The sequence below is a fragment of the Pseudomonas sp. SR18 genome (assembly GCF_023701505.1).
Taxonomy (GTDB): domain Bacteria; phylum Pseudomonadota; class Gammaproteobacteria; order Pseudomonadales; family Pseudomonadaceae; genus Aquipseudomonas; species Aquipseudomonas cyclaminis.
The window spans coordinates 114,228-171,630 of sequence record NZ_JAMQAU010000012.1 but is presented as its reverse complement, the minus strand read 5'-3'; the positions used below and the strand labels follow the sequence as shown (position 1 = coordinate 171,630).

At 60.8% G+C, this 57,403-nt stretch carries 49 protein-coding genes and 4 pseudogenes (1 of these 53 running past the window's edge); 24 read left to right on the top strand and 29 right to left on the bottom strand.

From position 1 onward, the window contains the following. The 5 genes and pseudogenes from mdoH to NDJ82_RS18560 form a co-directional block, all read left to right on the top strand. Positions 1–680: pseudogene (gene mdoH, locus NDJ82_RS18580) on the top strand (glucans biosynthesis glucosyltransferase MdoH) (its annotated part extends 1,893 nt beyond the left edge of the window); the annotation flags it as partial. A gap of 184 nt (positions 681–864) precedes the next feature. Further along, on the top strand, positions 865–1,665 hold the full coding sequence (locus NDJ82_RS18575) for a transporter substrate-binding domain-containing protein (RefSeq protein ID WP_158879041.1): 801 nt from the start codon (positions 865–867) through the stop codon (positions 1,663–1,665). Positions 1,666–1,883: 218 nt separating this feature from the next. Continuing rightward, entirely contained in the window at positions 1,884–2,681 is a 798-nt protein-coding gene (locus NDJ82_RS18570) for a transporter substrate-binding domain-containing protein (protein WP_034109369.1), read from the top strand. A 146-nt stretch (positions 2,682–2,827) separates the two neighbouring features. Next, positions 2,828–3,787: an amino acid ABC transporter permease gene (locus tag NDJ82_RS18565; protein ID WP_250926037.1), complete on the top strand. Its 960-nt coding sequence runs from the start codon at positions 2,828–2,830 to the stop codon at positions 3,785–3,787. Continuing rightward, positions 3,780–4,514: an amino acid ABC transporter ATP-binding protein gene (locus tag NDJ82_RS18560; protein WP_057724449.1), complete on the top strand. Its 735-nt coding sequence runs from the start codon at positions 3,780–3,782 to the stop codon at positions 4,512–4,514. Before NDJ82_RS18565 ends, NDJ82_RS18560 begins: the two co-directional genes overlap by 8 nt. 11 nt (positions 4,515–4,525) lie before the next feature. Here NDJ82_RS18560 and NDJ82_RS18555 read toward each other — a convergent pair whose 3' ends face one another. The 12 genes and pseudogenes from NDJ82_RS18555 to ubiE form a co-directional block, all read right to left on the bottom strand. Beyond that, positions 4,526–6,433: a methyl-accepting chemotaxis protein gene (locus NDJ82_RS18555; protein WP_250926036.1), complete on the bottom strand. Its 1,908-nt coding sequence runs from the start codon at positions 6,431–6,433 to the stop codon at positions 4,526–4,528. Between the two features lie 153 nt (positions 6,434–6,586). Continuing rightward, complete coding sequence (locus NDJ82_RS27725) at positions 6,587–7,300, bottom strand: methyl-accepting chemotaxis protein (RefSeq protein ID WP_400528629.1); 714 nt, start codon at positions 7,298–7,300, stop codon at positions 6,587–6,589. 144 nt (positions 7,301–7,444) lie between these two features. Further along, a pseudogene (locus tag NDJ82_RS27720) lies at positions 7,445–8,413 on the bottom strand (methyl-accepting chemotaxis protein); the annotation flags it as partial. 219 nt (positions 8,414–8,632) lie between these two features. Next, positions 8,633–9,340, bottom strand: a complete 708-nt coding sequence (locus tag NDJ82_RS18545; protein ID WP_099583827.1) for a 16S rRNA (uracil(1498)-N(3))-methyltransferase — start codon at positions 9,338–9,340, stop codon at positions 8,633–8,635. Then, positions 9,337–10,128, bottom strand: coding sequence for a twin-arginine translocase subunit TatC (gene tatC, locus NDJ82_RS18540; protein ID WP_049710428.1), 792 nt, complete (start codon positions 10,126–10,128; stop codon positions 9,337–9,339). The genes NDJ82_RS18545 and tatC overlap by 4 nt, the downstream gene beginning before the upstream one ends. Continuing rightward, complete coding sequence (gene tatB, locus NDJ82_RS18535; RefSeq protein WP_099583826.1) at positions 10,125–10,535, bottom strand: Sec-independent protein translocase protein TatB; 411 nt, start codon at positions 10,533–10,535, stop codon at positions 10,125–10,127. The genes tatC and tatB overlap by 4 nt, the downstream gene beginning before the upstream one ends. A gap of 10 nt (positions 10,536–10,545) precedes the next feature. Continuing rightward, on the bottom strand, positions 10,546–10,824 hold the full coding sequence (locus tag NDJ82_RS18530) for a twin-arginine translocase TatA/TatE family subunit (protein WP_017738835.1): 279 nt from the start codon (positions 10,822–10,824) through the stop codon (positions 10,546–10,548). A gap of 26 nt (positions 10,825–10,850) precedes the next feature. Further along, complete coding sequence (locus NDJ82_RS18525) at positions 10,851–11,183, bottom strand: phosphoribosyl-ATP diphosphatase (protein WP_003209299.1); 333 nt, start codon at positions 11,181–11,183, stop codon at positions 10,851–10,853. A gap of 2 nt (positions 11,184–11,185) precedes the next feature. Continuing rightward, positions 11,186–11,578 (bottom strand): phosphoribosyl-AMP cyclohydrolase, encoded by a 393-nt coding sequence (gene hisI / locus NDJ82_RS18520; protein WP_012721796.1) that lies wholly within the window; start codon positions 11,576–11,578, stop codon positions 11,186–11,188. Between the two features lie 41 nt (positions 11,579–11,619). After that, entirely contained in the window at positions 11,620–13,224 is a 1,605-nt protein-coding gene (gene ubiB, locus NDJ82_RS18515) for a ubiquinone biosynthesis regulatory protein kinase UbiB (protein ID WP_099583824.1), read from the bottom strand. Continuing rightward, positions 13,221–13,844: a ubiquinone biosynthesis accessory factor UbiJ gene (locus tag NDJ82_RS18510; protein WP_099583823.1), complete on the bottom strand. Its 624-nt coding sequence runs from the start codon at positions 13,842–13,844 to the stop codon at positions 13,221–13,223. The genes ubiB and NDJ82_RS18510 overlap by 4 nt, the downstream gene beginning before the upstream one ends. Beyond that, positions 13,844–14,614, bottom strand: coding sequence for a bifunctional demethylmenaquinone methyltransferase/2-methoxy-6-polyprenyl-1,4-benzoquinol methylase UbiE (gene ubiE, locus NDJ82_RS18505; protein WP_003171186.1), 771 nt, complete (start codon positions 14,612–14,614; stop codon positions 13,844–13,846). Before ubiE ends, NDJ82_RS18510 begins: the two co-directional genes overlap by 1 nt. Before the next feature lie 144 nt (positions 14,615–14,758). Here ubiE and NDJ82_RS18500 point away from each other — a divergent pair, with 144 nt between their 5' ends. The 3 genes from NDJ82_RS18500 to NDJ82_RS18490 all read left to right on the top strand — a co-directional run bounded on the left by NDJ82_RS18500 (position 14,759) and on the right by NDJ82_RS18490 (position 16,503). After that, a complete protein-coding gene (locus tag NDJ82_RS18500; RefSeq protein ID WP_099583821.1) occupies positions 14,759–15,034 on the top strand; it encodes a polyhydroxyalkanoic acid system family protein in 276 nt (91 codons plus the stop codon). Positions 15,035–15,138: 104 nt separating this feature from the next. Beyond that, on the top strand, positions 15,139–15,561 hold the full coding sequence (locus tag NDJ82_RS18495; RefSeq protein WP_250926034.1) for a phasin family protein: 423 nt from the start codon (positions 15,139–15,141) through the stop codon (positions 15,559–15,561). 12 nt (positions 15,562–15,573) lie between these two features. Then, positions 15,574–16,503, top strand: a complete 930-nt coding sequence (locus tag NDJ82_RS18490) for a phasin family protein (RefSeq protein ID WP_250926033.1) — start codon at positions 15,574–15,576, stop codon at positions 16,501–16,503. Between the two features lie 70 nt (positions 16,504–16,573). Here NDJ82_RS18490 and NDJ82_RS18485 read toward each other — a convergent pair whose 3' ends face one another. The 6 genes from NDJ82_RS18485 to NDJ82_RS18460 all read right to left on the bottom strand — a co-directional run bounded on the left by NDJ82_RS18485 (position 16,574) and on the right by NDJ82_RS18460 (position 22,935). Next, positions 16,574–17,101, bottom strand: a complete 528-nt coding sequence (locus tag NDJ82_RS18485; protein ID WP_250926032.1) for a fimbrial protein — start codon at positions 17,099–17,101, stop codon at positions 16,574–16,576. A gap of 18 nt (positions 17,102–17,119) precedes the next feature. Continuing rightward, complete coding sequence (locus NDJ82_RS18480; protein ID WP_250926031.1) at positions 17,120–18,061, bottom strand: fimbrial protein; 942 nt, start codon at positions 18,059–18,061, stop codon at positions 17,120–17,122. Between the two features lie 2 nt (positions 18,062–18,063). Next, positions 18,064–20,598 (bottom strand): fimbria/pilus outer membrane usher protein, encoded by a 2,535-nt coding sequence (locus NDJ82_RS18475; RefSeq protein WP_250926030.1) that lies wholly within the window; start codon positions 20,596–20,598, stop codon positions 18,064–18,066. Between the two features lie 159 nt (positions 20,599–20,757). Continuing rightward, entirely contained in the window at positions 20,758–21,525 is a 768-nt protein-coding gene (locus tag NDJ82_RS18470; protein WP_250926029.1) for a fimbrial biogenesis chaperone, read from the bottom strand. 8 nt (positions 21,526–21,533) lie between these two features. Continuing rightward, positions 21,534–22,304, bottom strand: coding sequence for a fimbrial biogenesis chaperone (locus tag NDJ82_RS18465; protein WP_191959764.1), 771 nt, complete (start codon positions 22,302–22,304; stop codon positions 21,534–21,536). A 52-nt stretch (positions 22,305–22,356) separates the two neighbouring features. Continuing rightward, positions 22,357–22,935: a fimbrial protein gene (locus NDJ82_RS18460; protein WP_158879053.1), complete on the bottom strand. Its 579-nt coding sequence runs from the start codon at positions 22,933–22,935 to the stop codon at positions 22,357–22,359. A gap of 370 nt (positions 22,936–23,305) precedes the next feature. On the opposite strand from NDJ82_RS18460, the gene NDJ82_RS18455 reads away from it, so the two are divergent. Then, positions 23,306–23,968, top strand: a complete 663-nt coding sequence (locus NDJ82_RS18455) for a response regulator transcription factor (protein ID WP_112193048.1) — start codon at positions 23,306–23,308, stop codon at positions 23,966–23,968. A 7-nt stretch (positions 23,969–23,975) separates the two neighbouring features. On the opposite strand, the gene NDJ82_RS18450 is transcribed toward NDJ82_RS18455, so the two are convergent. The 10 genes from NDJ82_RS18450 to NDJ82_RS18405 all read right to left on the bottom strand — a co-directional run bounded on the left by NDJ82_RS18450 (position 23,976) and on the right by NDJ82_RS18405 (position 36,646). After that, positions 23,976–24,596, bottom strand: a complete 621-nt coding sequence (locus NDJ82_RS18450) for a TetR/AcrR family transcriptional regulator (RefSeq protein ID WP_099583808.1) — start codon at positions 24,594–24,596, stop codon at positions 23,976–23,978. 27 nt (positions 24,597–24,623) lie between these two features. Beyond that, positions 24,624–26,306 (bottom strand): class II poly(R)-hydroxyalkanoic acid synthase, encoded by a 1,683-nt coding sequence (gene phaC / locus NDJ82_RS18445; RefSeq protein ID WP_191959763.1) that lies wholly within the window; start codon positions 26,304–26,306, stop codon positions 24,624–24,626. An 88-nt stretch (positions 26,307–26,394) separates the two neighbouring features. Continuing rightward, a complete protein-coding gene (gene phaZ, locus NDJ82_RS18440; protein ID WP_017526534.1) occupies positions 26,395–27,240 on the bottom strand; it encodes a poly(3-hydroxyalkanoate) depolymerase in 846 nt (281 codons plus the stop codon). A gap of 87 nt (positions 27,241–27,327) precedes the next feature. Then, the gene (gene phaC / locus NDJ82_RS18435; protein ID WP_099583805.1) at positions 27,328–29,007 is read right to left on the bottom strand and encodes a class II poly(R)-hydroxyalkanoic acid synthase; all 1,680 of its coding nucleotides are present in this window, start codon (positions 29,005–29,007) and stop codon (positions 27,328–27,330) included. 248 nt (positions 29,008–29,255) lie between these two features. Next, entirely contained in the window at positions 29,256–29,633 is a 378-nt protein-coding gene (locus NDJ82_RS18430; protein WP_099583804.1) for a gamma-butyrobetaine hydroxylase family protein, read from the bottom strand. 148 nt (positions 29,634–29,781) lie between these two features. Continuing rightward, positions 29,782–31,119, bottom strand: a complete 1,338-nt coding sequence (gene hslU, locus NDJ82_RS18425; protein WP_158879056.1) for an ATP-dependent protease ATPase subunit HslU — start codon at positions 31,117–31,119, stop codon at positions 29,782–29,784. Positions 31,120–31,156: 37 nt separating this feature from the next. Then, a complete protein-coding gene (hslV, locus tag NDJ82_RS18420; protein ID WP_010563201.1) occupies positions 31,157–31,687 on the bottom strand; it encodes an ATP-dependent protease subunit HslV in 531 nt (176 codons plus the stop codon). Positions 31,688–31,876: 189 nt separating this feature from the next. Next, positions 31,877–32,578, bottom strand: coding sequence for an SPOR domain-containing protein (locus NDJ82_RS18415; protein ID WP_112193053.1), 702 nt, complete (start codon positions 32,576–32,578; stop codon positions 31,877–31,879). 1 nt (position 32,579) lies between these two features. Then, positions 32,580–34,316, bottom strand: a complete 1,737-nt coding sequence (gene argS, locus NDJ82_RS18410) for an arginine--tRNA ligase (RefSeq protein ID WP_099583800.1) — start codon at positions 34,314–34,316, stop codon at positions 32,580–32,582. Positions 34,317–34,426: 110 nt separating this feature from the next. Next, positions 34,427–36,646 (bottom strand): primosomal protein N', encoded by a 2,220-nt coding sequence (locus tag NDJ82_RS18405; RefSeq protein ID WP_099583798.1) that lies wholly within the window; start codon positions 36,644–36,646, stop codon positions 34,427–34,429. Between the two features lie 223 nt (positions 36,647–36,869). Between NDJ82_RS18405 and rpmE the strand changes: the two genes are divergently transcribed. The 3 genes from rpmE (at position 36,870) to NDJ82_RS18390 (ending at position 39,371) form a co-directional block, all read left to right on the top strand. Beyond that, the gene (gene rpmE / locus NDJ82_RS18400) at positions 36,870–37,100 is read left to right on the top strand and encodes a 50S ribosomal protein L31 (RefSeq protein WP_049710411.1); all 231 of its coding nucleotides are present in this window, start codon (positions 36,870–36,872) and stop codon (positions 37,098–37,100) included. Positions 37,101–37,114: 14 nt separating this feature from the next. After that, a complete protein-coding gene (locus NDJ82_RS18395) occupies positions 37,115–37,924 on the top strand; it encodes a thermonuclease family protein (protein WP_191959762.1) in 810 nt (269 codons plus the stop codon). Between the two features lie 178 nt (positions 37,925–38,102). Next, the gene (locus NDJ82_RS18390; RefSeq protein ID WP_099583795.1) at positions 38,103–39,371 is read left to right on the top strand and encodes a malic enzyme-like NAD(P)-binding protein; all 1,269 of its coding nucleotides are present in this window, start codon (positions 38,103–38,105) and stop codon (positions 39,369–39,371) included. A gap of 211 nt (positions 39,372–39,582) precedes the next feature. Here NDJ82_RS18390 and NDJ82_RS18385 read toward each other — a convergent pair whose 3' ends face one another. After that, positions 39,583–42,042: a penicillin-binding protein 1A gene (locus NDJ82_RS18385; protein ID WP_371929515.1), complete on the bottom strand. Its 2,460-nt coding sequence runs from the start codon at positions 42,040–42,042 to the stop codon at positions 39,583–39,585. On the opposite strand from NDJ82_RS18385, the gene NDJ82_RS18380 reads away from it, so the two are divergent. The 12 genes and pseudogenes from NDJ82_RS18380 to NDJ82_RS18325 all read left to right on the top strand — a co-directional run. Next, a complete protein-coding gene (locus tag NDJ82_RS18380; protein ID WP_162633353.1) occupies positions 42,011–42,193 on the top strand; it encodes a hypothetical protein in 183 nt (60 codons plus the stop codon). The genes NDJ82_RS18385 and NDJ82_RS18380 overlap by 32 nt on opposite strands. Before the next feature lie 70 nt (positions 42,194–42,263). Further along, entirely contained in the window at positions 42,264–42,920 is a 657-nt protein-coding gene (pilM, locus tag NDJ82_RS18375; RefSeq protein ID WP_250926050.1) for a type IV pilus biogenesis protein PilM, read from the top strand. Continuing rightward, positions 42,917–43,468 (top strand): PilN domain-containing protein, encoded by a 552-nt coding sequence (locus tag NDJ82_RS18370; RefSeq protein ID WP_099583791.1) that lies wholly within the window; start codon positions 42,917–42,919, stop codon positions 43,466–43,468. Before pilM ends, NDJ82_RS18370 begins: the two co-directional genes overlap by 4 nt. Next, entirely contained in the window at positions 43,465–44,436 is a 972-nt protein-coding gene (locus NDJ82_RS18365; protein ID WP_250926028.1) for a pilus assembly protein PilP, read from the top strand. The genes NDJ82_RS18370 and NDJ82_RS18365 overlap by 4 nt, the downstream gene beginning before the upstream one ends. A gap of 138 nt (positions 44,437–44,574) precedes the next feature. Further along, positions 44,575–45,831 (top strand): annotated as a pseudogene (locus tag NDJ82_RS18360) (type IV pilus secretin PilQ); the annotation flags it as partial. Positions 45,832–45,835: 4 nt separating this feature from the next. Further along, positions 45,836–46,354 (top strand): shikimate kinase AroK, encoded by a 519-nt coding sequence (gene aroK, locus NDJ82_RS18355; protein WP_010213757.1) that lies wholly within the window; start codon positions 45,836–45,838, stop codon positions 46,352–46,354. A 125-nt stretch (positions 46,355–46,479) separates the two neighbouring features. Beyond that, entirely contained in the window at positions 46,480–47,580 is a 1,101-nt protein-coding gene (gene aroB, locus NDJ82_RS18350; RefSeq protein WP_250926027.1) for a 3-dehydroquinate synthase, read from the top strand. Positions 47,581–47,590: 10 nt separating this feature from the next. Further along, positions 47,591–49,153: an SPOR domain-containing protein gene (locus NDJ82_RS18345; protein ID WP_250926026.1), complete on the top strand. Its 1,563-nt coding sequence runs from the start codon at positions 47,591–47,593 to the stop codon at positions 49,151–49,153. Between the two features lie 353 nt (positions 49,154–49,506). Beyond that, positions 49,507–53,952 carry a glutamate synthase large subunit gene (gene gltB / locus NDJ82_RS18340; protein WP_112193060.1) on the top strand — a complete coding sequence of 1,482 codons (4,446 nt, stop codon included), beginning with the start codon at positions 49,507–49,509 and terminating at the stop codon, positions 53,950–53,952. A 32-nt stretch (positions 53,953–53,984) separates the two neighbouring features. Next, positions 53,985–55,403: a glutamate synthase small subunit GltD family protein gene (locus tag NDJ82_RS18335; RefSeq protein ID WP_016979195.1), complete on the top strand. Its 1,419-nt coding sequence runs from the start codon at positions 53,985–53,987 to the stop codon at positions 55,401–55,403. A gap of 241 nt (positions 55,404–55,644) precedes the next feature. Next, entirely contained in the window at positions 55,645–56,712 is a 1,068-nt protein-coding gene (hemE, locus tag NDJ82_RS18330; RefSeq protein WP_112193061.1) for a uroporphyrinogen decarboxylase, read from the top strand. 195 nt (positions 56,713–56,907) lie between these two features. Next, positions 56,908–57,396, top strand: a pseudogene (locus NDJ82_RS18325) (cytochrome b/b6 domain-containing protein); the annotation flags it as partial. Between the last annotated feature and the right edge of the window lie 7 nt (positions 57,397–57,403).

Genomic DNA, 57,403 nt, shown 5'->3' with positions numbered 1-57,403 from the left:
TTCGTCCTTGCCGCGTTCCTCGGCTGGGCTGCGACCTGGAACTCGCCGCAGCGTGACGACGACTCCACGCCATGGAGCGAAGCGGTCAAGCGCCACGGTCCGCAAACTGTGCTGGGCTTCCTGTGGGCGCTACTGGTGGTGTGGTTGAACCCGAGCTTCCTGTGGTGGCTGGTGCCGATCGTGGGTTCGCTGATGCTGTCGATCCCGGTGTCGGTGATCTCCAGCCGGGTCAAGCTGGGCCTCAAGTCCCGCGACGAGAGCCTGTTCCTGATCCCTGAGGAGTACAACCCGCCGCAAGCGCTGCTGTCGACGGAGAAGTACACCCACGAAAACCGCTGGCACGCCCTCAATGACGGGTTTGTGCGGTCGGTGGTCGACCCGCAGCAAAACGCCCTGGCCTGTGCCTTGGCGACCTCGCGTCACCGTGAGGCCGAGCCGATCGAGTACCTGCGTACCGAACGTGTTCGTCATGCGTTGAAAGTCGGCCCTGCCGGCCTCAACAACGGCGAGCGCCTGGCGTTGCTCAGTGACCCGGTGGCCTTGGCCCGCCTGCACGAGCAGGTCTGGAGCGAAGGGCATGCCGAGTGGCTCGCCGCTTGGCGTGACTCGATCAAGGCCGACCCGCACGCGCCGTTGCTCCCGCTGCAACCGCTGTCGTCCCAGGCCCAACCGGCCTGATTCAGACACCCCCGAGGGCACACCTCGGGGGTGTTTCAAACGCTGGTCCTACAGCGTTTTTCGTATCTTCTTTGTCTTTCTAACCCCTTGTTATTTCGAAACAAAAGACCCTCGTTCGAGGCGTTTTTGCGTGCCCGCGACTGGGTTAGGATCGCCCCCCAAATATGTCTCGGCCACGGGGGATTCATGCTCAAAAGGTATTGTTCGGCATTGCTGATAGGCGCTGCCGCATTGATTCACATCAGCCAGTTACACGCGGGCGCAATTGACGACGCAGTCCGGCGTGGCGTGCTGAAAGTCGGCACCACGCCCACCTACATTCCCTTTGAAATGACCGATAAACAGGGGCGCATCGTCGGTTTTGAAATCGACTTGCTCAAGGTCATGAGCCAGGCGCTGGGGGTGGAGCTTGAGTTGGTCTCAGTGCCCTATACCGCGCTGTTGCCGGGGTTGAAGGCGAAAAAATTCGACTTGATAGGCAGTGGCATGACGGTCACCCAACAGCGCAATCTGACGCTGAATTTCAGCGACTCCTTCATCGTGGTGGGCCAGACCGTGCTGCTGCACCCGAGCTTGGCAGGCAAGGTCACCAGCGTTGAGGACCTGGACGATGCCAGCTACAGGATCGCTACCACCGAAGGCACCACCGGCGAGGCTGCAGCGCGGAGGTTTCTGGGGGCCGCTCGGCTGAGCAGCTTTGCGACGCCGGAAGAAGGCGTACGCCAGGTGGTAGACGGCGTGGCCGATGCCTTTATCCATGATGCGCCCTACAACCTGATCGCATTGAGCCGGCCCGAGAACAGCGCGCTGCTGTCCCTGGAGCAGCCGTTTACCTTTGAACCCCTGGCGTTTGGTGTGAGAAAAGGCGACTTCGACAGCCTCAACTGGATCAACCATTTCCTCAATCAGGTTGCTCAGGACGGGACGTACGATCGTCTGCATGACCGGTGGTTCAAAGACACGGCCTGGGTGGAGGACATTGACTGAAAGTCATACCTTCTTACACATCAATCCGTTGGTGAAACGTCCCACGCACCTGTCTATCCCAGCGCTTCACTGCTGCCTGTAGGGCTTATCCGACATACGCCGATAACAATTACTGGTGAAACCTTTGTGACAGGCAACGAGTGGGGTAGGATCGCACCCCGAAATGGTGCAGCCGTTTTGCGCGCCGACCTTATAAGAATCGTTTTGGGGACTTGATGATGAAAAAGTATCTATCGATGCTGCTGCTTGGCGTCACGGCGCTGGTCGCTGCCAATGCGGCCCAGGCCGGTGCCATTGATGATGCGGTCAAGCGTGGCACGCTGAAAGTCGGCATGGACCCGACTTACATGCCGTTCGAAATGACGGACAAGCGCGGTGAAATCATCGGCTTCGAAGTCGACATCCTCAAGGCCATGGCCAAGTCCATGGGCGTCAAGCTGGAGCTGGTTTCCACTGGCTATGACGGCATTATCCCGGCCTTCCTCACCGGCAAGTTCGACATGATCGGCAGCGGGATGACCCTGACCCAGGAGCGCAACCTGCGCCTGAACTTCAGCGAACCCTTCATCGTGGTCGGCCAGACCCTGCTGATCCGCAAGGAATTGGAAGGCACCATCAAGTCCTACAAAGACCTGAACGACGAAAAATACCGCCTGACCTCCAAGCTGGGCACTACCGGTGAGATGGTCGCCAAGAAGCTGATTTCCAAAGCCAAGTACCACGGCTATGACAATGAGCAGGAAGGCGTGCTGGACGTGGTCAACGGCAAGGCCGATGCCTTTGTGTATGACGCACCGTACAACGTGGTTGCCGAGAAGAAAGTCGGCAACGGCAAGCTGGTGTTCCTGGACGAACCCTTCACCTTCGAACCCTTGGCGTTTGGCCTGAAGAAAGGCGATTACGACAGCATCAACTTCATCAACAACTTCCTGCACCAGATCAGGAACGACGGCACCTACGATCGCATCCATGACAAGTGGTTCAAGAGCTCCGAGTGGCTCAAGGACATGGAATAAGTTCGGCGAAGTACCGAGTCGCGCCCTTCGCGAGCAAGCCCGCTCCCACATGTGACCGAGTTCCAACATGAGAATGCGGTCAAAATGTGGGAGGGGGCTTGCCCCCGATGACGGCCTGCCAGGCGACACATAACCCGGAACCTGAAATGAAACAGAAAAAAGTCCAATGGCCGTGGCACCTGCTGACCGTGGTCGTGCTGGTCGGTCTGGCCGGCGCTTTGTACTACGCCACTTCGCTGATGTCCTACGAATGGCGCTGGAACCGCGTGCCGCAATACTTCGCGTACCAGGCCGAAGAAGCCCAGCGGGCAGCGGATATCTCCACCGTCATTGACCTGGTCCGCAAAGGTGACGTGGCCGAAGTGACCCTGCGCAACGACGCAGGCGCCGAGCAGAAAGTGACGGTCGCCGACAACAGCCTGCAAGTGTCACGCGGCGACGACGTCGCCGAAGGTTATGTTATTGGTGTGAATCGTCATTGGGCACTGGGCCCGTTGATGTGGGGTTTGTGGACCACACTGTGGCTGTCGGTTGTCTCCGGGATTCTCGGTTTGGCGATTGGCCTTGCTACCGGTTTGTGCCGACTTTCGAATAACCCGACCTTGCGCGATCTGTCGACGATCTACGTCGAACTGGTACGCGGCACCCCATTGTTGGTGCAGATCTTCATTTTCTATTTCTTTATCGGCACGGTGCTCAACCTGTCCCGTGAATTTGCCGGGATCGCCGCGCTCTCGTTGTTCACCGGCGCCTATGTGGCGGAAATCGTTCGTGCGGGTGTGCAGTCCATCACCCGTGGCCAGAACGAAGCCGCACGCTCGCTCGGCCTGAGTGCCGGCCAGTCGATGCGCCATGTGGTGCTGCCGCAAGCCTTCAAGCGCGTACTGCCGCCCCTGGCAGGGCAATTCATCAGCCTGGTGAAAGACACCTCGCTGGTCTCGGTGATCGCCATTACCGAACTGCTCAAGAGCGGTCGTGAGGTAATCACTACCTCGTTCTCGCCGTTTGAAATCCTGTTCTGCGTCGCAGGCCTGTACCTGCTGATCAACCTGCCGCTGTCGAAAATGGCCAGCCGGCTTGAGCGGAGGCTCGCCCAAAGTGATTGAAGTCCGCGATCTGGTAAAAGTCTTCGACACCCGTGGCCATGTGGTACGCGCGGTGGACCACGTGACCACCCAGGTGGCCAAGGGCGAAGTGCTGGTGGTGATCGGCCCGTCCGGCTCTGGCAAGTCCACCTTCCTGCGCTGCCTCAATGGCCTGGAGGAGTTCGACTCGGGTTCGGTGAGCATCGACGGCCTGCAGTTGGCCGATCCGAAAACCGACGTGAACGCCTATCGCCGTGAAGTCGGCATGGTGTTCCAGCACTTCAATCTGTTCCCCCACATGACGGTCTTGGAAAACCTGTGCCTGGCGCAAAAAGTCGTGCGCAAGCGCGGCAAGCAGGAGCGTGAAGCCAAGGCCCTGGCGCTGCTGGAAAAGGTCGGCATTGCGCAAAAGGCCAACGAATTCCCATCCCGGCTTTCCGGCGGCCAGCAACAGCGCGTGGCGATTGCCCGGGCGTTGGCGATGGAACCCAAGGTGATGCTGTTCGACGAACCCACCTCGGCCCTGGACCCGGAAATGGTCGGCGAAGTGCTGGACGTGATGAAGACCCTGGCCCTGGAAGGCATGACCATGGTCTGCGTCACCCACGAGATGGGCTTTGCCCGCGAGGTAGCGGACCGCGTGCTGTTCTTCGATCATGGCAAGTTGCTGGAAGATGCAGCACCGGCCGAGTTCTTTGATGCACCGAAAGACCCACGTGCCCAGGCGTTCCTGCGTCAGGTTCTGTAGGCACACGCCGTTCAGACCTTGAATCTTCCTACACACTGCTGCAGATCCGTTCCCAGTCGCGCCAACTCGATACTCGCTGCCGCCGTTTGCTCACTGGCGGCAGCGGTTTGTTCCGAGACGTCGCGCACTTTCAATACGCTGCGATTGATCTCTTCGGCGACCAGGCTTTGCTCCTCGGCCGCTGCGGCAATCTGTGGGTTCATTTCCTGGATGAGCGCCACGGTGCGGGCGATCTCCGTCAGGGCGTCCCCGGCGTTGCGGGTCAGGCCGACGCTGTTGTCAGTGAGCGTTCGGCTGTAGTCCATGATGTCGGCAGCCTGCTGCGTGCCGCTGTGCAAGCCACCAATCAACTCTTCGATTTCCTCAGCCGACTGCTGGGTCCGCTGGGCGAGGCTGCGCACCTCATCGGCGACCACCGCGAAGCCTTGGCCGGCTTCACCGGCCCGTGCCGCTTCTATCGCGGCGTTGAGCGCCAACAGGTTGGTCTGCTGCGACACCGACTTGATCACATCCAGCACGCTGCCGATCTTCTGGCTTTCGCGTTGCAGGCCCAGCATGGCTTCGCTGGAACGGGCCATCTCGTGGGCCAGGTGTTCAATTTGCGCCACGGCATCCATCACTACCTGATCGCCCAGTTCCGCCTGTTGAGTGGCCTGGCTGGCGGCGATCGACGCTTGCTCGGCGTGGCGCGCGACTTCCTGGGCGGTAGCCAGCATCTGGTTCATGGCCGTCGCCACCTGCTCGGTTTCATCGCGCTGGTTATTCACTCCGGCGCGGGTCTGTTCGGTGACGGTAGAGAGTTCCTCGGCGGCGCTGGCGATTTGCCGCGCGTTGTCGCTGATGTTGCCGATCAGCCCACGCAGGTTCAGCGTCATTTGGCTCATGCTGCGTTGTAGCTGGCCCAGCTCGTCGCGACGCTGTGTCTGCACATCGTGGCTCAGATCGCCCTCGGCAATGCGATTGGCCAGCGACAGCGCCTTGCGCAGCGGGTGCACGATTTGCCCGGCGATCACCCAGGCGGCCAGGGCACCGAGGAGCAGGGCAGCCGCGGCGATGCCCAAGGTCTGAATGCGCGCTTGTTCGGCTTCGCGGTCGCGTCGTTGGGTCTGATCCTGGCTCAAAAGATCACTCTGTGTGAGCAACTGATCCAACTGCTGCTCCAACTGGTTATGTGCACGTTCGGTCGTGAGTTGGATGTCCTTGAGCCGGGTCAGGTGGGTGCGCACGCTCAGGACGGCATTTTTGAGCGCCACGCTGTCGACCGACAGCTTCGCCACGTCAGCTTGGGCGAGTTCAAGGCCTCGCTCAGCGTCAACCACGGCTTGGTCATAGGCATCCAGTGAGCTGGACGCCCAGGCTGGACTCTTGGCCCGGTCTTCGGCCTGCTCCATGGCCTGGCGCAGGTTTTCGACGGCCTCCAGGGCTTTTTCATCGTCCTGATCAGGCAAGTCGCTGGTCAGCTGTGCCAGGACATCGCCAGCACGAGTGGTGCTCTGTGTCAGTTGTCCGCGGGCATTTTCGCGTTTTTCCACCAGCGCAGGCACGCCCTTGAGGGTGGATTTGAAGGTGGCGGAAATCCGCGTCATCTCCTGCAAGTATTGAAGGGACTTTGGCACCTTGAGTCGGTTGGACAGCTCCGTCAGGGCCCCGTCGACTTTCTCCATGCTGGCGCTCAATCGACTGAGGCTGTTGGCCTCGTCCAGAGTGCGGTAGAGAATTCTGTCGGCGCGCAGTTCTTCGCCAGCCACCGCCAGTTGCGCCAGCACGGTCAAGGTTTGTGAGCGGTAAAGGGACGCTGCCAATGCTTGCCAGCCGGTCACGGCAATGACAAGGCTCAGGGCCAGTACCAGGGCGAAACCCAGGACCAGTTTGAGGGTGACACTGGCGTTACCCAGCAGGTGAGTCATTCGACCAAACATGATTGACCTCCGACAAGCGAGCTAACGGGTGTAGTTCGATGAACTCACTTGAACGCTAGTGACTTTGAAGGTCGGGTGGGCCTGAAAAACGTGTGGGAAATTTCGCAGATTGTAGGCGGCGACCCAGGGCAGGTCGCCGCGCGGGGAGGTGGGTCAGACGCGGAAGCGACCGACCAGTGCTTGCAGGTGGGTGCCCAGGCGCGCCAGTTCGGTGCTCGACGCGGCGGTTTCTTCACTGGCTGCAGCCGTCTGCTCCGAGACGTCGCGCACGTTCAGCACACTGCGGTTGATCTCTTCCGCCACGGCGCTTTGCTGTTCGGCGGCGGTGGCGATCTGGGAGTTCATCGCCTGGATGGTCGAGACGGTACGGGTGATGTTCTCCAGCGCGCTGCCGGCGCGGCGGGTCAGTTCGACGCTGCTGTCGGTGAGGTTGCGGCTGTTGTCCATGATGGTCGCGACCTGTTGCGTGCCGCTCTGCAGGCCGGCAATCAGCTCTTCGATCTCTTCGGTGGACTTCTGGGTGCGCTGGGCCAGGCTGCGCACTTCATCGGCCACCACGGCGAAGCCACGTCCGGCTTCACCGGCGCGGGCGGCTTCAATCGCCGCGTTGAGCGCCAGCAGGTTGGTTTGCTGGGCCACGGACTTGATCACGTCGAGCACGCTGCCGATCTTGTCGCTTTCGCGTTTCAGGTCGCCCATGGCGACCGTGGAGTTGCCAACCTCAGTGGCAAGGCGCTCGATCTGGGCGATGGCTTCACCGACCACCTTGTCGCCTTCGCGGGCCTGCTGGTCAGCTGCTGCGGCGGCTTCGGAGGCTTCTTCGGCATTGCGTGCGACTTCCTGCACGGTGGCGGCCATCTCGTTCATCGCGGTGGCCACCTGGTCGGTCTCGACTTTCTGGCTGTTGACCCCGGCGCTGGTCTGTTCGGTGACGGCCGACAGTTGCTCGGCAGCGCTGGCGATCTGAGTCACGCCTTCGCTGATGCCGCCGATCAACTCGCGCAGGCCTACGGTCATGCTCTGCATGGCCCGTTGCAACTGGCCGAGTTCGTCCTGGCGCAACGAGGTCAGGTTATGGCTCAGGTCGCCGGAGGCAACGCGCTCGGCGACCTGGAGGGTCTGGTCCAACGGGATGATGATCTGGCGGGTGATCGCCCAGGCAGCCACCAGGCCAAAGATCAACGCCAGCACGGTAGCCAGCAGCAGAAGGTACTTGGCTTGTGCGGCGTCGGTATCGCGCACCACCGTTTGGGAAATGGTCAGCTTGTCGCTGTGACCCAGCAGCAGATCGCCTTGTGCGGTCATGATCTTGAGGGCAGCTGCGTTGGCCACCTGCGAGTCACGGTACTGGCTGACAGCGGCGCGGTAGGCTTGCAGCGAAACGCTGGCCTGTTGCAGATTGGTCGAATATTGCTCGGGCAGTTGGCCGTTGAGGCTGGTGATTTTTTTCAGGGCGTTGTCGATGGCATCCAGTGCCGGCTGCTCGGCTTCGACCTTGCCGCTGTAGGTGTAGCCGCGCACCTGGAAGCGCGCCTGCTGGATCAGCTTGCTCACGTCCACCACGCTGTTGAACAGGCTGACGCTGTCGCCTTGCAGCAACGACTTTTCGATCTCGTTGATTTTGACGACCGCATTGTCGGCGGTATCGCCCAGCTTGCTGCGGGCGTTTTCGCGGTTGGCGCCAGCCTGCACCATGTCGCTGAAAGCGCGCTTGTACTGGTCCACAGCAGCCAACTGTTCATCGACCAGGGCCGTGTCGGCGGGTTGTTCAATCAGCGTGCGGGCGGTCTTGAGGCCGATGTCGAGCTTGTTCAGTAACTCGCTGACCGCGCCCGGTCCTTGTTCGCCACGACGCATGTCATAGTCCAGGCGTGCGAGACGCAAGTCCTTGGTCAACCCATTGAGGCTGGAGATAAAGCCTAGCTTGTCACCGCGACTGATCACATCGCCCAGGCCTTTCCAGCCGGTGAGGGTGATCATCACTGTGAGCAGTAATACCAGGCCGAAGCCTACGCCCAGTTTGGTTTTGACGCTGACATTCCCCAGCTTTTCGGCTAACCAACGATACATGCTGCGAACTCCCGTGGAACAAGGCTTGGACTTATTCAGGAGTTATCGGCACGGTTCCGGGATTCTGTAGCGATGCAGACCAATGTGGGAGGGGGGCAAGCCCTCTCCCACATTGGATGTGTGGTGTGTTTAGAACAGGCGGGCGAGGAGGGCCGTCACGGCGGTTTCGACCCGCAGGATCCGGGCGCCGAGTTGCACCGGCTGCAAGCCGGCCTTGGCCAGCAGGTCGACTTCGTAGGGAATCCAACCGCCTTCGGGGCCGATGGCGAGGGTCACCGGCTCATCCAGCCCGCGGGGGCACGCTGGATAATCACCGGGATGGCCGATCAGGCCCAGGGTGCCTTCGGTCAGGGCCGGCAGTCGGTCTTCGACGAACGGCTTGAAGCGTTTTTCGATGATGATCTCGGGCAACACCGTGTCCCGCGCCTGTTCCAGGCCGAGGATCAGTTGCTCGCGAATCGCTTCGGGCTCCAGGAACGGGGTTTGCCAGAAGCTCTTTTCCACCCGGTAGCTGTTGACCAGCACCACCTTCGGCACACCCATGGCGGCCACGGTTTGCAGCACCCGGCGCAGCATTTTCGGGCGCGGCAGGGCCAGCAGCAGGGTCAGGGGCAGTTTGGTCGGCGGCGGTTGGTCGAAGCTCACTTGCAGTTCGGCTTCACTGGCTTCCAGGCGCAGCAATTGCGCGGCGCCCATCAACCCGCCGATGCGCCCCACGCGCAGGCTGTCGCCGACGGCGGCGCGGTGGACTTCCTGCATATGCACCAGGCGTCGATCACGCAGGATCACCCGGTCGGCCGCGATAAAGTCGGCCTCTTCAAGCAGCAGCAGGTTCACGGCTGGGTCGCTGGCGGCTGGTCGTCGTCGGCGGGTTGGTCATCCGGGTGTTCGCCACGCTTGCTGATCAAACCGCTGAACAGGATGCCGATCTCGAACAGCATCCACATCGGCACGGCCAGCAGGGTCTGGGAGAAGATGTCCGGCGGCGTCAGGATCATGCCGACCACGAAGCAGCCGATGATCACGTACGGGCGGATCTTCTTCAGATAAGCCACGTTGACCACGCCGATCCACACCAGCAACACCACCGCCACCGGGATTTCGAAGGCCACGCCAAAGGCGAAGAACAGCGTCATCACGAAGTCGAGGTAGCTGGTGATGTCGGTCATCATCTCCACGCCGGCCGGAGTGGCAGCGGCGAAGAACTTGAAGATCAACGGGAACACCAGGAAGTAGGCGAACGCCATGCCGGTGTAGAACAACAGGATGCTCGACACCAGCAGCGGCACGGCGATGCGTTTTTCGTGCTTGTACAGGCCCGGCGCAATAAAGCCCCAGATCTGATGCAGGATCACCGGGATCGCCAGGAACAGCGAGACCATCATCGTCAGTTTCAGCGGCGTAAGGAACGGCGATGACACGTCGGTGGCGATCATCGTCGCGCCGGCCGGCAGGTACTGGCGCAAAGGCGTGGAGACGAAGGTGTAGATCTGCTGGGTAAAGGCGAACAGCCCGGCAAAGATGATGAAGATGGCCGCTACGCAACGCAGCAGGCGGGTACGCAGCTCGGTGAGGTGCGAGACCAGCGGCATGTGCTGGTCGTTTTCCGGTTTATCAGCGCTCATGGGGCTCGCGGCGGCAAAGTAGGGTCATGGGGCGCGGGCGACGCGGCAGGCGTCGGCGCAGGCTCGGTTGGCGCGGTCGGAATCGGGGCAGCGGGCGCAGGCTCAACGGCGGGCGCGATGCTGTGCTCGGCCACGGGTTCCACCGGTCTGGCGGGTTCCTGGACGGGGGACAGAATCTTCCGGGCTTCCTGCTCCAGCGACAGAATGTGCTCGTTGTGCAGTTGCCGGCGGATCTCGTCGGCGCCGATTTCCCGTTCAACTTCCTGTTTGATCGCGTTGAAACTGCGTTTCAGGCGCCCGATCCACAGGCCGGCCGTGCGCGCGGCACCGGGCAGGCGTTCCGGCCCCAGTACCAACAGGGCCACGAGGCCGACGAGCAGCAGTTCAGAGAAGCTGATACCAAACATTAGTCAGTGCTCACGAGTCTTTGCGGGTCGGCTCTTCGACTTTCTCAGCCTGCACGTCGAAGGTGCGACGCTCGGTGATCGGCTGGGCGGCCTGCGGATGCACCGGCTGGGCCGGCGGCACCGGATTGGCGGCTGGGTCGGCAGGCTTTTCGTCGTCGTTCATGGCTTTGCGAAAGCCCTTGATCGACTCGCCCACGTCGGTGCCCAGGTTCTTGAGTTTCTTGGTGCCGAACACCAGTACCACGACCACCAGAATGACGATCCAGTGTTTCCAGTCAAAAATGCCCATGCTGCAAATCCTCTAGTCTTAGTTATTCAAGCGGACGGGCGCGAGGCCTTTTCGGCATGCCCGGACAAGCCGAAGCGACGGTCCAGTTCATCCAGTACGGCCTGTGGATGCTGCCCCAGTTGGGCGAGCATGACCAGGCTATGGAACCACAAGTCAGCGGTCTCATAGATGACATCGCTGCAGTCGCCGCTGATTTGTGCGTCCTTGGCGGCGATGATCGTCTCGACGGACTCTTCGCCGAGCTTTTCCAGAATCTTGTTCAGGCCCTTGTGGTACAGGCTGGCGACGTAGGAGCTGTCGGCGTCCGCACCTTTGCGGTCTTCCAGCACCTGGGCCACGCGGTTCAGGGTATCGCTCATGATCAGTGTCCTGCGGAGTAAATGGCGTGCGGGTCTTTGAGCACCGGCTCTACAACCTTCCATTCGCCGTTCTCGAATACGCGGTAGAAGCAGCTGTGACGGCCGGTGTGGCAGGCGATATCGCCAATCTGCTCGACCTTGAGGATCACCACGTCGGCGTCACAATCGATGCGCATCTCGTGCAGGGTCTGCACGTGCCCGGACTCTTCGCCCTTGCGCCACAGTTTGCCACGCGAACGTGACCAGTAAATGGCGCGCTGCTCAGTGGCGGTGAGGCTCAGGGCCTCGCGGTTCATCCAGGCCATCATCAGCACGCGCCCGGTCTTGTAGTCCTGGGCAATGGCCGGCACCAGGCCGTCACTGTCCCACTTGATCTCGTCCAGCCAGTCTTTCATGTTCGGCTCCGGCAATTTGCGACAGTGTATAACCGGATTGGCTATCGACGCACGATCAGATAAACACCCACGGCGACCATGATCCCCGCTGGCCAGTGGCCCAATTGATTCAACGGCCCGCCAATCGCCAGCATCACCCCGCCCACCAGGTGCGCCGCGCCGAGCAGGCGCAGGAACCAGTCGTCCTTGCGCTTGCGCCATGGTGGTTCCGGGTCCTTGGCGTGGGGCTGGGACATGCGTTCCAGCAGGTCGCGGGTCATGTTGGCCAGGTGCGGCAGTTGCTCCATCTGGCTGTGGAGGTTGCCCAGCACGGTTTTCGGGCTCATGCGCTCGCGCATCCAGCGTTCCAGGAACGGCTGGGCGGTGTTCCACAGGTCGAGGTCCGGGTACAACTGACGGCCCAGGCCTTCGATGTTGAGCAAGGTTTTTTGCAGCAGGACCAACTGCGGCTGCACTTCCATATTGAAGCGCCGCGCCGTCTGGAACAGGCGCATCAGCACCTGTCCAAAGGAGATGTCCTTCAACGGTTTTTCAAAGATCGGTTCGCATACGGTGCGGATAGCGGCTTCGAACTCGTTGAGTTTGGTTTCCGCCGGAACCCAACCCGAATCAATGTGCAACTGTGCCACTCGGCGGTAGTCACGCTTGAAGAAGGCGAACAGGTTGCGCGCCAGGTAGTCCTGGTCTTCCGGCGTCAGGCTGCCGACGATGCCGCAGTCGATCGCAATATACTGCGGGCTCCACGGGTTGACGGTGCTGACAAAGATGTTGCCGGGGTGCATGTCGGCGTGGAAGAAGCTGTCGCGGAACACCTGGGTGAAGAAGATCTCCACGCCGCGTTCGGCGAGCATCTTCATGTCGGTACGCTGGTCGGCCAGGGTCGCGAGGTCGGTGACCTGCACGCCGTAGATGCGCTCCATCACCAGCACCTTGGGGCGGCACCAGTCCCAATACACCTGCGGCACGTACAGCAGCGGCGAGCCTTCGAAGTTACGTTTGAGCTGGCTGGCGTTGGCGGCTTCGCGTAGCAGGTCGAGTTCGTCGTAGATGGTTTTTTCGTAGTCGGCGACCACGTCCACCGGGTGCAGCAGGCGCGCATCGGCAGAGAAACGTTCGGCGGCGCGGGCGAGGATGAACAGCCATGCCAGGTCCTGGCCGATGATCGGCTTGAGACCGGGGCGAATTACCTTCACGACCACTTCTTCGCCGGTCTTGAGCTGCGCGGCGTGGACTTGTGCCACGGAGGCTGAGGCCAGCGGCTCGACGTCGAAGCGGGTAAAGACGTCGCTGATCTTCTTGCCCAGCTGTTCTTCGATCAACGCCATCGATTGCTTGGAGTCGAACGGCGGCACGCGGTCCTGCAACAGCATCAGTTCGTCGGCGATGTCTTCGGGCAGCAGGTCGCGGCGCGTCGAGAGGATCTGCCCGAACTTGATAAAGATCGGCCCCAGGTCCTGTAGCGCCAGACGCAGACGCGCACCCCGGCTCAGCTCCAGTTGCTTGCGCGGGAACCAGCGCCACGGCAGCACATAGCGCACCGCCAGCAGGAACCACGGGAGTGGCAGGGCGAACAGCAGGTCATCAAGGCGGTAGCGGATTACGACGCGCTGGATACGAAACAAACGGCGGACGGCGAGCAGCTTCATGCGTTATCGCTTGGATCAAGGGAACGGCTCAGGCGCTCGAAGCGCGCCTCAAGGCGTTCCAGGTCGATTTTGGCCTTGTCGAGTTCGCGAAAGCGCGCTTGCGCTTCCCGTTCTCCGACCAGGGTGCGCGATTCTTCGCTCAGGTATTCGGCGAGGTTCTGGTTGAGGCTGGCGAACCCTTGCTGGTACCAGCGCGTGCGGCTGCGCAGGTGCCCGCTGATCAGTTGGGTGGCCACGGGGCCGATCCAGCGTGACAGCTCGTATTCCCAGTCCAGCTCCAGGTCTTGCAGCACAGCGGCCAGGTCCATCAGCACCGCGCTGTCGCCTTCCAACGCCACTTCAGGGCTGTGCAGGATGGCGGTCTTGTTGCGGCTCAAGGCCAGGTGCAACAGGCTCGATGCCGGCGCACGCAGGGTGCAGTCGGCGTCGGCGGCCCATTGGCTGGCGAGCAGCAGGCCTTCGTCGCTGGGCAGGATAAACAGCTGCAAGGCGGGGCTGGTGCAATCGACGGCAATCACCTTGCCGTTCAAATGCGCGAGCCGCGCCAGGGCGGTACTGTCCAGGCGCAGCACACGGTTGAGGCCGTGTTCGACGCTGGCGAGCAGGCCTGCGAACAGCATCAGGGCTTGATGCCGCGGTGCAGGGCGACGATGCCCGAGGTCATGTTGTGGTAGGTCACGCGGTCGAAACCGGCCTCTACCATCATCGACTTCAGGGTTTCCTGGTCGGGGTGCATGCGGATCGACTCGGCCAGGTAGCGGTAGCTCTCGGCATCATTGGTGATCAGCTTGCCCATCAATGGCATGAAGGCGAAGGAATAGGTGTCGTAGACCTTGGACATCAGCGCGTTGGTCGGCTTGGAGAACTCCAGCACCAACAGGCGTCCACCCGGCTTGAGGACGCGCAGCATCGAGCGGATCGCGTCTTCCTTGTGCGTCACGTTGCGCAGGCCGAAGGCGATGGTCACGCAGTCGAAATGGTTGTCGGGGAACGGCAGCTTTTCAGCGTCGGCCTGGACGAATTCAATATTGCCGGCCACGCCCTTGTCGAGCAGGCGGTCACGGCCAACCTTGAGCATCGAGCCGTTGATGTCCGCCAGTACCACCTGGCCCGTCGGGCCGACGAGCTTGGAGAACTTGGCCGCCAGGTCGCCCGTACCGCCGGCGATGTCCAGCACGCGGTTGCCGGTGCGTACGCCCGACAACTCGATGGTGAAACGCTTCCACAGGCGGTGCATGCCGCCGGAGAGCACGTCGTTCATCAGGTCGTACTTGGCGGCGACGGAGTGAAACACCTCTGCGACTTTTTCCGCTTTCTGGCTTTCCGGGACGTTCTTGAAGCCGAAGTGAGTGGTGGGTTCGGCATCGCTGCCTTTGCGCTGATCAGTCATATCGCTGTCACCAAAAGAGAATGCGGGACATGATAATCCCCAAGGCCTGCTTTGTCTTGGCAAGGCTGCAGGTAAGATAGCTGCCCACCGAGACCTTTTGCCGCATTGAAGGCAGGCAAATCCCTATAAAGAGGAGTCATTGCAATGGCCCGTATCACCGTTGAGCGTGCACATTCCCTGGGTAAAGAAGGCGCACGGGCAAAGGCCGAGAAGTTGGCGCTCAAACTCAAGGAACAATATGGCCTGGAGCCTTCGTGGTCCGGCGACACCTTGAACCTCAAGCGTTCCGGGGTTAAAGGCACTGTATTAGTGGCGGATGATTCGCTGCGTATCGATGTGGAGTTGGGGCTGTTGATGTCGGCCATGAGCGGCACGATCAAGTCTGAAATCGAGAAAGCCCTGGATAAGGCGCTGGCCTGACCGATTGTTCTTAGGGTGCCGATTCTAATTTTCCAGCCTACTTTGTGCCCAGGCCCTCAACTCCTGTGGGCCGTTCCTCTCCCCCGATCTGCGTGAGGTGCACCATGGCCAAAGTTATCCTGAAGAAAAAAATCGACGTTCAGACCGGTGTCCTGACTGACGTTAAAACCTACGCCCGCAAGATCTGGCTGGCCGGTCTCGGTGCTTATGCGAAGGTCGGCAGTGAGGGTGGCGAGTACTTCAAAGAGCTCGTAAAGAGCGGTCAACATGTTGAAAGCAAAGGCAAAAAAGTTGCAGTTGAACAACTTGATGCCGCCAACAGTCAGATTGACCAAGTAAAGAGTAATGTCTCTTCCGTCAAAGGTCTGGTAGAAGTTCAGCTGGATAAAGTTGAAAAAGCTTTTGATACTCGTGTAGCCAGTGCCTTGAATCGAATCGGCATTGCGTCTAAACATGACGTGGAGACACTCTCTGCTAAGCTCGAAGAGCTGACGGCATTGCTCGAACGTGTCGCGCGTAAACACTAAGGAGACATCGGGATGGCTGTTAAAAAGACTACTCAGAAAGAAGGCAGCTCGTGGGTCGGGGAAGTTGAAAAATATTCCCGTAAGATCTGGCTTGCTGGTTTAGGCGTGTACTCGAAGGTTAGCAGTGACGGCGGCAAGTACTTCGAGACTTTGGTCAAGGACGGCGAGAAAGCCGAGAAGTTGACCAAAACCACGGTTGGTAAAAAAGTTGAAGCGGCCAAGGCAACTGCCGGTTCTGCCAAGTCGAGTATTTCTGACACTTGGGGCAAGTTGGAAGAGACTTTCGACAAGCGCCTGAACAGTGCCATTTCGCGACTGGGTGTGCCGAGCAAGGCCGAGCTGAAAACGCTGCACAGCAAGGTCGATACCCTGACCAAGCAAATCGAAAAACTCACCGGTGCCAAAGTCGCCCCGGCTAAAGCCGCTGCGGCTAAGCCGGCTGCCAAGCCAGTCGCTAAAACGGCTGCTGCCAAACCCGCCGCTAAAACTGCCGCCAAGCCTCTGGTAAAAGCCGCCGCCAAGCCAGCTGCAAAACCTGCGGCCAAGGCGCCGGCTAAGGCCGCTGCCAAGCCAGCCGCCAAAGCCAAACCAGTGGCTGCCAAAGCCGCTGCCAAGCCTGCGGCTAAACCTGCAGTGAAGGCCGTCGCCAAACCGGCAGCCAAGCCAGCTGCTAAAACCGCAGCCGCCAAGCCAGCCGTTAAACCAGCTGCTGCCAAACCGGCGGTGGCCAAGCCTGCTGCCAAACCAGCCGCTGCGAAGAAGCCAGCGGCCGCGAAGAAGCCAGCAGTCGCGAAAAAACCAGCAGCGCCAAAGCCGGCCGTAGCCGCCAAGCCTGCAACGCCAGCGCCAACCGCTTCGACAGCCAACTCGGTGTCCGCGCCAGCGCCTGCTGCTGCCCCGACTGCAACGCCGGCAACGCCGACGCCATCCAGTCAGTCCTGATCCTTTCGGGACAAAAAATGCCCGGCCTGCAAAGGTCGGGCTTTTTTTTGCGCGTGATTCCAGCCTCTGTTCAGTTGTAGGTGATCGAAACGGTCACCGCGCTGGCCAGGGTGCCTTGGGTGATCGCCGCACCGGTTTTGTGGTACGCCGCCGTGAGGGGGATCACCGCTTTGTGGCTGCTCGTTGCCACCTTGCGGCTGCGCTGGGCGGGGGTGCCGTTGGCGGGAATGACAAAAGCTGGGGAGACGCGGTGTACCAGTTGAAGGGCGGTCCCCTTGGAGGTCCCTGTGTTGGAAAAAAGCTCGGCGTTGCCGGCGGAGGCTTTTCCTGCGAACAGAAACGTCACGTTACGTATATCCGACTCGCAGTCGGCAGAGACCTCGAAATCAAACGCGCCCGTACTGGGGGTTGCATCGAAGTCAGATACCTTGACCGTCGGCAGCGTGATGCTGCGGTTCTCATCGCCGACGGCCAGGTTGCACGTGCCGGCGTTGACTTGCCCGATAAAGGTCAAGGTGCCCGTGGTCTCGGCCTGTGCAGTATGGGTTATCAGGCTCGCCGTGATTGCCAGCAGCGGGGTGAGTGTTCGAATGCTCATCAAAGGAGTCTCAGGGTTTCAGTTATAGGTAATGTTGACGGTGGCGGTACTGACAAGAGTGCCCGGGGTGACTGTGCCGTTTTTGTGATAAGCAGCGCCCAGCGGCAAGACGGCGCGGTTGCCATCAACCACCACCGTGCGCGTGTTGTTATCGCCGTTGGCGCCGATGTTTTGGATCCCTCCACCTATGCGGGAGTAAAGCCACACATCTACTCCGCGAGCAGTGCCGGTATTGGCAAAAAGCGCTTCATGCCCTGGCGCGGGTGTGCCTGAAAAGCGAAAGGTGACATTGGATGCGTTGGTGCAGTGGGCGGTGAGCTCGAATTGGCGTTCGCCGGTATAGGTGGCGTTTTGAAGGGCGCTGACTTTGATCGGGTCGAGCGAGATCGTACGGTTGACGTCACCGGTCGCCAGGTCACAGGTGGCGCCAGGGGTGACAAAACGAACAGAGTTACCCAGGCGCAAGGTAAAGCCGTCTGGGCGTCCGTCCCTTTTGGCTGACCAGATTTCTCCGGCTGGTACCACCCCATCGGCGACAGCTGCGATTTTGTAGAGCTTCAATTCTGCGGCGGTGAGGCTGGGGGCTGTTCCACTTGAGGGCGCGCCTGGTTGAGTGTGCATTCCAAAGAAATTGGTGAATCCCCCGGCACTGGTGATGCGCAGACGTGCACCTACACCTGGCGCTTCGGTGCGATGGAACGGGGGGACCGGAGGCATGTTGAGGAATCGCCCGGTAATCCTCAGGTGCGCGTCCCTGCAGACCGCGAAAAAGGCAGGTGCGGTACCGCTGAATGCGCGACTGATGATTTCCCCGCCTATAGGTAGATCGGCCGGGACGGTGATCGTGTCAGGCAGATTGAGGGTGAGCGTGCTGTTCATATACCGGTCACAGTCTGCATGAGCGGCGATCGGCAGAACGAGGGCCAGGAGTGTGGAGATAAATTGCAGGGAGTGTTTCATCGTCAGTCTCGCAGTGAGGAATAGGCCTTGTCGGCCCGGCAAGTGCCAGAGTCCAATTGCCGCAATCGGTTGGCGCCCTCGGTGCTTGGTTGAACGTCGAGGTGGTAGCGCAGCCTGCAGGTGGCGCGGGCGCTGGATCCCCACCTGACCGTCAACTGCCCCTGCGTGCGAGGCACGCGGACAAAGGCCTTGCCGCCCTGGCCGACCACGCCGACGCTGGCGTCGTCTTCATCGAATACATCCGCGCCGAACGGTAACGGGCTGCCATCCTCGCGCCGCGCCGTAATCAAGAGGGCCTGGCCGCTGACGGTTTCAAACTGCACCTTCACCACCGACCCGGCGCGAGGCGCGACGTTTTGCGCGGCGGTCTTGAGTTCGACGTCGACGGACAGATCCCTGGGGTCCAGTTCAACGACGTTCTGGCGATAAGGCGTGAGGTGAGGTACCACGGCGAAGCCGCTTTTGCCGACCTGTGCACTGTGGTTGCCGTTGATCCGCGCGCCCAGGGCGTCGGGTGCCTGGACGATGCCGATGGTGTCGCCCAGTTCTGGGGCGAAGGTCACGCCGTCCGGGTGGGCGACAAGACCGCCGGTCATGCCAAACGAGGTTGTGCGATACGTGTTGCTCTGGCCGTAGCTGGCGGACAGCACCCCTGGGTTCGCCTGGTATTTCACGTCTGCGCTTGTGGCGTTACCGCTGCCGAGCGTTCGGCTGGCCCCCAGGCCGTAACTGAGTTCACTGCGCTCGCCGAGACTACCGCCCAGGCTGAGGCGTTCGCCGCTGCTTTGATCGCCGCGGTAGGCCGTGGTGGTCAAGGTTGGCGCGTGCGCGTCGCTGCCCAGCGGCAGGCTCAGGGTGAAGTCTACTTGCTGGTCGACCCGCTCACTCAGCAGGTCCCGGTTGCGCTGCGCACTCACGGTGTAGTGCAGTCGCCTCCAGGTGCCGCTGTACCCGGCGGTAAACGTCAGGTTGCCGCTTTTACGGTTCCAGTAGTTCTGTGATGAGCCCGTCAGGTAAACCGCGCCTTGCTTCAGGCTCTGGTTGAGGCTGATGTCCATTCGGTCGCGCAGTCGCGATACGTTGTCCAGGCGCACCCCGTCGAGGGCGAAGTCGCGGATGCGTGCCGCATCGCCCACGTTCAGGAAGCCCTCGGTGGAATAACGGTACGCGCCGAGGGCAAAGTGGGTGCCGGTATCGGCGAAATTCTTGCTGTAGCGCAGTTGCAGGCTTTGCCCCTTACGTGATCCATGCCCCGGCAAGTGGGCGTCGGAATAGGTCAGGTCAAGCGAGAGTGCGCCCAGCGGCGTATTGAAGGCGGTGCCCAGCAATTGTGAGCGGTAGTCATCGCCCATCACCCCGCCGGTGTACCCGGTCAGCAGGTTGCTCAGACCCTGCTGATAAGTGGCCTGCGCCAGCATTGGCGGGTGGCGCAGGCCGATCTCATCCAGCCGCCCGAGACTCAACGAGTAGCGGCTGAAACCTGGGCGCAGCAGGTGGGCATTGGCGGCGAACGGCACGATGAATTCACGCTGGCGCCCATCGGCCTCGGTGATCGTGACGTTCAGGTCGCCACCGTACCCGGTGGGGAACAAGTCGTTGAGCACGAAGGGGCCAGGCGCTACCGACACTTCGTCCAATAGCACGCCGCGCTGGCGCACCGTGACGCGCGCATTTGTCTCGGCAACGCCGCGTACCACGGGCGCAAATCCGGTCTGGGAGTCGGGCAGCATGCGGTCATCGCTGAACAGGCTGGCGCCGCGCAGGCGCACGCTGTCGAACAGTTCGCCGGGGGTGTAGATCTCGCCCGCAATCAACTGTGAGCGCAACGTGCTCCATTCGCGCTGCACGTAAGTGGCGTTGCTTTGATAACCGGAACCGAGCGTGGAGCGGCTGTAGCTGCCGTTGTGGCGCCAGTGCCAGTCGCCCAGGTTGAGCCCGGTGTTGAGGCCCAGATACTGGGAGCTGATGGAGCGGCCATTCGTCTGGGTGGCGAAGGTGTTGGCGTTGTAGCGTACAAAGGCGGCATTGATCCCGTGGTCCCATTGCTGCGGGTCGACATAGCCCCGTGCCTTGCGCGCCAGGTAAACCTGCGGAACCTGCAGGTCCAGGCGGTTTTCGCCGGAGTCGAACTCGCTGCTGGCGCCGGGCAGGTAAGTCGCAATATCCGCGCAGCGGGCAAACGGGGCGGTCGGTGTCTGACCGGCTTCGACAGCCCGCTGTGCGACCGTGTCCAGGTTGATGCCAAACCTGAGCAGTGCATCGCGCTCCAGGCACAGTTGTGCGGCTTTCTGACCGTTCACGGCGACGAAGTGCAGGGTTTCACGGCCTGTCCACTGGCCGTTGAGGTGCACGTCGGTGCGATAGTTGCCGGGCAGGGTGACATTGCCTTGGTTGAACTTTGATACGTCAACCCGCACCCCGGTCGCATCCGTTGCAAAGAAGGCGGGGTTGAATTCCACAGGCTCAGCCCCGTGGGCACCCATGGCGTGCGCGCCACTCACCAGCAGCAGGCAGTGCGCTGTAAGTTTAAAACTCATGTTTACGTTCTCAAAAACAGCCGCTGTCCAACCGGCGGCATGGGGCGTCCCTGCCCCATCAAATGGGCATCAGCAGAAGGTGTGTGATGAAGCGCGTGGCCTGGCCAGCCGGATGGCTGAACGTCGGGAAGCGACGGTGAAGGCCGCCTGTCTACATCGTCATGGCAAGACCTTGGCGTTGTGCTGGACCTTGACCCCAAAATCGTCGAGCGTTTCGAACGCTACGGTCGCAGCGCTGCTCGGCGCAGTCTTGAGGCTGGGCAGCTCAAAGCGATTGCGCCCGCCCGGAATCACCATGTTTGCGGCACTTGAAGCCGATGTTTCGCGGGGATGACGCTGCCCGGCTACCTGCACTTCAATCTGCTCGAAGGTCACGTGGTAGGGGCTTGGGTTATAGACTTCCAATGCCTGGTGTTGCCCCGTGGATACGACGCGCCACTGCAGTTTTCCAGGCGCGGCGTTGACGTCGTAAGGCAGGGTCGATGGGCGATAAAGCAGCTTGATCCGGGAGCGAAAAGCCAACTGCAACTGATTGCCTTGTTGGGCGTCTGGCGACTGCGAGGGCACTTCCAGCAGGTTGAACCAGAACAGGCTTTCCTGCGCCGCCGCAAGCGTTGCTCCGGTGTAGGCCAGGCGCACAACCTGTTGTTTTCCGGGCTCCATCCGAAAGATCGGCGGCGTGACCACAAAGGGGATGCCGGCCAGGTCCGGCGTCGAGTATTCGTCTCCATCGTCCAGCCAGGTCTGCACCAGTACCGGTGTCTGGTTCTTGCTGTCGAGCCTGACGATGACCTCCCTGGCGGCCTGCGGGTAGACAATTCGGGTGCTGTGGATCACGACGCTCGCATACGGGGCGTGGCTGGCGAACAGCACAACCACCGCTGTCAGCAGCTTGGCCAGCCGGTGTGAAAGGGAAGCGGTCTTCATGCGAAAGGTCATCCTGCGCAAGAGGTGCACAGATTCGCCGAGTGGCGTACCCGTGCACCAAAGTCGCTGACGGTGGTGAATTCGATGCTGCTTGCGCCACGGGGGCGATTGCGCAGCAGCGGCAGCACAAACAGTTTCACGTCACCGGCCGGGAGTAACAGGCCGTCGTTGGCGTCCTTGCTGGGCGCCTTGCTGAACCGTTTGCCGTCGCTCAGCAAGTCGAGCGAGGCCAGTGAAATATGGTAGGGCGTGGGGTTGGTAGCCTGCAGGGCAAAACCTTGTTCGTGGGCCACCAGTGCCCACTGCAATTTTTCCGGGGCGTTGCCAACGGTATAGGGCAGTGCCTGTGGCCTGAGGAACACGCGCAAGCGGGTGCGAAATGACAGTTCGATCTGGTTTTTTTGCGCCGCATCCAGCGCGCGCGGTGGTACTTCCAGAATGTTCAGCCAGAACAGGCTTTCGCGGTCGTTGGGCAGTGGTTCGCCGGTGTAGCGCAGGCGCAGCGCCTGTTGCTGGTAGGGCTCGATCCGGAAGATCGATGGCGACAGCGTGAACGGCACCTGTGTTGTCGCCGGTGTGGAGTGCCGGTCGCCCCTGTCCAGCCAGGGTTGTACCAGTGCGGGGCGGTTTCCCTTGTTTTCCAGGCGCACCACGACCTCCGGTTGTCCGACAGGGTAGATCACTCGCGTGCCGTGAATAATTACGCTGGCATGGGAGGGCGGCGCCAGTGGCAACAACACGCCAAACGCAAAGGCAGCAAGCCAGGCTGTTTTTTTCATCGTCTGAAGTCTCATGGCATAAGGCGGCCTGCATGCACAGGCTTGCCCGGCCTTACTCGGCGTATTCGATCGTAAAGCCAACGCGGGTGCTGACCTTGCCTTCGCTAGCGGGCCCGCTTGCGTATATTTGCGCGGCCAGCGGGATAACGGCCTGGTTGTCGGCGATTACCACGCCTGCCGATTTCTCGGTGTAGACATTAATGGGCGAGCCATCACGGTTAGTCACTTCGACCTGCACATTCTTGGCGTGGGTGGTGTCGGACGGGTCGTCGTAACCGTCGATGTTCAAGCGCCCGGTGGCCACGTCGATGGCCGGGCTGGTCGGGTCAAAGGCAACCATGGCGGTGCGGCCGTTGGTGCAGCTGCCCTCGCCGGGCGCGCCAATACGAAGGGTGAAGCCCGTCAGGTTGGCGCGATTCCCCGCCGTCGCCAGGCGTGCGGCAGACACGCCGCCCAGGTTGACGTCCTTGACCACCTTGCCCGCGCCCGGTTCAGCCCCTTCGACCGTGCAGGTCACATCCGTCACCAGGCCGCTGAAGTTGATAACGCCATCAGCGGCATGCGCAGAGTGTGAGACAGCGCCAGCCAAGGTCAGAGCTGCGGCAACGTGGGATAAAGCGATGAGTTTCATGGAGTGTCCAGTTGTGAATGACTTGGTTAATTGCCACAGGTAAAGCGCGGTGTTCTGAATGCTTGGCATGTGGTGGGCGACATAATTTGTATCGAAAAGTGAATTTCATCTATAGAGATGTATCGAGTTTTGGTTCGAGATAGTTCGAAAGTGTATTGTTTTATTTAAAAATTTTACGAGGGCGTGGCGTGGCATAAAAGTTGTTATAGGAAAGTTCTGTAAGGGAACTCTGTAAGATGCAGCGCTATATATTGCTGTGCAGTATTGAAGCCTGTGTTTGGCTCAGGTAATAAACAGGCTGTGTGCGGCGCTGTATTTGCTTATGCGGGAGTCTGGAATGCCAACTTCAAAAGGCAATACGTGTACCGTGATGTTGCTGGATGACCATGAAATGGTTCGCCAGGGCATCGAGTTGAGCCTGAATATGGAGCCCGATCTTGAGGTGATCGGTTCCTTCGGGACCGGCAGGGATCTGCTGGACGCCCTGGGCCGGCGGCCGGCGGATGTCGTGGTGATGGACTTTATCCTGGCACCGTCGCAAAGCGATGGCCTCAGCCTGATCCAGGCGTTGAATAGACGCTTCCGCCAATGCAGGCCTTTGATTGTCTGTTCCCATTACACGCCTGCAACGGTATCGCTGTCTTTGAAGGCAGGCTGCTGGGGCGTTCTGGGTAAAACTCAGAATCTGACTGAGCTGATTACCGCTATCCGAACGGTCGCCCAAGGGCGCATTTACTTGCAGCCTTGTATGGTGCCGGCGTTGCAAGGCATGCAGTCCTTTGCCCATGTTGCGAATATGAAGTCGAAGCAGGATGTATCAACGCCGATGCAGTTGAATGTGTGTCTCACGCCCAAAGAGCAGGAAGTACTGCGGTGTTTTCTGGATGGGATGTCGGTGAATTCCATTGCAGCAAAGTTTTCGCGCAGTGCAAGTACCATCAGTACGCAAAAACAATCGGCCTATCGAAAGTTGGGCATCAAGAACGACAGTGAACTATTCAAGTTTACCCAGCAGTTCGGCGAACCTGGCTGACGGGTTTTCAAACCGTGTCTTCCAGATAACGCAATGCCAGCCGCTCTGTCGCCAGCCGGGCCGGTAACAGCAAATGCGGCGCTACCAGCATCATGATTTGATACACCACCACCCGTACCTCACCTTCGCGATCAAGTATCCGCTGGTAATCCAGCGAGAACAGCAACGTCATGGTGATCTGCTCCACCAACTGGCCCAGCGCCTGGGTGTCACTGACCACCTGCCCCGCGGCCTTCAATCGAGCCAGCAATGAGGCCAGTGTGCGTTTAAGTGCCGTGAGCAGGCTGCGAATGCCCTTGGCCAGTTTCGGCAGGCGTCCTGCCAGGTTGGACAAGTCCTGGAACAGAAACCGGTAGTGGGCCATGCGCTCGACGATCAGGTGCAGGAACAGCCAGTAATCCTCCGCCTTCAGTTGTGCGTCTGCGGGCGGGTCCAGCAACGGTGCCAGCTCACATTGAAAGCGTTCGAACAGGCCAATGACCAGCGGCTCCTTGCCATGGAAGTGGTAGTAGAGGTTGCCTGGGCTGATCCCCATTTCATTGGCCACCTCCATGGTCGATACATTCGGCTCGCCCTTGTGGTTGAACAATTGCAGGGCACATTCAAGGATTCGGTCGCGGGTCTTCATCCAGTCTTCTTAATGTGATCGTTGAGCTCAGCGCACCCGCACATAGGTGCCCGGTGCCGCTTCCATCGGTGGGTAATTCTGGTTGCCCAGGGCGGTGAGGGTTTCGCGCTGCACGCCCGAGCGCTGCTGGATCCACTCCAGCCACTGGGGCCACCAACTGCCTTCGACATGATTGGCGTCGTAGTACCAGGCGCGTGGATCGCTGCTCAGCTTGAGGTTTTCGACGTAATTGGCCTTGGGGTTGCCCGGCGGGTTGAGGATGCTCTGGATATGCCCGCTGTTGGACAGCACGAAACGCCGATCGCCGCCCAGCAATTGCGTGGAGCGGTACACCGCGTCCCACGGCGTGATGTGGTCGTTGATCCCGGCCACGCTGAAGCTGTCCACCGTCACCTTCTGCAAGTCGATGGGCGTGCCGCACACCTCCAGGCCGCCGGGATGGCTCAGTGGGTTGTGTTTGAAGAAGTCCAGCAAGTCGCCGTGCAGCGCGGCGGGCAGGCGCGTGTTGTCGTTGTTCCAGTACAGGATGTCGAAGGCAGGTGGTTCCTTGCCCAGCAGGTAATTGTTGATCCAGTAATTCCAGATCAGGTCGTTGGGGCGCATCCACGCAAAGACCCTGGCCATGTCGCGGCCGTCCAGCACACCTTGCTGGTAGGAACGACGCTTGGCGGCTTCAAGGGTTTGCTCGTCGGCGAACAGCATGGCGGGGCTGTCGATCTGGCTGTCCAGCAGGCTCACCAGGTAGCTGGCGCTGGAGATGCGGCGCAGTTGGCGCTTGGCCTGCAAGTGGCCTTGCAGGGCGGCGATGGTCAGGCCACCGGCGCAGGCGCCCATCAGGTTGACCTCGCGGGCGCCGGTGATCGCGCGGCAGACGTTGAGCGCTTCTTCCAGCGCCGCCACATAGGTGGACAGGCCCCATTCGCGGTGGCGCACATCCGGGTTGCGCCAGCTGACCATAAAGGTCTGCAGGCCATTTTTGAGGGCGTACTGCACAAAGCTGTTGGCCGGGCTCAGGTCGAAGATGTAGTACTTGTTGATCTGCGGCGGCACGATCAGCAGCGGCTTGGCGTACTGCTTTTCGCTCATGGGCTTGTACTGGATCAGCTCCAGCAGCTCATTGCGAAACACCACTGAGCCTGGCGTAGTGGCGACGGTCTTGCCCACTTCAAAGGCGTGTTTGCTGACCTGGCGCGGCAGGCCGTTGTTGTGCAGCAAATCTTCAAACAGGTTGCTCACGCCGCGCACCACGCTGTTGCCGCCGGAGTTGAGCAACTCCTTGATCGCCAGCGGGTTGAGCAGGGTGTTGGAGGGTGATACCGCATCGTTGAGCAAAGCGAAGGCGAAGTGCGCACGGGCGCGGTCATCGGCGTTCAGGGAGCTGTCGTCGATCCAGTGGCGGGTCTGTTTCTGCCAGCTCAGGTAGGCTTGCAGGCTGCGCCGATAGAACGGGTTGAGCGTCCAGGTCGGATCGACGAAGCGGCTGTCCCTTGGGTTGGGCTCGTGCACCGTCTCGCCCATCAGCACGCGCCCGAGTTGACCGCCCAGTGCCAGGGCATGCCGGGCGGTATGCACCGGGTTGCGCAAGCCATGGGCAGCGACGCTGCGCAGTGTGGAGAGCAAGTCCCGACCGCGCAGGCCGGTGATCGCACTTTGGGCGTTGATGAACGCGGCGGGTGTGGGCGCCGGGTTCGTCACGGGTCTTTCTCGCATGAGCCAACACTCCTTCGTCAAGCCATCAACAGGCACGCCAATTCAGAACCATAGTCGGTTCCTGGCAAGTTGCGCGGCGGTGCGGTCCTTACACTGCCGGTCGCGGATGAATCACAGCGCGCAGGCGCTCCTCCTCCAGAAACTTCATGATGATCGGCGCCACGGCTTCGGCCCGGGTGATCAGGAACAGGTGGCCGTCATCGATGATGTGCAACTGCGCGTTGGGAATGCGCCAGGCGAGCATGCGCATGTTGACCAGCGGGATCAGCGGGTCGTCGTCCCCGGCCAGCACCAGCGTGGGCTGGCGGATCTTGTGCAGCCAGTGAATGCTGGTCCATCCCAGCCCCGCAAACAGCTGCCAGTAGTAACCCAGCTTGCCGGCCGAGCGCACTTTGCTGGCGTGTTCGGCGGCCAGCTTGGAATCGCGGCGGAACGAGCCGCCGTAGATCATTGGCGCAATTCGCACCACGTGGGAGGGTTGAATGTATCGTCTCGGGCTCGCCATCAGCCACAACACCTTCGGCTTGCCGGGCACCATAAAGGCCCCGGCGGCGGTGGCGGCCAGGATCAGCTTCTTGCAGCGTTCCGGGTAGTCGTAGGCGAACTGCTGCGCCAACGCACCGCCCCAGGACACCCCCACGGCATTCACCTGGCCGTAGTCCAGGTAATCGAGCATGCGTGCGGTGAGCTTGGCCAGGCCGGGAAACCGATAGGGCCGCTTGGGCGTCGACGAACCGCCCACGCCCGGTACATCGAAGGCGATCACTTCCAGGTCCGGGTCCAATGCCTGGACGAACGGAAACACCAACTCAAGGTTGGCGCCGATGCCGTTGAAAATCAGCAATGGCGTCAAGTGAGGCTTGCCTGGGCGTACCGCCGTACGGATGGTCTGGCCATCCAGGTCGATGGTACGAAAGATGAACGGTTGCGGCATGCTCAAGCCCTGTGAGATGTGACGGTTGGAATGCAGGCCAAATGTGGGAGGGGGCTTGCCCCCTCTCACACTTGACCGCATTTCAATTTAGCGTTCGTGTACATAGGTGCCCGGTGCCGCTTCGGCTGCGGCGTAGGTTTTGTTGCCTAATGTCGTCGGTGCCTTCTTCAGTTTGCCCGCCCGTTCCGCCTGCCACGCCTGCCAATGCAACCACCACGAATCAGTGTGCTTGGTCGCGTTCTCCTGCCATTCCAGTGGCTTGCCCGCGAGACTGTCGCTGGTCTGGTAGCGCGCCTTGGGGTTGCCCGGTGGGTTGAGAATGCTCTGGATATGCCCGCTGCTGGACAACACAAACTCCACCTTGCCGCCAAACAACTGCGCAGATTTGTAGCAGGACTGCCACGGTGTGATGTGGTCATTGGTGCCGGCCAGGGAGTAGATGTCGGCGGTGACCTGCTTGAGATCGATCGGCGTGCCGCACACTTCCAGTGCGTTGGCGCGTACCAGTGGGTTGTTCTTGAACAACTCGATCAGGTCGCCGTGGAAGGCGGCCGGCAAGCGTGTGGTGTCGTTGTTCCAGAACAGGATGTCGAACACCGGCGGTTCGTTGCCCAGCAGGTAGTTATTGACCCAGTAGTTCCAGATCAGGTCGTTGGGCCGCATCCAGGCAAATACCTTGGCCATGTCGCGGCCTTCGAGCACGCCGGCCTGGTAGGAATGGCGCTTGGCCGCTTCCAGCGTCTGCTCGTCGACGAACAGCGCCACCTGGGTATCCAGTGTGGTGTCCAGCACACTGACCAGCAGGGTCAGGGCGTTGACCTTTTTCTCCCCCAGCGCGGCGTAGTGGCCGAGCAGGGCGGTGCAGGTAATGCCGCCGGAGCAGGCGCCGAGCATGTTGATGTCTTTGCTGCCGGTAATCGCCGTGACCACATCGACCGCTTCCTTGAGCGCCTCGATATAGGTCGACAGGCCCCATTCGCGCTGGGCCTTGGTCGGGTTGCGCCAACTGACAATAAACGTCTGCTGGCCGTTGCGCAGGCAGAAACGCGCCAGGCTCTTATCCGGGCTCAGGTCGAATACGTAGAATTTGTTGATCTGCGGCGGCACCACCAGCAGCGGGCGTTCATGCACCTGTTCGGTGATCGGCTTGTACTGGATCAGCTCCAGCACATCGTTGCGAAACACCACCGCGCCTTCAGTGGTGCCCAGGGACTTGCCCACTTCAAAGGCGCCCATGTTGACCTGGCTCGGCATGCCGCCGTTGTGCACCATGTCCTTGGCCAGGTGCGACAAGCCATCGAGCAGGCTCTTGCCGCCGGTTTCAAAAAAGCGTTTGACCGCCGCCGGGTTGGCCGCGCTGTTGGTGGGGGCCATGGCTTCGGTCATCAGGTTGATCACGAAGTGGCCACGGCTGATGTCCTGGTCCGACAGGCTGCTGTCGCCGATCCAGTCGTGCAGTTCCTTGCGCCACGCCAGGTAGGTTTGCAGGTAGCGCTTGTAGAGCGGGTTCTGGCTCCAGGCCGGGTCGTGGAAGCGACGGTCATCGCTCTCAGGTACCAGCTCGGATTTGCCGAACATCACATTTTTTAACTCAATGCCAAAATGCGCGACGTGCTTGACGCTGTGCAACGGTTGCTTGATGGCTTGGGTCAGCACCATCTTCGCTGAGGCCAATAAATCCTTTTTGCGTAACGCGATGATCGGGTTCAGCCCCAAGGTGTTTTCCGAGGCCTGGCGTTTCAAGTCATCGTTGTTCTTGTTACTCATCTACGACGCTCCATTGTCCGAAAGACGAGTACCGGGTACCGCTGTGCACCACCTTCGATACACAACACAAGCCTGGTACTGCGACTCGGGTGACCGTTGATACCGCATCGTCAAATGCAGGGAACTTGCCAGTTCCATTGGTTACCCGAGTTTAATTTTTTTCGCAAGCGGGCCAATCATTGACCACGCGACAGGGCATTCAAACAGATGAAATTAGAAAATGCCCTCTAAAGAGCGAGAGGCCTGGACTAGAGCATCAGCCGCACGACGGACTCACTCGGGTCGCGGGTTTTGCCGGCGGCTTTGAGCTCGGCGAGATAATCAGCCCACAGCGCGTCCTGACGCACGGCCAACTGATAGAGGTAGTCCCAGGTGAACAGTCCGCTGTCATGGCCGTCGTCGAAGGTCAATTTCAGTGCGTACTGACCGGCCGGTTCTACCTTGATCAACTTAACGTTGAGCTTGCCGAATTGCAGGATGGGTTTGCCGTGGCCCTGGACTTCAGCGGAAGGCGAGTGGGTGCGCAGCAACTCGGCGGGAAGTTGGTACACCTCATCGGGCCCATAGGTGAGGCCGAGAGTGTTGGAGGTTTTGTGCAGGTTTACAGCAGTAGGAAACTTAGCCATATGAGGTGATCCTGAATAAACCGGCTTAAAAATGTGGGAGGGGGCTTGCCCCCGATAGCCATGTGTCAGTCAGCATACATCTATCTGACAGACCGCCATCGGGGGCAAGCCCCCTCCCACATTGAAGCAAAGCAGTTGTGTGTAAGGCTTACAGAATATAGCGCGACAAGTCTTCGTTCTGCGCCAATTCACCCAGGTGGCTGTTGACGTAATCCGCGTCGATCTTGATCACCTCGCCGTTCTGCGCACCGGCCAGGTCACCGGCGCTGAAGGACACTTCTTCCAGCAGGCGCTCCAGCAGCGTGTGCAGGCGGCGAGCACCGATGTTCTCGGTCTTCTCGTTGACCTGCCAGGCGATCTCCGCCAGGCGCTTGATGCCGTCCGCCTGGAACTCGATGCCCAGCCCTTCGGTTTTCAACAGCTCACGGTACTGCTCGGTGAGTGAGGCGTGCGGTTCGCTGAGGATGCGTTCGAAGTCGCCAGGGGTCAGTGCCTTGAGTTCCACGCGAATCGGCAGTCGGCCTTGCAGCTCCGGCACCAGGTCGCTTGGCTTGCTCAGGTGGAACGCACCGGAGGCGATAAACAGGATGTGGTCGGTCTTGACCATGCCCAGCTTGGTGTTCACGGTGCAGCCTTCGATCAACGGCAGCAGGTCGCGCTGTACGCCTTCGCGGGACACATCGACGCCGCCGGAGTTGCCGCGCTTGGCCACCTTGTCGATTTCGTCGATAAACACGATGCCGTGCTGCTCGACCGCTTCCAGGGCCTTGGCCTTGAGTTCTTCCTCATTCACCAGGCGCCCGGCCTCTTCGTCGCGCACCAGTTTCAACGCGTCCTTCACCTTGAGCTTGCGGCTTTTCTTCTTGCCCTTGCCCATGTTGGCAAACAGGTTCTGCAACTGGCTGGTCATTTCTTCCATGCCAGGCGGTGCGGAGATATCGACGCCGGAGACTTCGGCGACTTCAATCTCGATTTCCTTGTCATCCAACTGACCTTCGCGCAGGCGCTTGCGGAACAGCTGACGGGTGTTGGAATCGGACGACGGCGCCGCGTCTTCATTGAAACCCATGCGCGCAGGAGGCAGCAGGGCATCGAGGATGCGTTCTTCGGCAGCGTCTTCGGCGCGGTGGCTGACCTTGGTCACTTCCTGCTCGCGCAGCATCTTCAGGGCAGCGTCGGCCAGATCACGGATGATCGATTCGACGTCACGGCCCACATAACCGACTTCGGTGAACTTGGTCGCTTCGACCTTGATGAACGGGGCATTGGCCAGCTTGGCCAGGCGCCGGGCGATTTCGGTTTTACCGACACCGGTCGGGCCGATCATCAGGATGTTCTTGGGCGTCACTTCAACGCGCAGTTCTTCGGGCAGTTGCATCCGGCGCCAGCGGTTACGCAGCGCGATGGCAACGGCGCGCTTGGCATCGTCCTGGCCGATGATATGGCGGTTGAGTTCGTGGACGATTTCGCGGGGAGTCATGGACATAGTGTTTGGCGGCCTCAAGCGGGAACAAGCCTACGGCTTACTCGGCGAGGTCCTGCTCCTCAATGGTGAAGTTGTGGTTGGTGAACACGCAGATGTCGCCGGCGATACCCAAGGCAGTCTCGACGATTTCGCGGGCCGACAAATCGGTTTTCTTCAACAGTGCGCTGGCCGCGGCTTGAGCGTAGCCACCACCGGAACCCATGGCGATCAGGCCGTGCTCGGGTTCAACCACATCGCCGTTACCGGTGATGATCAGGGATGCGTCTTTGTTGGCTACAGCCAGCATGGCTTCCAGGCGGCTGAGGGAGCGGTCGGTGCGCCATTCTTTGGCGAGTTCGACGGCGGCGCGTACGAGGTGGCCCTGGTGTTTTTCCAACTGGCCTTCGAAGCGTTCGAAGAGGGTGAAGGCGTCGGCGGTAGCGCCAGCAAAACCGGCAAGCACCTGGCCGTGGTACAGGCGACGGACTTTCTTCGCGTTGCCTTTCATCACGGTATTACCCAGGGAAACCTGGCCGTCGCCGCCCATGACGACTTTGCCGTGGCGACGTACTGAAACGATGGTGGTCAAGGGGAGAGTCTCCACGCAGCGGGGCGAAAATGCCCTGATGGAAACTGATATGGGGGTGGTGGGGGTGATTTCAACCTTGGGTGGTTAGGGCGGACGAATGGTGTCTATTGGTCTGACACACTTTCGCGAACACCGAGAAACCAATGTGGGAGGGGGGGCCTCCCACATTTGACCCCTGTTGAGCCTGAATCAGCGGCTCTGGCGTTGTTGTAACAACAGGTTGCTAAAGCCGGCGCCAGCCAATTGCTTCTGCGCTACGGTCAATTGTTCGCGGTTGCTGAACGGCCCTACCAACACGCGATACCAGGTCGCGTCCTTCACCGTGCCGGATTCCACCGTCACCGTTTGCCCCAGCAGAATGATCTGCGCACGTACACGATCCGCATCCGCCTGTTTCGGGAACGAGCCCGCTTGCAGGAAGAATTTGGTCACCGGCGCCGCTTTGGTCTCGGCAACTGGCGGCGCTGGCGGCGGGGTGATGCCGGCCAGTGCCGCTTGAGCGCGGGCGGTGTCGATCTTCGCGGCCTCAGCCGGCGTAACCGGAGTGGTCGGCACTTGTGGCGTCGGCAGGGTTTTCTCCGGCACGGCGTCGGGCGGTACGATCACTTCCGATTCGGGCAGCAGCGTGTAGAAGTCGTACTTCGGCTTCACGGGTGCAGTCGGGCTCGGCGCCGTCTTATTGGCTTCGGCCATTTTGGTGGCCTTCTGCTGCTCCTGTTTGACCCGTTTGACGTCATCGCCCTGGCCAGGATCCAGCTTCATCAGGAACACGATAAACGCACCGACCGAAAGACCGATGGCCATCCACAACCAGCCCGGAATCGGCTTCTTTGCCGGGGCCTGGTAGCGGCTGGCGCCGCGCTTGGGTGCAGGTTTTTTCTTGGCGGCCAACTTACATACGCTCCAGAGTTTCCAGGCCCAACAGCTCCAGGCCTTGCTTGAGGGTCCGTCCGGCCAATGCGGCAAGGCGCAGGCGGCTTTGCTTCTGGGCTTCGTCGTCGGCGCTGAGGATCGGGCAGTTCTCATAGAAGCTGGAGAACAGGCCGGCGACTTCATACAGGTAGGTGCACAGGATATGCGGCGTGCCTTTTTCGCCGACGCTGTTCAGCACTTCGCCCAATTGCGCCAGTTTGGCGGCCAGTTCCTGTTCGTGGGGTGCGTCCAGCACGATCCGGCCTTCGACTTCGCTGAAGTCCTTGCCCAGCTTGCGGAATACGCCGGCCACGCGGGTGTAGGCGTACAGCAGGTACGGCGCGGTGTTGCCTTCGAAGTTGAGCATCAGCTCGAAGTTGAAGCTGTAGTCGCTGGTGCGGTGTTTGGACAGGTCGGCGTATTTCACTGCGCCAATGCCCACCACGCGGGCGATGTTGCGCAGGTCAGCTTCGGCCAGTTCCGGGTTCTTTTCCTTCACCAGGTTGTAGGCGCGGTCCTGGGCTTCGTTGAGCAGGTCGATCAGCTTTACGGTGCCGCCGTCGCGGGTCTTGAACGGACGGCCATCGGCGCCGTTCATGGTACCGAAGCCCATGTGTTCCATGAGCATCGGGTGAGTGACGAAGCCCGCACGGCGCGCCACTTCGAACACCTGCTGGAAGTGCAGCGCCTGGCGCTGGTCGACGAAATACAGCGCTCGATCGGCCTTGAGCACGCCACTGCGGTAGCGCACGGCCGCCAGGTCGGTGGTGGCATAGAGATAGCCGCCATCGGCCTTGACGATGATCACCGGCAGCGGCTCGCCGTCGGCAGTCTTGAATTCTTCGAGGAACACGCACTGCGCGCCGTTGCTCTCGACCAGCAGGCCCTTGGCCTTGAGGTCGTTGACCACATTGATCAGGTCGTCGTTGTAGGCGCTTTCGCCCATCACGTCCGCCATGGTCAGCTTGACGTTGAGCAGTTCGTAGATTTCCTGGCAGTGGGACAGCGAGATGTCCCGGAAGCGACCCCACAGCTCCAGGCATTCCTGGTCTCCGGCCTGCAGTTTCACCACCAGGCCACGGGCGCGGTCGGCGAATTCTTCGGACTCGTCGAAGCGCTTTTTGGCGGCGCGGTAGAAGTTTTCCAGGTCCGACAGCTCGTTGCTGGTGATCGGGTTTTCCTGCAGGTAGGCCATCAGCATGCCGAACTGGGTGCCCCAGTCGCCCACGTGGTTCTGACGGATCACGGTGTCGCCGAGGAATTCCAGGACCCGTGCCACGCCATCGCCAATGATGGTCGAACGCAAGTGGCCGACGTGCATCTCTTTGGCAAGGTTGGGTGCCGACAGGTCGATGGCCACGCGCTGAACGGGACCTGCCTTGCGCACGCCGATCTTGGCGTCGGCCAGGGCGGCATCGAGGCGCGAAGCCAATGCCTGGGTGTTCTGGAAGAAGTTGATGAACCCAGGGCCGGCGATTTCGGCCTTGGTCACGCTTTCGTCGACCGGCAGTGCGGCGATGATTTTTTCCGCCAGGTCCCGTGGCTTCATGCCGGCCGGCTTGGACAGCATCATCGCGATGTTGCTGGCGAAGTCGCCGTGGGTCTTGTCGCGGGTGTTTTCCACCTGGATCGCCGGCGTCAGGCCTTCAGGCAACACACCTTCGTTGACGAGTTGGGTGAGGGCTTGTTGGATCAGCTGGCGAATGGTGTCTTTCATGGTGTTCTCTTTCGACCGCAAGCGGCGGCGCGCGATGCGCAGGTGGAAAAACTGGGCATTATCCGTGGCGAGGGCGGGCTTGCCAACCTTCGCGGGACCTGTGGCGTGGGTTAATACAAATCTACCGGGTCTACATCCAACGACCATCGCACCTGTCGGCCGCTGGGCATTTGCTCCAGGGCAAGCAACCAGCTACTTAATAGTCGATGCAGCGGTGCGCGAGACGTTGCCTGCAAGAGTAGTTGAGCGCGATACCGTCCGGCACGGCGCTCCATGGGCGCGGGCACCGGGCCGAGTAGTTCGATGCCGGTGAGGCCCAGTTCGCCGAGCAAACCCTCGGCGATGCTGCAGGCTTCATCCAGAAAACCTTCGGCCTGGCCCGGTTTGTGGGCTTCGGCGCGCAGCAGCGCCAAGTGTGCAAACGGCGGCAGGCCGGCGGAACGGCGTTCGCTCAGTGCCTGCTCGGCGAAGGCGAAATAGCCCTGCTCGGTCAGTTGGATCAGCAAAGGGTGGTCAGCCAGGTGCGTCTGGATAATCACCTTGCCCGGCTCCTCTGCGCGCCCGGCGCGACCCGCGACCTGCACGATCAACTGCGCCATGCGCTCGCTGGCGCGGAAGTCGCCGGAGAACAAACCGCCGTCGGCGTCGAGGATCGACACCAGGGTCACCCGTGGAAAGTGGTGGCCTTTGGCGAGCATCTGCGTACCCACCAGGATGCACGGCTGGCCTTTCTGAATGGTGGCGAACAGCTGATTCATCGCGTCCTTGCGCGACGTGCTGTCGCGGTCGACCCGCAGTACCGGGTAATCCGGGAACAGAATGCCCAGGCGTTCTTCGGCACGTTCGGTGCCTGCGCCCACTGGTCGCAGGTCGACTTTGCCGCACTGCGGACAGTGGCGGGGCACCCGTTCTACATGGCCGCAGTGGTGGCAGCGCAGTTCGCCGTGGCGTTGGTGCACGGTCATGCGTGCGTCGCAGCGCTCGCATTCAGACATCCAGCCGCAGTCATGGCACAGCAGCGTCGGTGCAAAGCCCCGGCGGTTGAGAAATACCAAAACCTGCTGGCCGGCGGCGAGGGTCTGGCCGATGGCTTGCTGCATCGGCCCGGAAATACCGCTGTCCAGCGGACGGCTTTTGACGTCCAGGCGCAGGAATCGTGGTTGCTTGGCGCCGCCGGCACGCTCATTCAGGCGTAGGAGGCCATACCGACCGGTGTAGGCGTTGTGCAGGCTTTCCAGGGACGGGGTGGCAGAACCGAGCACAATCGGAATGCCTTCCTGGCGTGCGCGCACCAGCGCCAGGTCGCGGGCGTGGTAGCGCAGGCCTTCCTGCTGTTTATAGGAGCCGTCGTGCTCTTCGTCGATGATGATCAGGCCCGGGTTCTTCATCGGCGTGAACAGCGCCGAGCGGGTGCCGATAATAATGTCGGCCTCGCCATCCCGCGCCGCCAGCCAGGACTCCAGGCGTTCACGGTCGTTGACCGCCGAGTGCACCAGGGCGATGCGCGCATTGAAGCGCTGCTCGAAACGCGCCAGGGTTTGCGGGCCGAGGTTGATCTCCGGGATCAATACCAGCGCCTGCTTGCCGGCTTGCAGGGTTTCGCGGATCAACTGCAAATAGACTTCGGTCTTGCCGCTGCCGGTGACGCCGGCCAGCAGGAACGCATGGAAACTGTCGAAACCTGCGCGAATCGCTTCATACGCTGCGCGTTGCTCGGGGTTGAGCGGCAATTCCGGCTGGGCCAGCCAGTGTTCGTGGCGCGGGTCCGGGGCGTGCTTGCGGATTTCCACCTGCACCAGGCCTTTGGCGAGCAGCAGGTCGAGGCTGTCCTTGCTCAGCATCAGCTTGCTCAAGAGCTGATGCGCCACGCCGTGGGGATGCTGCGCCAGCGTGGCCAGGGCTTCACGTTGACGCGGGGCGCGGGCGATGCGCGGGTCGTCGAGGCGTGCACCGGGCACTGTCGACCAGAATCGTTCCTGGCGTGCTTCGGCCAACTCGCCCTGGCGCAACAGCACCGGCAGCGCCCAGCTCAGGGTGTCGCCCAGGCTGTGCTGGTAATACTGGGCGGTCCACAGGCACAGCTTGAACAGTGCGGGTGGCAATGGCGCGGTGGCGTCCAGGATCGCCAGGGCCGGTTTGAGCTTCTCGGCGGGGACTTCGCTGTGATCGGCGACTTCTATCAGGACGCCGATCATTTCCCGTCGGCCAAAGGGTACACGCACGCGCATGCCTGGCTGCAATTGCGCTCGCAGCACGCCGGCCGGGGCCCGGTAGTCGAACAGGCGGCGCAGGGGCGAGGGCAGGGCTAGGCGCAAAATGGCGTCGGGCACGCGGGGTTCCATAGTAAGGAGGGTGATGAGCAAGGGCGGGAGCCTAGCAGACGGGGGAAGGCTTGGGTATGCCACGGTTTTCTGATGAAAGGGGCTTTTATGTGGGGAATCGACCGTAAGGTCCGCTTGCGCGTTTAAAAAGGTCTGGTAGAATCCGCGGCCTAATTACGTGCGGTATTCGACAATAGTGTCGAGTGGCGGCACGCTAGCCCGAGGAAGTGCCATGAAAGCCGATATCCATCCAGCGTACGAAACCATCGAAGTAACCTGCAGCTGCGGCAACAAGTTCGAAACTCGCTCGAACCTGTGCAAGCCACTGGGTACTGACGTATGCAACGAGTGCCACCCGTTCTACACCGGTAAGCAGAAGACTCTGGACACCGGCGGCCGCGTACAGCGCTTCGCAGATCGCTTTGGTGCTTTCGGCAAGAAGCCTGCTACTCCAGCAGAGTAAGGCTCAAGAGCCTTATGGGCTTTTGCCAGCTGTTAAAAAAGGCGTCCCTTGCGGGCGCCTTTTTTATGCCTGGGATTTGGCTGTCGGCCGCCCACGCGCAGGTGTTTTGCCCTGTACCGACGTCTGCGGCCCAGGTCGACGTGCAGCGTGTAGTGGATGGCGATACGGTGCGTCTCAAGGATGGCCGGAGCGTGCGGATGATCGGCCTCAATGCGCCGGAGACTGGTAAAAGGGGCCGCACCGACGAGCCGTATGCTGTGGCCGCACGCCAGCGTCTGCAGGCATTGGTGGCTGCCAGCGGCGGCCGCGTTGGCCTGGTACCGGGGCGTGAGCCCAAAGACCATTACGGTCGTACCCTGGCCCACCTTTATGGTGCCGACGGCGAGAACCTGGAGGCGCAATTGCTGGCTGAGGGCCTGGGATTCCAAGTGGGGGTCGCGCCCAATGTGGATCTCGTCGCCTGCCAGCAGGCTGCGGAAAACAGCGCCCGTCAGGCAGGTCTGGGCCTCTGGCGGCAATCGCCGGTGCAACCCGTGGCACAGCTCAAGCAATCCGGCTTTGCCTTGGTCAGTGGTCGTGTGAGCAAGATCGAGCGCAATCGCGGCGGTGTCTGGATCGAATTGCAGGGTTCACTGGTATTACGCATTGCACCCGATCTGGCCCGACAATTCGACAGCAGCTTGCTAAATGGTCTGCAAGGCAAGACAGTCGAGGCGCGTGGCTGGGTGCAGGATCGCGCCAGGCGCGGCGGCCTGAAACGCGGTCAGGCGCGCTGGCTGTTGCCGCTGACCGATCCCGGCATGATTAAATCGACGTTTGAATAAATAATTGTAGACATTTTTTAAGTCGATTGTGAACAGTCTAGCCCTTGTATCCCGTGGCTTTAGACTAAAGTACGTCGCTGCGGGGCCTTGACACCCGTGACTGCCCAGTCTTGTAGGGGCTTTACGACACGAGTATCCTCGGCGGTCCGTCGACCAACAGTAAAAGCGGAATGCCGATATGTCTGATTTGAAAACTGCCGCTCTCGAATATCATGCCCATCCTCGTCCAGGAAAGCTGAGTGTAGAGCTCACCAAAGCCACTGCCACTGCCCGCGATCTGTCGTTGGCCTACAGCCCTGGCGTGGCTGAGCCCGTACGTGAAATCGCTCGTGACCCTGAGCTGGCTTACAAGTACACCGGCAAGGGCAACCTGGTTGCAGTGATTTCCGATGGCACCGCGATTCTCGGCCTGGGCAACCTCGGCCCATTGGCGTCCAAGCCAGTGATGGAAGGTAAGGGCGTGCTGTTCAAGCGCTTCGCCGGCATTGACGTTTTCGACATCGAAGTCGACTCCGAAAGCCCGCAGGCCTTCATCGACACCGTCAAGCGCATCTCCATCACTTTCGGTGGCATCAACCTGGAAGACATCAAGGCACCTGAGTGCTTCGAGATCGAAAAGGCCCTGATCGAGCAGTGCGACATTCCGGTATTCCACGATGACCAGCACGGCACCGCGATCGTTACCGCGGCCGGCATGATCAACGCCCTGGAAATCGCTGGCAAAACCCTGTCCGACGCCAAGATCGTCTGCCTGGGCGCCGGTGCTGCGGCCATCTCCTGCATGAAGCTGATCGTGAGCATGGGCGCCAAGCTGGAAAACATCTACATGGTCGACAGCAAGGGCGTGATCCAGTCCGAGCGTACCGACCTGAACCAATACAAGGCGATGTTTGCCCACCCGTCCTCCAAGCGCACCCTGGCTGACGCCCTTGACGGCGCAGACGTGTTCGTTGGCCTGTCCGGCCCGAACCTGCTGAGCGCTGAAGGCCTGAAGTCCATGGCGGCCAACCCGATCGTGTTCGCCTGCTCCAACCCTGATCCGGAAATCGCTCCGGAACTGGCTCACGCCACCCGTAGCGACGTGATCATGGCCACCGGCCGTTCGGACTACCCGAACCAGGTCAACAACGTTCTGGGCTTCCCGTTCATCTTCCGTGGTGCCCTGGACGTTCGCGCCAAACGCATCAACGAAGAGATGAAAGTGGCTGCCGCCAACGCCCTGCGTGAACTGGCCAAACTGCCAGTGCCTCAGGACGTGTGCGACGCCTACGGCGGCGCCAAGCTGGAATTCGGCCGTGAGTACATCATTCCGAAACCAATGGACAAGCGCCTGATCACCCTGATCTCCGATGCCGTGGCCAAAGCCGCCATCGAGACCGGTGTGGCCACCCTGCCGTATCCGAAGAACTACCCGCTGCAAAGCGTGGATGATGTGTTCAACGGCTAAGCCGTTGTAGCGCACCAACAAAAAGCCCCGGCTCGTGAGAGTCGGGGCTTTTTGCTGTGTGGTAATTAATTTGAGCCTTGTGAATATCTGAATGTGGGAGGGGGCTTGCCCCCGATAGCGGTGTGTCAGCCACCCAATGAGTTGGCTGATCCCCTGTCATCGGGGGCAAGCCCCCTCCCACATTTGGTTCTGCGTAGGCTTGAGGTCCAGGTTAGAACAGGTCGATCGGCGCCGCCTCGTCAGCCGGCAGCGGGCTGCCCGGTGCAACGCCGTTACCCAGTTCATTGACCGAAGGCGGCGTGTCTTCGCTCTTGAACAGCTCGAAGTACGCGTTCGGCGTGCTTGGCGATGCCGCACGGCCACTCACCGGGTCGATCCGCAGGCTGAGGATGCCTTCCGGCTCCGGCTGGGTATGCAGCGGCTTGTCCTTCAGCGCCGCGCCCATGTAGCTCATCCAGATCGGCAGCGCGACCGTGCCGCCGAACTCGCGGCGGCCGAGGCTTTCCGGCTGGTCGTAACCGGTCCACACGGTGGTCACGTAGTCGGCGTTATAGCCGGAGAACCAGGCATCCTTGGATTCGTTGGTGGTACCGGTCTTGCCCGCAATGTCCGCACGGCCCAGGGCCAGGGCACGGCGGCCGGTGCCTTTTTTGATCACGTCTTCGAGGATGCTGTTAAGGATGTACGTGGTCCGGCCATCCACGATGCGCTCGGCCACGGCGGGTGCCTGCGGCTCCGGTGCAGCAGCATTTGCGGCTGGCGCAGCGCCTGGGGTTGGCTCAATGGTGATACCGCCATTGCTCGGCGCTGCCAGCCCGTCAGTGGCTGCCACACCGTTGACCACATCGCCCGGCACTCGCGGCGGGTTGGCGGTGAACAGGGTATCGCCATTGCGGCTTTCGATCTTGTCGATCAGGTACGGCGTGATCTTGTAGCCGCCGTTGGCAAACGTGCTCCAGCCGGTAGCGATTTCCATCGGTGTGAGCGTCGCGGTGCCGAGGGCCAGGGACAGGTTCGGCGGCAGGTCCGACTTGTTGAAGCCAAAGCGCGTGATGTAGTCGATGGTCTTGCCAACGCCCATCGCCTGCAGCAAGCGGATCGATACCAGGTTGCGCGACTTGTACAGCGCCTCGCGGATACGGATCGGGCCGAGGAAGGTGTTGGTGTCGTTCTTCGGGCGCCAGACCTTGTCCAGGTACTCGTCGACAAATACGATCGGCGCGTCGTTGACCAGGCTGGCAGCGGTGTAGCCGTTATCCAGTGCGGCGCTGTAGATGAACGGCTTGAAACTTGAGCCCGGCTGACGCTTGGCCTGTGTGGCGCGGTTGTAGTTGCTCTGCTCGAAGGCGAAGCCACCCACCAGGGCGCGGATTGCACCGTTCTGCGGGTCCAGCGAGACCAGCGCGCCTTGGGCCAGCGGTACCTGGCTGAATTTCAGGCTGTCGTCTTTTTGGCGTAACACGCGGATCAGGTCACCCACTTGGGCCACGTCCGACGGCTGCTTGGGCATCGGCCCCATGCTGTTGGTATTCAGGAATGGGCGCGCCCACTTCATGCTGTCCCAGGCGACATGGGCTTCGCCGGCACGGGTCAATACCTGCACGCCGTCTTTCTTCACCTGGGTCACGATGGCCGGCTCCAGGCCACTGATTGCGCGTTGCTTGCCCAGCTCGGTGGTCCAGGCGCTGAGGGTTTTGCCCGGCAGGCGCGATTCAGGGCCACGGTAGCCGTGGCGCTGGTCGTAGGTGATCAGGCCCGAATGCACTGCGTCATTGGCGATGTCCTGCAAGTCGCTCGGAACCGTCGTGGTCACACGGAAACCTTCGGTGTAGGCCTCGCTGCCATAACGGCCGACCATCTCGGCACGCGCCATTTCAGCAATGTAGGGGGCGTTCACTTCCGGCGTCGGCACGTGATAGCTGGCGTTCAGCGGCTCGGCTATCGCGTTCTCATAAGCGGCTTGGTCGATCTTGCCCAGTTTGTACATGCGCCCCAGGATCCAGTCGCGGCGCTCTTTGCTGCGCGCCGGGTTGGCCAGGGGGTTGAAGCGCGAAGGCGCCTTGGGCAGGCCGGCAATCATCGCCATCTGCGCCAGGCTGGCGTCGCGAATGGACTTGCCGTAGTACACCTGGGACGCGGCTTCGATGCCGTAGGCGCGGTTGCCCAGGTAGATCTTGTTGACGTACAGCTCAAGGATCTCGTCCTTGGTCAACTGACGTTCGATCTGCAATGCCAGCAGGATCTCGGTGGCTTTGCGCGAAAAGCTGCGTTCGCTGGTGAGGAAGAAATTCTTCGCCACCTGCATGGTGATCGTGCTGCCACCCGATTGAATGTGTCCGCTTTTTACCAATTGCGTGGCGGCGCGCACCAGGCTGCTGGGGTCGACGCCATAGTGATTGGCAAAATTATCGTCTTCGGCAGACAGCAGGGCGCTGATGAAATTGGGCGGAATGTCGGCAAAACGGATCGGTGTGCGGCGCATTTCGCCGAACTCCGCGATCAGTTTTTCATCGCTGCTGTAGACCCGCAAAGGAATCTGCAACTGGATACTTCTGAGTGCCTCTACGGAGGGCAAACCCGGACTAAGGTAGAGGTAGGCCCCGCTGAGTACGAGCAGCAGCCCGCAGACGATCGCGACAATGGAGTACCCGAAAAACTTCAGCAGACGAATCAAGGCTTTTGGATTTCCAGAGAAAAGAATGGGTTACGCGTCGGGGCATGCATGGCAAACGATGGATCAACCCGAGCTGCAGATAAAAAGCGGGGAAAAACGCTGGGCATTAAAGCATTTTTCGCCTTGGGGCGTCATTCGCGGCGCTTGAACAAGTCGACCGAATGCAGGGTGTACAACAGCAATCAGGCGGTATGACAGGCAAAGTTTTAGGGAGTTTTATGGGAAAGGGATTTTTCAGGCGAAAAGTCGACACCGTCCTGGGTGTCGACATCAATGAAACGGCGATCAAAGTGGTTGAATTGAGCCGTTCAGCCAGCGGTTACACCGTGAAAGGCTACGCCACACAAGGGCTGCCGGCTCATGCGGTGGTCGACGGCACCTTGCTGGACCTGGAAGGCATAGGGCAGGCGCTGCACCTGGCTGTGTCCAGGCTGCATACGTCTGCCAGGCAGGCGGCGGTTGCCGTGGCGGGCCCTTCGGTCATTACGCGGGTAATCGAAGTGCAGGCGGGGCTCGACGACGACGAAATGGCGCGCAGGATTCAAGCGGAGGCGGATCAATACATCCCTTACCCGCTGGATGAGGTGGCGCTGGACTTTCAGGTGCAGGGGATGTCGGAGCAGGATCCGACTCGGGTCGAAGTATTGCTGGCGGCATGTCTGAAGGAGCATGTCGAGGCCCGTGAAGCAGTTTTGGCCCTGGCGGGGCTGGTTGCCGGTGTGGTCGATGTCGAAGGGTTTGCATTGGCGCGCGCTTGCAGTCAGGATTTCGCCAGCTTCACGCCGGGCCATCGAGTCGATGGTAAACAGTGGGTCGTGGATGCCCCAGGGATGGGAGTCGCTTGCGGGTTGGCCCTGAGGAGTTTCGCTGGATGACACGAATCAATCTTTTGCCTTGGCGCCAGGCGCTGGCGGAACGGCGGCGTAAATATTTCCTGATGCTGCTGGCGGCGTTTGCCTGCGTGGCGCTCGCAGCGGTGTGGCTGGCGGATCAGGTGATCGACCAGGCCATCGACCGGCAGGTGACACGAAACAATCATGCGGCCAAGGACGTCGCCGTCCTGGACTCGCGCATCAAGACCATTGACGACCTGCAGATGCAAAGCCAGCAACTGGCAGAACGCATGAAGGTTGTGCAGGACCTGCACGATAATCGCTCTGCCGGCGCACAGTTGCTGGATCAACTGGCCCGTGCGGTGCCTGATGGCGTGCACTTGCATGAGGTTGTGGCCAAGGGCGATACCGTGAGTATCAGCGGCAGTGCCGAGTCCAGCCAGGACATTGCCCAGTTGATGCGTCGCCTTGAAGCCTCCGAAGGCGCTCATTCCACACGCCTGCAGCATGTGCGAACCGAGGGCACTCGCGGTAACAATGAATTCCAGTTGATGGTGCGCCAGGGAGAATCCTCCGAGGCCCAGCCATGAGCCTGCCCAGGCTCGAATTTTCCGCGCTGACTCACCACGCTGCAAAATGGCCCTTACCTGGCAGGGTTCTGCTGGGCTGTGCGCTGGCCGCTGTGGTACTGGCGGTGGGCGACCTTGTATACCTGGGCCCGTCGCGGGAGCGGCTGCATCAGGTCGAGGTGCAGGAAGCTGCCTTGCAGCAGCAACACGCGGAAAAAACTGTCTTGGTCAACAGCCTTGAAGAGCAGGCTCGCCAGTTCCAACTGATGCAGGAGCAGGTCAGCGGGCTTTTGCAGCAATTGCCTGGTGAGTCCGAAATGCCCGGTTTGCTGGAGGATATTGCGCGGTTGGCATTGGCCAATGGGTTGGTGATAGAGAGCATTGCGCCGTTGGATGAGCAGCCTCGGCCGGTCTATAACGAGCAGCCCGTTCAACTCGGTGCTACCGGCGCCTATCACGACCTGGCGACGTTTGTGAGTGCCCTGAGTGGCCTGTCACGTTTCGCTACGGTGCATGATGTTGCGCTGCGACGAGATGGCAAGCTGCTGAGCCTTGATCTGGTGGTTAAGAGCTATTGGCACAGGCAGCAAGGCGTTAAACGACGTGCGCCTGCCATGCAAGGGCAATCCTTTGTCTATAACGCCTCCGGTCTTCGTGATCCGTTCCAGCCCCTTGCCTTGCATGTCGATCATGCACCTGGCCGGGCAGCTGTCGCCCCAGACCCCGCTCGCCCGCGTGGTGTTCTGGAAAGCCTCGCAGTGGATCAGTTCAGCATGGTCGGCACATTGTCTCGTGGGCCGCAGCTCTTCGTCCTGCTGCGCCAGGCGTCGACGGTGCATCGCCTGGCGGTCGGGGATTTCCTGGGGCCGGATCACGGTCGGATCACGGCGATTCATGACGGCCACATAGAATTGGTGGAGTTGTTCCCCGATGAACAGGGTGCATGGCTGGAGCGCCCGCGAACCCTCGTACTAAACCTCAACACATAACGGAATCAAACAATGAAAAGGACTTTCTCGTCCTTCGGTGTGGCGCTATGGATAGCGTTCACGGCACCGATGGCTGCTGCTGTGCCCAATCGTGTGGATCTCATCCAGCTACCGCCCCCCGGCAATGCGCTGTCGGGTGCCTATACAGGTGACAAGCTGAGTCTCAACTTCCAGGACATCGGCCTGCGCGCTGTATTGCAGCAAATCGCAGACGTGGCAGGCCTCAATCTGGTGGCCAGCGACGACGTGCAAGGCTCCATCACCCTGCGCCTCAGGGACGTGCCTTGGGATCAGGCATTGGATCTGGTGCTGCAAACCAAAGGCTTGGACAAGCGCATAAAGGCCGGCGTCCTGCTGGTGGCGCCCGCTGAGGAACTGGCTGCTCGTGAACTGCTGACGCTGGAGTCGCGTAAGCAGATGGCCGACCTGGCGCCGCTGCGCCGTGAGTTGTTGCAGGTCAACTACGCCAAGGCGTCAGACCTGGCCAAGCTTTTCCAGTCGGTGAGCGGCTTTGAAGGCACGACGGATGAGCGCGGTTCAGTCGCCGTGGATGATCGCACCAATAACATCATTGCCTACCAGACCGGTGAGCGGCTGGAAGAGCTAAGGCGGATCGTCGCGCAATTGGACATCCCGGTGCGCCAGGTGATGATCGAGGCGCGGATTGTCGAGGCCAATGTCGATTACGACAAAAGCCTGGGTGCGCGCTGGGGCGGGCGACTCAATCGAGGCAATTGGGCTGCCGGAGGTATCCAGAAGCCTCTTCCGGACGGAGCCCAAGCCCCGGAAAATCCGCCCAGCTCGCCGTTTGTAGATCTGGGCTCGCTCACGGGTACCTCAGGTCTTGGTATCGCGTATATCACCGACAACCTGCTACTGGACCTGGAACTGACCGCCATGGAGAAAACCGGTAATGGCGAAATCGTCTCGCAGCCCAAGGTGGTCACCTCCGACAAGGAAACCGCACGCATTTTGAAGGGCACCGAAATTCCCTACCAGGAATCCACCTCCCAGGGTGCTACGTCAGTGTCGTTCAAGGAGGCCTCCCTGTCATTGGAGGTCACCCCGCAAATCACCCCCGATGATCACGTGATCATGGTGGTCAAGGTCACCAAGGATGAGCCCGACTACCTCAACAAACTCAATGACGTACCGCCGATCAAGAAAAACGAGGTCAACGCCAAGGTGCTGGTCAAGGATGGCGAGACCATCGTCATTGGCGGGGTTTTCTCCAATACCCAAAGCAAAGTGGTAGATAAAGTGCCATTTTTGGGCGATGTGCCGTATCTTGGCCGCCTTTTCCGGCGCGATGTGGTGGCGGATAAAAAATCCGAGCTGCTGGTATTCCTGACTCCGCGTATTATGAATAACCAGGCGATTGCTGTGAGTCGTTGATTCTGTGCGAAATTTGATTCTTGTAGGACCGATGGGGGCTGGAAAAAGCACCATCGGCCGTTTGCTGGCCAAAGAGCTGCGCCTGCCATTCAAAGATTCCGACAAGGAAATTGAATTGCGCACGGGTGCCAATATCCCATGGATCTTCGATAAGGAAGGCGAGTTGGGCTTTCGTGACCGTGAGCAGGCGATGATCGCCGAGCTTTGCGGCTGCGATGGCGTGGTATTGGCCACCGGCGGTGGCGCGGTGATGCGCGATGAAAACCGTCGTGCGCTGCATGCCGGTGGTCGGGTGGTCTATCTGCATGCGTCGGTTGAGCAGCAGGTGGGCCGCACCGCCCGTGATCGCAATCGCCCGTTGCTGCGCACGGCCAACCCGGAAAAAACCTTGCGCGACCTGCTCACGCTCCGCGATCCGCTGTATCGGGAAATCGCCGATCTGGTGGTGGAAACCGATGAGCGGCCTCCGCGGATGGTGGTCCTCGACATTCTTGAGCGCCTGCAACGGCTGCCACCCCGTTAAAGACAAGCTCGAAATGCGCTATTCTCGGCGGCGCGCTATCACCCTGCAGGGTGTGGCGTAGAGCCATCAGGCGGTGTCGGATCTCGACGCTGCCGATCGTCAACACATCTTCAACGCGGGGACACATGCAGACACTTAAGGTCGATCTAGGCGAGCGCAGCTACCCGATCCATATTGGCGAAGGTCTGCTGGACCAGCCCGAGTTGCTCGCACCGCATATTGCCGGGCGGCAAGTGGCGATCATCTCCAACGAAACGGTCGCGCCGCTGTATCTTGAGCGTCTGAGCCGCAGCCTGGCGGCGTACTCAGTGATCTCCGTGATTCTGCCCGACGGCGAAGCCCACAAGAACTGGGAAACCCTGCAACTGATTTTTGATGGCCTGCTCACCGCACGCCATGATCGCCGCACCACTGTCATTGCCCTGGGCGGCGGTGTGATCGGCGACATGGCGGGCTTTGCAGCAGCCTGCTACCAGCGTGGTGTGGACTTCATCCAGGTGCCGACCACCCTGTTGTCCCAGGTCGATTCGTCGGTGGGCGGCAAGACCGGCATCAATCACCCGCTGGGCAAGAATATGGTCGGCGCGTTCTACCAGCCCCAGGCCGTACTGATCGACACCGCGACCCTCAACACCTTGCCGCCGCGCGAGCTGTCTGCGGGCCTGGCGGAAGTCATCAAATACGGGCTGATCTGCGATGAGCCGTTCCTGACCTGGCTGGAAAAACACGTGGACGCCCTGCGCGGCCTCGACCAGGTCGCACTGACCGAAGCGATTTCTCGCTCCTGCGCCGCCAAGGCGTTGGTGGTCAATGCTGACGAAAGGGAGTCCGGTGTACGGGCTACCCTGAACCTGGGCCATACCTTCGGCCATGCGATCGAAACGCACATGGGCTATGGTGTGTGGTTGCATGGTGAAGCCGTAGCGGCTGGCACGGTAATGGCACTTGAGATGTCGCAACGCCTGGGCTGGATCAGCGCCCAGGAGCGTGATCGCGGTATCCGCCTGTTCCAGCGCGCCGGCCTGCCGGTGATTCCGCCTGAGGAAATGACCGAGGCGGACTTCCTCGAACATATGGCGATAGACAAGAAAGTGATCGACGGTCGACTGCGACTGGTACTGCTGCGCCACATGGGTGAAGCGGTGGTGACCGACGATTATCCGAAAGAGATTTTACAGGCCACGCTGGGAGCGGATTACCGCGCCCTGGCCCAGCTTAAAGGTTAATAAGATCCCGATGACTAGTTTGCATGCCGACGAGGCGTTCCTCGGCCATTACCACTTAAGCCACGACCCTTTTGCTCCGCGGGTGCCTGGTTTCAAATTCTTTCCGGCCCAGCGCAAGCCGGTGCTCGGGCAACTGCACCACCTCGCACGCTACAGCCAGTTGCTGTTGGTTGTAACCGGCCCGTTGGGCAGCGGCAAAACCTTGCTGCGCCAAGCCCTGGTTGCCAGTACCAACAAGCAATCGGTGCAAAGTGTGGTGGTGTCGGCCCGTGGCAACGGCGATGCGGCCGGCGTGCTGCGCCAGGTTGCACAGTCCCTGGACGTGTCCACTGTCGAACCGAGCGCGATCCTCAAGCAGATCGTGCAACTGGGCCTCACCGGCCAGGAAGTCTACCTGCTGGTGGATGACGCCGAGCAGCTCGACGAATCTGCCCTGGAAGCGCTGTTGGCGCTGGCGGCTGGTACGCCGGAAGGTCGTCCCCATGTGTTCCTGTTCGGTGAGTCGTCGCTGATCGCCGATCTGGAGCAGATCAGCGGTGATCAGGAGCTGTTCCACGTCATCGAATTGCAGCCGTACGAAGAAGAGGAAACCCGCGAATACCTGGCTCAACGCCTCGAAGGCGCCGGGGCCGGTATCGAACTTTTCACGGCAAATCAGATCTCTGATATTCACGAAAGCTCCGACGGCTGGCCTGGCACCATCAACCAGGTTGCCCGCGATGCAATGATCGAAGCCATGATTGCCAGCCGCTCCGCGGTCAAGCGTCCAAAGATGGGGTTCACTATGCCTAAGAAGCACGTACTGGCGATTTCTGCCGTTGTCGTGGTCGCTGTTGCCGCCGCCTGGTTGATTCCGGGTCGCAACAAGGCGCCGACCACCGCCAGCGCGCCAACCGAACAGGCGCAGTTGCCACTGGGCAAGCCTACGCCGAATGTCGAGTTCGCCAACTCCGGCCAACCGACCAACCTGCCAATGGTGGGTCAGCCTGTGATGCGCGGCCCGCTCGCCGAAGAGGCCGGTGGGATCTCCGAAGGCGACGACGGCGTACCGGTAGAGGGCTCCAGCGCCACACCACCGACCGTCACGACCACCGCGCCACCTGCGGGCGTGCCAGCGGGTCAGCCTGCCACCAAGCCAGCCGCCGTGCCGACACCGGCGCCAACCATCGCAACTGCCAAGCCTGCACCTGTCACCAAGCCCGTAGCGCCCGCTCCGGCAGCCAAGCCTGCGCCCGTGACCAAGCCTGTGGAAAAACCTGCCACCGTCGCCAAGGCAGGCGCCGCCGGCAGCAGCTGGTACGCCAGCCAGCCAACCGGCAACTTCGTGGTGCAGATCCTCGGCACCAGCTCCGAAGCCAACGCCCAGGCGTTCGTGAAAGAGCAGGGCGGCGAGTACCGTTATTTCAAGAAAGTGCTCAACGGCAAGCCTCTCTATGTGATCACCTACGGCAACTTCGCAAGCCGTGCCGCAGCTGATTCTGCGATCAAAACCTTGCCAGCGAAGGTTCAGGCTGGTAAACCTTGGCCTCGCACTGTTGCCAGCGTTCAACAAGAACTCGCAACAACTCGCTGAAGATCCGGCGGCCTTACCCAGGCCGCCCTCCCGGCACCTCAAAATTAAAACCGCAAGTGCGTGCTGCCCTCAAGGCCGCGCGCTTTGTGGTGTCTGCGTCACAGTGGCTTTTGAGTCGTAGCGGTCAGAATTAAAAAAGTTTTGACTAGCACAGCATATCGCTTTAAACCTTTCATAAATGCGACATAGATTTGCGACATTTCGTCGCTAAATTTGTGAGCGTCTGTGTCGGTGTGTACAATGACCTCCCTTTTGCCCCCGCTAAGTCGGCGTACGTTCGGCGTGGAAGGTAACCGGTTGAATTGAAAAGAAATTTGCCTCGGTATAAGAGGCAGCCTGGTGAGAAAGTGTCTATGAAAGCAGGTCTGTACCAACCCGATGAATTCAAGGATAACTGCGGTTTCGGCCTGATAGCCCACATGCAGGGCGAGCCCAGCCATACCCTTTTGCAAACGGCCATCGAGGCCCTGACCTGCATGACCCACCGCGGTGGGATCAACGCCGACGGCAAGACCGGTGACGGTTGCGGCTTGCTGATTCAAAAGCCCGACCAATTCCTGCGCGCTGTCGCCAAAGAGCATTTTGCGGTCGACCTGCCCAAGCAGTACGCCGTGGGCATGGTGTTTTTCAACCAGGACCCGGTCAAAGCCGAAGCTGCTCGCGAGAACATGAACCGCGAGATTGCCGCTGCCGGACTGCAGCTTGTCGGCTGGCGCAAAGTGCCCATCGACACCAGCGTGCTCGGCCGCCTGGCCCTGGAGCGCCTGCCGCAGATCGAACAAGTGTTCATCGCAGGTGACGGCCTGAGCGACCAGGACATGGCGATCAAGCTGTTCACGTCCCGTCGCCGCTCGTCGGTGCTTAACGCCGCCGATACCGACCACTACATCTGCAGCTTTTCCCACAAGACCATCATTTATAAAGGCCTGATGATGCCGGCGGACTTGACCGCCTTCTATCCAGACCTGAGCGATGAGCGCCTGCAAACCGCGATCTGCGTGTTCCACCAGCGCTTCTCCACCAACACCCTGCCGAAATGGCCGCTGGCCCAGCCGTTCCGCTTCCTCGCCCACAACGGCGAGATCAACACCATCACCGGCAACCGCAACTGGGCCGTGGCCCGTCGCACCAAGTTCGCCAATGACCTGATGGACCTGGAAGAGCTTGGCCCGCTGGTCAACCGCGTCGGTTCCGACTCCTCCAGCATGGACAACATGCTCGAACTGATGGTCACCGGCGGCATCGACCTGTTCCGTGGCGTGCGCATGATCATTCCGCCTGCGTGGCAGAACGTCGAAACCATGGACCCGGACCTGCGTGCATTCTACGAGTACAACTCGATGCACATGGAGCCGTGGGACGGCCCGGCCGGCGTGGTCATGACCGACGGCCGCTACGCGGTGTGCCTGCTCGACCGTAACGGTCTGCGCCCGGCGCGTTGGGTCACCACCACCAACGGCTTCATCACCCTCGCGTCGGAAATTGGCGTGTGGAACTACAAGCCGCAAGACGTCATTGCCAAAGGCCGCGTCGGCCCTGGCCAGATCCTGGCCGTGGACACCGAAACCGGGCAGATCCTCGACACCGACGCCATCGACAACCGCTTGAAGTCCCGTCACCCGTACAAGCAATGGCTGCGCAAGAACGCCCTGCGCATCCAGGCGACCATGGAAGACAACGACCACGGTTCGGCTTTCTACGACGTCGACCAGCTCAAGCAGTACATGAAGATGTACCAGGTCACGTTCGAAGAGCGCGACCAGGTGCTGCGTCCACTCGGCGAGCAAGGCTACGAGGCGGTCGGCTCCATGGGCGATGACACGCCGATGGCCGTGCTGTCCCAGCGCGTGCGCACGCCGTACGACTATTTCCGCCAGCAGTTCGCCCAGGTGACCAACCCACCGATCGACCCGCTGCGCGAAGCCATCGTGATGTCCCTGGAAGTGTGCCTCGGTGCCGAGCGCAACATCTTCCAGGAATCGCCTGAGCATGCCTCCCGCGTGATCCTCAGCTCGCCTGTGATTTCGCCGGCCAAGTGGCGTTCGTTGATGACCCTGGATCGCCCGGGCTTCGACCGCCAGATCATCGACCTGAACTACGACGAAGCCCTCGGCCTTGAAGCCGCTGTGCGCAACGTCGCCGATCAGGCCGAAGAAGCCGTGCGCGCCGGTCGTACCCAGATCGTGCTGACCGACCGCCATATCGCGCCGGGCAAGCTGCCGATCCACGCTTCACTGGCCACTGGTGCAGTGCACCACCGGCTGACCGAAAAAGGCCTGCGCTGCGACTCCAACATCCTCGTCGAAACCGCCACCGCCCGCGACCCGCATCACTTCGCGGTGTTGATCGGTTTCGGCGCCTCGGCGGTGTACCCGTTCCTGGCTTACGAAGTGCTGGGCGACCTGATCCGTACCGGTGAAGTACTGGGCGACCTCTATGAGGTGTTCAAGAACTACCGTAAAGGCATCACCAAAGGCCTGCTGAAGATCCTGTCGAAGATGGGCATCTCCACCGTCACGTCTTATCGCGGCGCTCAATTGTTCGAAGCCATCGGCCTGTCCGAAGAAGTCTGCGACCTGAGCTTCCGTGGCGTGCCAAGCCGCATCAAGGGTGCGCGTTTCGTCGACATCGAAGCCGAACAGAAAGCCCTGGCAGCCGAAGCCTGGAGCGCGCGCAAGCCGATCCAGCAAGGCGGCCTGCTCAAGTTCGTACACGGTGGCGAATACCACGCGTACAACCCGGACGTGGTCAGCACCCTGCAAGCCGCAGTGCAGCAGGGTGACTACGCCAAGTTCAAGGAATACACCTCGCTGGTGGATAACCGCCCGGTGTCGATGATTCGCGACCTGTTCAAGGTGAAGACCCTGGACACGCCGATGGACATCAGTGAAGTCGAGCCGCTGGAATCGATCCTCAAGCGTTTCGACTCCGCCGGTATCTCCCTGGGCGCCTTGTCGCCTGAGGCGCACGAAGCCCTGGCCGAAGCCATGAACCGCCTGGGTGCGCGTTCCAACTCCGGCGAAGGCGGCGAAGACCCGGCGCGCTACGGCACTATCAAGAGCTCGAAAATCAAGCAAGTGGCCACTGGTCGTTTCGGTGTGACCCCGGAATACCTGGTTAACGCCGAAGTGCTGCAGATCAAGGTTGCCCAGGGCGCCAAGCCCGGTGAAGGCGGGCAACTGCCAGGGGGCAAGGTCAACGGTCTGATCGCCAAGCTGCGTTACGCAGTGCCAGGCGTGACCCTGATTTCGCCACCGCCGCACCACGACATCTATTCGATTGAAGACTTGTCGCAGCTGATTTTCGACCTCAAGCAAGTCAACCCGAAGGCCCTGGTCTCGGTGAAACTGGTAGCGGAAGCCGGCGTGGGCACCATTGCCGCCGGTGTGGCCAAGGCCTATGCCGACCTGATCACCATCTCCGGCTACGACGGCGGTACCGGCGCATCGCCGCTGACCTCGATCAAGTACGCCGGCGCGCCGTGGGAACTCGGTCTGGCCGAAACCCACCAGACCCTGCGTGGCAACGACCTGCGCGGCAAGGTCCGTGTCCAGACCGACGGCGGCCTGAAAACCGGTCTCGACGTGATCAAGGCTGCAATCCTCGGCGCTGAAAGCTTCGGCTTCGGCACTGCACCGATGATTGCCTTGGGTTGCAAATACCTGCGCATCTGCCACCTGAACAACTGCGCCACCGGCGTCGCGACGCAGAATGAGAAACTGCGCAAGGATCACTACATCGGCACCGTCGACATGGTGGTGAATTTCTTCACCTACGTCGCCGAAGAGACCCGTGAGTGGCTGGCCAAGCTGGGCGTGCGTTCGCTGGAAGAGCTGATCGGGCGTACCGACCTGCTGGAAATCCTGCAGGGCCAGACCGCCAAGCAGCACCACTTGGACCTGACGCCGTTGTTGGGAAGCGATCACATTCCGGCCGATAAACCGCAGTTCTGCGGCGTAGAGCGCAACCCGCCGTTCGATAAAGGCCTGCTGGCCGAGAAGATGGTCGATATGGCCGGTTCCTCGATCAGCGACGCCAGCGGTGGCGAGTTCGCCCTGGATATCTGCAACTGCGACCGTTCCATCGGCGCACGCATCTCCGGCGAAATCGCACGCAAGCACGGCAATCAAGGGATGGCTAAAGCGCCGATCACCTTCCGCTTCAAGGGCACTGCGGGTCAGAGCTTTGGCGTGTGGAACGCAGGCGGCCTGCACATGTACCTGGAAGGCGACGCCAACGACTACGTAGGCAAGGGCATGACCGGCGGTAAGCTGGTGATCGTTCCTCCAAAAGGCAGCGTCTACAAGAGTCAGGAAAGTGCCATCATCGGCAACACCTGCCTGTACGGCGCAACGGGTGGCAAGCTGTTCGCCGCCGGGACTGCCGGTGAGCGTTTCGCCGTGCGTAACTCCGGTGCCCACACCGTGGTGGAAGGCACAGGCGATCACTGCTGCGAGTACATGACCGGTGGCTTTGTCGCGGTATTGGGCAAGACCGGTTACAACTTCGGTTCGGGCATGACCGGCGGTTTCGCCTACGTGCTCGACCAGGACAACACCTTCGTCGACAAGGTCAACCACGAGTTGGTCGAGATCCAGCGGATCAGCGGCGAAGCCATGGAGTCCTACCGGAACCACTTGCAGCACGTGCTGGACGAGTACGTTGAGGAAACCGGCAGCGAATGGGGTCGTAACCTCGCCGAAAACCTCGATGATTACCTGCGTCGTTTCTGGCTGGTCAAGCCCAAGGCTGCCAACCTGAAATCGTTGCTTTCCAGCATCCGTGCCAATCCGCAGTGATATGCGCCTGAAGAGTTTGATGAGGTTTTAACATGGCTGAACGTCTGAATAACGACTTCCAGTTCATCGATGTCGGGCGCAAAGATCCGAAGAAGAAACTGTTGCGTCAACGCAAGAAAGAGTTCGTGGAAATCTACGAACCCTTCAAACCCCAGCACTCGGCCGACCAGGCCCACCGCTGCCTGGGGTGCGGTAACCCGTATTGCGAATGGAAGTGCCCGGTGCACAACTTCATTCCCAACTGGCTGAAATTGGTGGCCGAGGGCAACATCCTCGCCGCCGCCGAGCTGTCGCACCAGACCAACACCTTGCCGGAAGTGTGCGGCCGGGTGTGCCCGCAGGACCGTCTGTGCGAGGGCGCGTGTACCCTTAACGACGGTTTCGGCGCGGTGACCATCGGTTCGGTGGAGAAGTACATCACCGACACCGCCTTCGCCATGGGCTGGCGTCCGGACATGTCCAAGGTCAAGCCGACCGGCAAGCGCGTCGCCATCATCGGTGCGGGTCCGGCGGGCCTGGGCTGTGCCGACGTGCTGGTGCGTGGCGGCGTGACCCCGGTGGTGTTCGACAAGAACCCGGAAATCGGTGGCCTGCTGACCTTCGGTATCCCGGAGTTCAAGCTGGAAAAAACCGTGCTGAGCCACCGTCGTGAAGTCTTCACCGGCATGGGTATCGAGTTTCGCCTCAATACCGAAATCGGCAAAGACATCACCATGGAGCAACTGCTCGAAGAATACGACGCCGTGTTCATGGGCATGGGCACCTACACCTACATGAAGGGCGGCTTTGCCGGCGAGGACCTGCCTGGCGTGTATGACGCGCTCGACTTCCTGATCGCCAACGTCAACCGCAACCTGGGCTTTGAAAAGTCGCCGGAAGATTTCGTCGACATGAAAGGCAAGAAGGTCGTGGTGCTGGGCGGTGGTGACACCGCGATGGACTGCAACCGTACCTCGATCCGCCAGGGCGCTAAGTCGGTGACCTGTGCGTACCGTCGTGACGAAGCCAACATGCCCGGCTCGCGCAAAGAGGTGAAGAACGCCAAGGAAGAAGGCGTGAAATTCCTCTACAACCGCCAGCCGATCGCCATCGTCGGTGAAGACCGCGTCGAAGGTGTGAAAGTGGTCGAGACCCGTCTCGGCGAGCCGGACGCCCGTGGCCGTCGCAGCCCCGAGCCGATCCCTGGTTCCGAAGAGATCATCCCGGCCGACGCCGTGGTCATCGCCTTCGGGTTCCGCCCAAGCCCGGCGCCGTGGTTCGAGCAGTTCCAGATCCAGACCGACAGCCAGGGCCGCGTTGTGGCCCCGGAACAAGGCCAGTACAAGCACCAGACCAGTAACCCGAAAATCTTCGCCGGTGGCGATATGGTGCGCGGCTCTGACCTGGTGGTAACCGCGATCTTCGAAGGTCGCAACGCCGCCGAAGGCATCCTGGACTACCTGCAAGTCTGACCCCGATCCCAGGTTGAAATGGGATCAAAGTGTGGGAGGGGGCTTGCCCCCGATAGCGGTGTATCAGTCAAAGATACTGGGACTGACACACTGCAATCGGGGGCAAGCCCCCTCCCACATTTGATTTGCAGCGCTTTCATGTCCGCGACAAATTGACCCGATAGACAAAAGGCACGGCGCATTCCGTGCCTTTTGCGTCTGGCTCTGAGAAAATGCCCGCACTTTTTTTGCGGATGCCGACATGACTGCCCTCAAGAACGACCGTTTCCTTCGTGCCCTGCTCAAGCAACCTGTAGACGTCACCCCTGTGTGGATGATGCGTCAAGCCGGTCGCTACCTGCCGGAATACCGCGCCAGTCGCGCTCAAGCCGGCGATTTCATGAGCCTGTGCATGAATCCGGAGTTCGCCTGCGAAGTCACGATGCAGCCGCTGGACCGCTACCCACAACTGGATGCGGCCATCCTCTTCTCCGATATCCTGACCATCCCCGACGCCATGGGCCAAGGCCTGTACTTCGAGACAGGCGAAGGCCCGCGCTTCAAGAAAGTCGTCAGTACCCTGGCCGACATCGAAGCGTTGCCGATCCCGGATCCACACAAAGACCTCGGCTACGTGATGGACGCCGTGAGCACCATCCGCCGTGAGCTGAACGGCCGCGTGCCGCTGATCGGCTTCTCCGGCAGCCCATGGACCCTGGCCACCTATATGGTCGAAGGCGGCTCGTCGAAAGACTTCCGCAAGACCAAGGCCATGCTCTACGACAATCCGCAAGCCATGCACCTGCTGCTGGACAAGCTGGCACAGTCCGTCACCTCGTACCTCAATGGCCAGATCATGGCCGGTGCGCAAGCGGTACAGATTTTCGATACCTGGGGGGGCAACCTGTCGGCGGCGGCGTACCAGGAGTTCTCCCTGGCCTATATGCGCAAAATCGTCAGCGGCCTGATCCGCGAACACGAAGGTCGCAAAGTGCCGGTGATCATGTTCACCAAAGGCGGCGGCCTATGGCTGGAAAGCATCGCCGACGCCGGTGCCGATGCTTTGGGCCTGGACTGGACCTGCGACCTGGGCGAAGCCCGCCAGCGCGTGGGCAACCGCGTCGCGCTGCAAGGCAACATGGATCCGACCGTGCTGTACGCCAAGCCGGAAGCGATCCGCGCCGAAGTCGGTCGCATCCTGGCCAGCTATGGCAAAGGTACCGGGCACGTGTTCAACCTCGGCCATGGCATTACGCCGGAAGTGAACCCGGAGCATGCCGGCGCGTTCCTGCGAGCGGTGCATGAACTGTCCGCGCAATACCACGAGTAAGCTTCCCTCCTGAAAAACGAGCCCCGTTTTGCCTGGCAAAGCGGGGCTCGTTGCGTTTCAGCGTTCGTTAAGCCCGGTCTTGGTAATTTGAGTTATTTGGGATTTTTCCTACAGCCTCGGTAACTCGTCTCGGTAAAAATCCTACCCGACGCTTCCACCCGCCAGCCACTGGCGATAATTGTCAGGTGATTCCAGATGAATACCGTTTCCTACTCAACACGCCAGAAGTTGCTGCACTGGATCTCGGCCGTCGTCATTTTGTGGGCGTTGTTGTCGGGTTTCTTCGTGGCCGTGTTTACGGTGCCCGCGCCGGTCAAGGCATGGGTCGGCTTTTTCAATGTGTCGTTGACTACCCTCTACATCCCTGTCTTCGCCTTGCGGGTCTATTGTTCGTTTTCCCATGGCCTGGATTTCTCCATCAAGCGCTCACCGCAGGAATACATCGCGTTGTTGGTCCACAAGGCCATGTACCTGGTGTTGGCAGTGGTGTTGGCCACAGGGGTGCTGATGATGGATCGGCCGATCAATATCTTTAACCTGGTCTCCATCATGCCGTTCGACAGCGACCCGGCACGCATTGCCTGGTACACCCGCGTGCATGTGTTGTCTTGCGTGGGGTTGTTGTTGATGTTGGTCATGCATATTGGTGCTGTAGTCATGCATGAGCGCCGGGGTAAACGGGTGATGGCGC

Bases quoted from the DNA above. Each gene is read 5' to 3' on its own strand.
- NDJ82_RS18575 (WP_158879041.1), top strand. From the start codon at position 865: ATGCTCAAAAGGTATTGTTCGGCATTGCTGATAGGCGCTGCCGCATTG.
- NDJ82_RS18570 (WP_034109369.1), top strand. From the start codon at position 1,884: ATGAAAAAGTATCTATCGATGCTGCTGCTTGGCGTCACGGCGCTGGTC.
- NDJ82_RS18565 (WP_250926037.1), top strand. From the start codon at position 2,828: ATGAAACAGAAAAAAGTCCAATGGCCGTGGCACCTGCTGACCGTGGTC.
- NDJ82_RS18555 (WP_250926036.1), bottom strand. From the start codon at position 6,433: ATGTTTGGTCGAATGACTCACCTGCTGGGTAACGCCAGTGTCACCCTC.
- NDJ82_RS27725 (WP_400528629.1), bottom strand. From the start codon at position 7,300: ATGAACGAGATGGCCGCCACCGTGCAGGAAGTCGCACGCAATGCCGAA.
- tatC (WP_049710428.1), bottom strand. From the start codon at position 10,128: ATGAGCGCTGATAAACCGGAAAACGACCAGCACATGCCGCTGGTCTCG.
- tatB (WP_099583826.1), bottom strand. From the start codon at position 10,535: ATGTTTGGTATCAGCTTCTCTGAACTGCTGCTCGTCGGCCTCGTGGCC.
- NDJ82_RS18530 (WP_017738835.1), bottom strand. From the start codon at position 10,824: ATGGGCATTTTTGACTGGAAACACTGGATCGTCATTCTGGTGGTCGTG.
- NDJ82_RS18525 (WP_003209299.1), bottom strand. From the start codon at position 11,183: ATGAGCGATACCCTGAACCGCGTGGCCCAGGTGCTGGAAGACCGCAAA.
- hisI (WP_012721796.1), bottom strand. From the start codon at position 11,578: ATGAAAGACTGGCTGGACGAGATCAAGTGGGACAGTGACGGCCTGGTG.
- ubiB (WP_099583824.1), bottom strand. From the start codon at position 13,224: ATGAAGCTGCTCGCCGTCCGCCGTTTGTTTCGTATCCAGCGCGTCGTA.
- NDJ82_RS18510 (WP_099583823.1), bottom strand. From the start codon at position 13,844: ATGCTGTTCGCAGGCCTGCTCGCCAGCGTCGAACACGGCCTCAACCGT.
- ubiE (WP_003171186.1), bottom strand. From the start codon at position 14,614: ATGACTGATCAGCGCAAAGGCAGCGATGCCGAACCCACCACTCACTTC.
- NDJ82_RS18500 (WP_099583821.1), top strand. From the start codon at position 14,759: ATGGCCCGTATCACCGTTGAGCGTGCACATTCCCTGGGTAAAGAAGGC.
- NDJ82_RS18495 (WP_250926034.1), top strand. From the start codon at position 15,139: ATGGCCAAAGTTATCCTGAAGAAAAAAATCGACGTTCAGACCGGTGTC.
- NDJ82_RS18490 (WP_250926033.1), top strand. From the start codon at position 15,574: ATGGCTGTTAAAAAGACTACTCAGAAAGAAGGCAGCTCGTGGGTCGGG.
- NDJ82_RS18485 (WP_250926032.1), bottom strand. From the start codon at position 17,101: ATGAGCATTCGAACACTCACCCCGCTGCTGGCAATCACGGCGAGCCTG.
- NDJ82_RS18480 (WP_250926031.1), bottom strand. From the start codon at position 18,061: ATGAAACACTCCCTGCAATTTATCTCCACACTCCTGGCCCTCGTTCTG.
- NDJ82_RS18475 (WP_250926030.1), bottom strand. From the start codon at position 20,598: ATGAGTTTTAAACTTACAGCGCACTGCCTGCTGCTGGTGAGTGGCGCG.
- NDJ82_RS18470 (WP_250926029.1), bottom strand. From the start codon at position 21,525: ATGAAGACCGCTTCCCTTTCACACCGGCTGGCCAAGCTGCTGACAGCG.
- NDJ82_RS18465 (WP_191959764.1), bottom strand. From the start codon at position 22,304: ATGAAAAAAACAGCCTGGCTTGCTGCCTTTGCGTTTGGCGTGTTGTTG.
- NDJ82_RS18460 (WP_158879053.1), bottom strand. From the start codon at position 22,935: ATGAAACTCATCGCTTTATCCCACGTTGCCGCAGCTCTGACCTTGGCT.
- NDJ82_RS18455 (WP_112193048.1), top strand. From the start codon at position 23,306: ATGTTGCTGGATGACCATGAAATGGTTCGCCAGGGCATCGAGTTGAGC.
- NDJ82_RS18450 (WP_099583808.1), bottom strand. From the start codon at position 24,596: ATGAAGACCCGCGACCGAATCCTTGAATGTGCCCTGCAATTGTTCAAC.
- phaC (WP_191959763.1), bottom strand. From the start codon at position 26,306: ATGCGAGAAAGACCCGTGACGAACCCGGCGCCCACACCCGCCGCGTTC.
- phaZ (WP_017526534.1), bottom strand. From the start codon at position 27,240: ATGCCGCAACCGTTCATCTTTCGTACCATCGACCTGGATGGCCAGACC.
- phaC (WP_099583805.1), bottom strand. From the start codon at position 29,007: ATGAGTAACAAGAACAACGATGACTTGAAACGCCAGGCCTCGGAAAAC.
- NDJ82_RS18430 (WP_099583804.1), bottom strand. From the start codon at position 29,633: ATGGCTAAGTTTCCTACTGCTGTAAACCTGCACAAAACCTCCAACACT.
- hslU (WP_158879056.1), bottom strand. From the start codon at position 31,119: ATGTCCATGACTCCCCGCGAAATCGTCCACGAACTCAACCGCCATATC.
- argS (WP_099583800.1), bottom strand. From the start codon at position 34,316: ATGAAAGACACCATTCGCCAGCTGATCCAACAAGCCCTCACCCAACTC.
- rpmE (WP_049710411.1), top strand. From the start codon at position 36,870: ATGAAAGCCGATATCCATCCAGCGTACGAAACCATCGAAGTAACCTGC.
- NDJ82_RS18395 (WP_191959762.1), top strand. From the start codon at position 37,115: ATGGGCTTTTGCCAGCTGTTAAAAAAGGCGTCCCTTGCGGGCGCCTTT.
- NDJ82_RS18390 (WP_099583795.1), top strand. From the start codon at position 38,103: ATGTCTGATTTGAAAACTGCCGCTCTCGAATATCATGCCCATCCTCGT.
- NDJ82_RS18380 (WP_162633353.1), top strand. From the start codon at position 42,011: ATGGAGTACCCGAAAAACTTCAGCAGACGAATCAAGGCTTTTGGATTT.
- pilM (WP_250926050.1), top strand. From the start codon at position 42,264: ATGGGAAAGGGATTTTTCAGGCGAAAAGTCGACACCGTCCTGGGTGTC.
- NDJ82_RS18370 (WP_099583791.1), top strand. From the start codon at position 42,917: ATGACACGAATCAATCTTTTGCCTTGGCGCCAGGCGCTGGCGGAACGG.
- NDJ82_RS18365 (WP_250926028.1), top strand. From the start codon at position 43,465: ATGAGCCTGCCCAGGCTCGAATTTTCCGCGCTGACTCACCACGCTGCA.
- aroB (WP_250926027.1), top strand. From the start codon at position 46,480: ATGCAGACACTTAAGGTCGATCTAGGCGAGCGCAGCTACCCGATCCAT.
- NDJ82_RS18345 (WP_250926026.1), top strand. From the start codon at position 47,591: ATGACTAGTTTGCATGCCGACGAGGCGTTCCTCGGCCATTACCACTTA.
- gltB (WP_112193060.1), top strand. From the start codon at position 49,507: ATGAAAGCAGGTCTGTACCAACCCGATGAATTCAAGGATAACTGCGGT.
- NDJ82_RS18335 (WP_016979195.1), top strand. From the start codon at position 53,985: ATGGCTGAACGTCTGAATAACGACTTCCAGTTCATCGATGTCGGGCGC.
- hemE (WP_112193061.1), top strand. From the start codon at position 55,645: ATGACTGCCCTCAAGAACGACCGTTTCCTTCGTGCCCTGCTCAAGCAA.